General features: G+C 74.3%; 39 protein-coding genes, 3 tRNA genes and 1 pseudogene (2 of these 43 cut by a window edge). 29 read left to right on the plus strand and 14 right to left on the minus strand.

Annotated features, from left to right (window positions below):
• Positions 1-373, minus strand: partial view of a M48 family metallopeptidase gene (locus tag BS73_RS25980; RefSeq protein ID WP_037576440.1) — the start only. 722 nt of this gene lie to the left of the window's left edge; only the first 373 of its 1,095 coding nucleotides appear in the window; its start codon is at positions 371-373; its stop codon lies beyond the left edge, outside the window.
• A 158-nt stretch (positions 374-531) separates the two neighbouring features.
• Between BS73_RS25980 and BS73_RS38905 the strand changes: the two genes are divergently transcribed.
• From BS73_RS38905 to BS73_RS26015, 9 genes are all read left to right on the plus strand, one after another.
• On the plus strand, positions 532-687 hold the full coding sequence (locus BS73_RS38905) for a hypothetical protein (protein WP_200886853.1): 156 nt from the start codon (positions 532-534) through the stop codon (positions 685-687).
• A 117-nt stretch (positions 688-804) separates the two neighbouring features.
• Positions 805-954, plus strand: coding sequence for a hypothetical protein (locus tag BS73_RS38910; RefSeq protein ID WP_200886733.1), 150 nt, complete (start codon positions 805-807; stop codon positions 952-954).
• Between the two features lie 67 nt (positions 955-1,021).
• Positions 1,022-1,642 (plus strand): nicotinate-nucleotide adenylyltransferase, encoded by a 621-nt coding sequence (gene nadD, locus BS73_RS25985; RefSeq protein ID WP_037576441.1) that lies wholly within the window; start codon positions 1,022-1,024, stop codon positions 1,640-1,642.
• Positions 1,643-1,700: 58 nt separating this feature from the next.
• Entirely contained in the window at positions 1,701-3,539 is a 1,839-nt protein-coding gene (locus BS73_RS25990; protein WP_037576444.1) for an LCP family protein, read from the plus strand.
• A 146-nt stretch (positions 3,540-3,685) separates the two neighbouring features.
• On the plus strand, positions 3,686-4,138 hold the full coding sequence (rsfS, locus tag BS73_RS25995; protein ID WP_037576447.1) for a ribosome silencing factor: 453 nt from the start codon (positions 3,686-3,688) through the stop codon (positions 4,136-4,138).
• Positions 4,135-4,782, plus strand: coding sequence for a histidine phosphatase family protein (locus BS73_RS26000; protein WP_037581147.1), 648 nt, complete (start codon positions 4,135-4,137; stop codon positions 4,780-4,782). The genes rsfS and BS73_RS26000 overlap by 4 nt, the downstream gene beginning before the upstream one ends.
• A gap of 94 nt (positions 4,783-4,876) precedes the next feature.
• Positions 4,877-4,949: transfer RNA gene (locus tag BS73_RS26005), tRNA-Ala, on the plus strand.
• 12 nt (positions 4,950-4,961) lie between these two features.
• Positions 4,962-5,034: transfer RNA gene (locus tag BS73_RS26010), tRNA-Ala, on the plus strand.
• A gap of 250 nt (positions 5,035-5,284) precedes the next feature.
• Positions 5,285-5,357, plus strand: a tRNA-Ala gene (locus tag BS73_RS26015).
• Positions 5,358-5,413: 56 nt separating this feature from the next.
• Here BS73_RS26015 and BS73_RS39935 read toward each other — a convergent pair.
• On the minus strand, positions 5,414-8,407 hold the full coding sequence (locus BS73_RS39935; RefSeq protein ID WP_235215528.1) for an NADH-quinone oxidoreductase subunit NuoF family protein: 2,994 nt from the start codon (positions 8,405-8,407) through the stop codon (positions 5,414-5,416).
• Between the two features lie 339 nt (positions 8,408-8,746).
• Between BS73_RS39935 and BS73_RS26040 the strand changes: the two genes are divergently transcribed.
• The 7 genes from BS73_RS26040 to BS73_RS26070 all read left to right on the plus strand — a co-directional run bounded on the left by BS73_RS26040 (position 8,747) and on the right by BS73_RS26070 (position 20,841).
• The gene (locus BS73_RS26040; RefSeq protein ID WP_037576473.1) at positions 8,747-10,732 is read left to right on the plus strand and encodes a S53 family peptidase; all 1,986 of its coding nucleotides are present in this window, start codon (positions 8,747-8,749) and stop codon (positions 10,730-10,732) included.
• Between the two features lie 125 nt (positions 10,733-10,857).
• On the plus strand, positions 10,858-12,204 hold the full coding sequence (locus tag BS73_RS35070) for a hypothetical protein (RefSeq protein ID WP_051940614.1): 1,347 nt from the start codon (positions 10,858-10,860) through the stop codon (positions 12,202-12,204).
• A gap of 176 nt (positions 12,205-12,380) precedes the next feature.
• On the plus strand, positions 12,381-15,272 hold the full coding sequence (locus BS73_RS26050) for a leucine--tRNA ligase (RefSeq protein ID WP_037576475.1): 2,892 nt from the start codon (positions 12,381-12,383) through the stop codon (positions 15,270-15,272).
• Positions 15,273-15,479: 207 nt separating this feature from the next.
• Positions 15,480-16,280 carry a hypothetical protein gene (locus BS73_RS26055; RefSeq protein ID WP_037576479.1) on the plus strand — a complete coding sequence of 267 codons (801 nt, stop codon included), beginning with the start codon at positions 15,480-15,482 and terminating at the stop codon, positions 16,278-16,280.
• Between the two features lie 202 nt (positions 16,281-16,482).
• On the plus strand, positions 16,483-17,340 hold the full coding sequence (locus BS73_RS26060; RefSeq protein WP_037576481.1) for a DegV family protein: 858 nt from the start codon (positions 16,483-16,485) through the stop codon (positions 17,338-17,340).
• 97 nt (positions 17,341-17,437) lie between these two features.
• Positions 17,438-18,436 (plus strand): ComEA family DNA-binding protein, encoded by a 999-nt coding sequence (locus BS73_RS26065; protein ID WP_235215529.1) that lies wholly within the window; start codon positions 17,438-17,440, stop codon positions 18,434-18,436.
• Positions 18,433-20,841 carry a ComEC/Rec2 family competence protein gene (locus tag BS73_RS26070; RefSeq protein WP_235215530.1) on the plus strand — a complete coding sequence of 803 codons (2,409 nt, stop codon included), beginning with the start codon at positions 18,433-18,435 and terminating at the stop codon, positions 20,839-20,841. Before BS73_RS26065 ends, BS73_RS26070 begins: the two co-directional genes overlap by 4 nt.
• Before the next feature lie 32 nt (positions 20,842-20,873).
• Here BS73_RS26070 and hemW read toward each other — a convergent pair whose 3' ends face one another.
• A complete protein-coding gene (gene hemW / locus BS73_RS26075) occupies positions 20,874-22,145 on the minus strand; it encodes a radical SAM family heme chaperone HemW (protein WP_037576484.1) in 1,272 nt (423 codons plus the stop codon).
• Positions 22,146-22,268: 123 nt separating this feature from the next.
• A complete protein-coding gene (locus BS73_RS26080) occupies positions 22,269-24,293 on the minus strand; it encodes a SpoIIE family protein phosphatase (RefSeq protein ID WP_051940618.1) in 2,025 nt (674 codons plus the stop codon).
• A 324-nt stretch (positions 24,294-24,617) separates the two neighbouring features.
• Between BS73_RS26080 and BS73_RS26085 the strand changes: the two genes are divergently transcribed.
• Together BS73_RS26085 and BS73_RS26090 are read left to right on the plus strand one after the other, a co-directional pair.
• On the plus strand, positions 24,618-28,724 hold the full coding sequence (locus tag BS73_RS26085; RefSeq protein WP_235215732.1) for a HAMP domain-containing protein: 4,107 nt from the start codon (positions 24,618-24,620) through the stop codon (positions 28,722-28,724).
• A 98-nt stretch (positions 28,725-28,822) separates the two neighbouring features.
• Positions 28,823-29,248 carry a response regulator gene (locus tag BS73_RS26090; RefSeq protein ID WP_037581161.1) on the plus strand — a complete coding sequence of 142 codons (426 nt, stop codon included), beginning with the start codon at positions 28,823-28,825 and terminating at the stop codon, positions 29,246-29,248.
• A gap of 74 nt (positions 29,249-29,322) precedes the next feature.
• Here the strand turns inward: BS73_RS26090 and BS73_RS26095 are convergent, their stop codons facing one another.
• Complete coding sequence (locus BS73_RS26095; RefSeq protein WP_322987294.1) at positions 29,323-31,179, minus strand: AMP-dependent synthetase/ligase; 1,857 nt, start codon at positions 31,177-31,179, stop codon at positions 29,323-29,325.
• 364 nt (positions 31,180-31,543) lie between these two features.
• On the opposite strand from BS73_RS26095, the gene BS73_RS26100 reads away from it, so the two are divergent.
• Both BS73_RS26100 and BS73_RS26105 read left to right on the plus strand, forming a co-directional pair.
• The gene (locus tag BS73_RS26100; RefSeq protein WP_037576490.1) at positions 31,544-33,277 is read left to right on the plus strand and encodes an ABC transporter ATP-binding protein; all 1,734 of its coding nucleotides are present in this window, start codon (positions 31,544-31,546) and stop codon (positions 33,275-33,277) included.
• Positions 33,278-33,375: 98 nt separating this feature from the next.
• Positions 33,376-35,277 (plus strand): ABC transporter ATP-binding protein, encoded by a 1,902-nt coding sequence (locus BS73_RS26105; protein WP_200886827.1) that lies wholly within the window; start codon positions 33,376-33,378, stop codon positions 35,275-35,277.
• Positions 35,278-35,320: 43 nt separating this feature from the next.
• Here the strand turns inward: BS73_RS26105 and BS73_RS40475 are convergent, their stop codons facing one another.
• Positions 35,321-36,109 (minus strand): helix-turn-helix domain-containing protein, encoded by a 789-nt coding sequence (locus BS73_RS40475; RefSeq protein WP_037576492.1) that lies wholly within the window; start codon positions 36,107-36,109, stop codon positions 35,321-35,323.
• A 176-nt stretch (positions 36,110-36,285) separates the two neighbouring features.
• Here BS73_RS40475 and BS73_RS26115 point away from each other — a divergent pair, with 176 nt between their 5' ends.
• Entirely contained in the window at positions 36,286-36,789 is a 504-nt protein-coding gene (locus BS73_RS26115) for a TIGR03086 family metal-binding protein (protein ID WP_322987315.1), read from the plus strand.
• A gap of 6 nt (positions 36,790-36,795) precedes the next feature.
• On the opposite strand, the gene BS73_RS36570 is transcribed toward BS73_RS26115, so the two are convergent.
• From BS73_RS36570 to lepA, 3 genes and pseudogenes are all read right to left on the minus strand, one after another.
• Positions 36,796-36,963: a peptidoglycan-binding domain-containing protein gene (locus BS73_RS36570; RefSeq protein WP_084704371.1), complete on the minus strand. Its 168-nt coding sequence runs from the start codon at positions 36,961-36,963 to the stop codon at positions 36,796-36,798.
• A 914-nt stretch (positions 36,964-37,877) separates the two neighbouring features.
• Positions 37,878-38,759, minus strand: a pseudogene (locus BS73_RS36575) (serine/threonine-protein kinase); the annotation flags it as partial.
• Positions 38,760-38,977: 218 nt separating this feature from the next.
• Positions 38,978-40,858, minus strand: a complete 1,881-nt coding sequence (lepA, locus tag BS73_RS26135) for a translation elongation factor 4 (RefSeq protein ID WP_322987295.1) — start codon at positions 40,856-40,858, stop codon at positions 38,978-38,980.
• A gap of 176 nt (positions 40,859-41,034) precedes the next feature.
• Here lepA and rpsT point away from each other — a divergent pair, with 176 nt between their 5' ends.
• Complete coding sequence (gene rpsT, locus BS73_RS26140; protein WP_037576496.1) at positions 41,035-41,301, plus strand: 30S ribosomal protein S20; 267 nt, start codon at positions 41,035-41,037, stop codon at positions 41,299-41,301.
• Between the two features lie 236 nt (positions 41,302-41,537).
• Here rpsT and holA read toward each other — a convergent pair whose 3' ends face one another.
• Both holA and BS73_RS26150 read right to left on the minus strand, forming a co-directional pair.
• Positions 41,538-42,524 carry a DNA polymerase III subunit delta gene (gene holA, locus BS73_RS26145; RefSeq protein WP_037576498.1) on the minus strand — a complete coding sequence of 329 codons (987 nt, stop codon included), beginning with the start codon at positions 42,522-42,524 and terminating at the stop codon, positions 41,538-41,540.
• A 187-nt stretch (positions 42,525-42,711) separates the two neighbouring features.
• Positions 42,712-43,548, minus strand: coding sequence for a DUF3097 domain-containing protein (locus BS73_RS26150; RefSeq protein WP_037576499.1), 837 nt, complete (start codon positions 43,546-43,548; stop codon positions 42,712-42,714).
• Between the two features lie 213 nt (positions 43,549-43,761).
• On the opposite strand from BS73_RS26150, the gene BS73_RS26155 reads away from it, so the two are divergent.
• A complete protein-coding gene (locus tag BS73_RS26155; RefSeq protein WP_051940642.1) occupies positions 43,762-46,458 on the plus strand; it encodes an ATP-binding protein in 2,697 nt (898 codons plus the stop codon).
• A gap of 54 nt (positions 46,459-46,512) precedes the next feature.
• On the opposite strand, the gene pspAB is transcribed toward BS73_RS26155, so the two are convergent.
• A complete protein-coding gene (gene pspAB / locus BS73_RS37715) occupies positions 46,513-47,088 on the minus strand; it encodes a PspA-associated protein PspAB (protein ID WP_037576501.1) in 576 nt (191 codons plus the stop codon).
• Between the two features lie 9 nt (positions 47,089-47,097).
• Positions 47,098-48,030, minus strand: coding sequence for a zinc metalloprotease HtpX (gene htpX / locus BS73_RS26165; RefSeq protein WP_037576504.1), 933 nt, complete (start codon positions 48,028-48,030; stop codon positions 47,098-47,100).
• A gap of 183 nt (positions 48,031-48,213) precedes the next feature.
• Here htpX and hrcA point away from each other — a divergent pair, with 183 nt between their 5' ends.
• The 3 genes from hrcA to BS73_RS26180 all read left to right on the plus strand — a co-directional run bounded on the left by hrcA (position 48,214) and on the right by BS73_RS26180 (position 51,248).
• Entirely contained in the window at positions 48,214-49,230 is a 1,017-nt protein-coding gene (hrcA, locus tag BS73_RS26170) for a heat-inducible transcriptional repressor HrcA (RefSeq protein ID WP_037576507.1), read from the plus strand.
• A 77-nt stretch (positions 49,231-49,307) separates the two neighbouring features.
• Positions 49,308-50,441 carry a molecular chaperone DnaJ gene (dnaJ, locus tag BS73_RS26175; RefSeq protein WP_037576509.1) on the plus strand — a complete coding sequence of 378 codons (1,134 nt, stop codon included), beginning with the start codon at positions 49,308-49,310 and terminating at the stop codon, positions 50,439-50,441.
• Between the two features lie 57 nt (positions 50,442-50,498).
• Positions 50,499-51,248, plus strand: coding sequence for a 16S rRNA (uracil(1498)-N(3))-methyltransferase (locus tag BS73_RS26180; protein WP_037576511.1), 750 nt, complete (start codon positions 50,499-50,501; stop codon positions 51,246-51,248).
• A 44-nt stretch (positions 51,249-51,292) separates the two neighbouring features.
• Here the strand turns inward: BS73_RS26180 and BS73_RS26185 are convergent, their stop codons facing one another.
• On the minus strand, positions 51,293-52,153 hold the full coding sequence (locus tag BS73_RS26185) for a hypothetical protein (protein WP_037576520.1): 861 nt from the start codon (positions 52,151-52,153) through the stop codon (positions 51,293-51,295).
• A 155-nt stretch (positions 52,154-52,308) separates the two neighbouring features.
• On the opposite strand from BS73_RS26185, the gene BS73_RS26190 reads away from it, so the two are divergent.
• The 3 genes in view from BS73_RS26190 to BS73_RS35085 are tightly spaced (at most 53 nt apart) and all read left to right on the plus strand, a layout consistent with a single transcriptional unit that may run on beyond the window.
• Entirely contained in the window at positions 52,309-55,836 is a 3,528-nt protein-coding gene (locus tag BS73_RS26190; protein ID WP_037576523.1) for a S41 family peptidase, read from the plus strand.
• A gap of 53 nt (positions 55,837-55,889) precedes the next feature.
• Entirely contained in the window at positions 55,890-57,194 is a 1,305-nt protein-coding gene (locus BS73_RS26195; protein WP_037576526.1) for an ATP-binding protein, read from the plus strand.
• Positions 57,191-57,671, plus strand: the 5' end (the start) of a protein-coding gene (locus BS73_RS35085; RefSeq protein WP_051940648.1) for a tetratricopeptide repeat protein. It continues 728 nt past the right edge of the window; only the first 481 of its 1,209 coding nucleotides appear in the window; the start codon lies at positions 57,191-57,193; its stop codon lies beyond the right edge, outside the window. Before BS73_RS26195 ends, BS73_RS35085 begins: the two co-directional genes overlap by 4 nt.

The following is a 57,671-nucleotide window of genomic DNA, read 5'->3' on the forward strand; positions in this document are numbered from 1 at the left end:
TCACCGGGGTGTCCATCCCGATGCAGTACGCGTTCACCTGCGGGTCCTGGCTGACGTACAGCGCGGGGACCTTCTCCAGGTCCAGCGTGTAGGCCGCGTCCCGCACCAGGTCCTGCAGCTCGGGGAACTGCCGCTCGGAGGCCCGGACCGCGGTGGCCAGGAAGAGCAGTCGCACCGACCGCTCCGAGACCAGCCCGGCCAGCCGCTTCAGCACCTCGTCGAAGCCGGTGAGCCGGCGCAGGGCGACCAGCGCGGAACGGTCCGCCGGGTGCTCCCAGGCCCGGGTGGAGATCCCCGGGAAGCGCTTCCGCGTCCGTCCGGGCAACCGCTCTCCGCCGTCCCCGTGCCCGCTACCGCCGTTGGTCTGGCTCATCGCTGCGTGTCCTCCCCTGGTCCGCGGCCCCATGAGCTCGTCCCCGGTCGCCACCCTACGCGGCCCCGGCGCGCGGCGGAGGGGTGCCGACGGAAGCCGCTGATGCCGGGGCTAATCTGAGTTGTCCGCATTCGCGCGCCCGAGGAGTCTTTCGCGCCATGAACCCGTCCTCCGCACTCGACCTGATGGCGGCGCCGATCTCCGACGGTTCCGGTCCGGGGATGTTCCTGCGGATCATCGTGATCGTCGCGGTGGTCGGCGTGGTCTTCCTCGCCGTCGTCCTGCTGCGCGGCTACGGCGGCGGGGACGACTGAGCCCACCCCCGGCTCACGCCGGGCCGGTTCGGCCGAGCCGCCGAGCAGTCGGCGGAGGCCAGCCCGTACCATGAGCTCGTCCACACCGCGTCACCGCGAGGAGAAGGTCCGACCGCCATGACCCACACCGCCGCAGCCCACGCCCTCACCGTCCTCGCCGAGGGGGGTCGGCACAACAGCCTCAACCCGATCCTGACCGGTGGCGGTGCCCTGGCGGCCCTGCTGATCCTGCTGTGGATCACCACCCGTTTCAACCACGACCGCTGAGCCGGTTCCGTGTTCCCGTCTGCTCCGGGACGGGAACACGTGGCCGGATCACGTAGGGTGACTCGGCATGGAAACGCACGCTGAGCCCGAGAACGGGCCGGTGAAGAAGCGCCTCGGTGTGATGGGCGGAACCTTCGACCCCATTCACCACGGCCACCTGGTCGCGGCCAGCGAGGTGGCGAGCGCCTTCCACCTCGACGAGGTCGTGTTCGTCCCGACCGGCCGGCCCTGGCAGAAGGACGGCCGCCAGGTCACCGCCGCCGAGGACCGCTATCTGATGACGGTCATCGCGACCGCCTCCAATCCCCGCTTCTCGGTGAGCCGCATCGACATCGACCGCGGCGGTCCGACCTACACCACGGACACCCTCCGCGAGCTCCGCAGCGAGCACCAGGACGCCGACCTCTTCTTCATCACGGGCGCCGACGCGCTGGGCCAGATCTTCTCCTGGCGGAACGCGGACGAGCTCTTCGACCTGGCACACTTCATCGGCGTCACCCGTCCAGGGCATACACTCGCGGACCCCGGCCTCCCCAAGGGCGGAGTGTCGCTGGTGGAGGTTCCCGCGATGGCGATCTCCTCCACCGACTGCCGTGAGAGGGTGGCGCGCGGGGAGCCCGTCTGGTACCTGGTTCCGGACGGCGTGGTCCAGTACATCAGCAAACGCTCGCTGTACCAGGGCCGTTGAGTCATACGTAGGCACGGGGGGTGCGCATCGCCGCGCAAGACACCGGAGGCATCAGCGCGTGACCGGCAGCACTGACCCGTACGACGGGTACGGCGACACCGGCGACCAACCGCCGGTGGACCCCTATGCGCAGCCCCCGCAGGCCGACTACCCCTACGGCGGCTACCCGCAGCAGTACCAGGGCGGCTATCCGCCCGAGGGCGCGGGGCGCCCGTACCCTCCGGCGCCGGGCGCCGCCGACTACCCCTATGCGCAGGGCGGCTACCCGCCCGGGCAGCAGCCGCCGCCTGCGCAGCAGCAGCCCCAGCAACCCCCGCAGCAGCCCGGCGGCCCGTACCCGGGGCAGGTCCCGGGCCAGGGCCACGGCCAGGGCTGGCCGGGCGGGGCGCCGGCGGGGTACCAGGACGGCGGCTATCAGAACGGCGGCTACGACACCGGCGGATACCCGGTCGTGGACCCCTACGCCGGCTCCGGCGGCTACGGCGGGCCGGGCGCCCAGCAGCCCCCGTACCCCCAGCAGCCACCGGCCCAACAGGGGTACTCCACCGGGCAGTTCGCCATGCCGGGGCAGGCGCCGCAGGTCCCGCAGGGCGCGCAGGCGACCGGGGTCGGCCCCCCGCCGCCGCGGACGCCGGCCGAGGACCCCTCCGCGCCGCGGGGCAAGGCCAACTACGACACCGGCGAGTTCGCCTTCGTCGAGGACGAGGAGGAGTCCTCCGAGGACGTCATCGACTGGCTGAAGTTCACCGAGACCCGCGGCGAGCGCCGGGACGAGCGCCGCCGCTCGGTCCGCCGCCGCGGCATCGCCGTGCTGGTGCTGCTGGTGCTGGTGGTGGCCGGCGGTGCGGGATACCTGTTCGCCAGCGGGCGGATGAAGTTCGGCTCGTCCTCCGGCGGCGGCTCGCTGCCGGCCGCCCAGCGCCAGGTGATCTCCGTCTATCTGCGCAGCCTGAACGGGAAGACCTCGACCGCGCTGATGGTCGACGACCCCACCACCCACCGGGCCGGCGCGCTGCTGATCCCGGACACCCTGAAGGTGCCGCAGGACGGCGGCTCCCCGATGGCCCTCGGCGGCTCCTGGGACCAGCAGTCCGCGAGCGGCACCCGGGACGGCCTCAACTCCGTCCTCGGCACCCACGTCACCGGCACCTGGCGGCTGGACGCCCCGTTCCTGGACACCCTGGTCGACGTCCTGGGCGGGATCACCGTGGACGCCGACACGGCGATCTCCCAGGGCGGCAAGCAGCTCGTCCACCAGGGCAGCCAGACCATGAACGGCGCCGCAGCCGAGGCGTACGCCACCTACCAGGCCAAGGGCGAGCCGGCCGGCGCCCAGCTCGCCCGGTTCGGCCAGGTGATGTCCGCGGTGGTGAAGGCGTTCCCGACGGACGCCATCTCCGCCTCCTCGGACGTCGGCCGGATGGGCGCGGTGCTCGACCCGTCGCTGCCGCAGAAGGACCTGGCGGCGGCGCTGGCCGCGATGGCCACCGACACCGGGCGGAGCGGCTTCCGCACCGTGAGCCTGCCGGTGACCGCCGGCGGCGCGGTCGCCTCCGGCGGCGACGCCCTGGTGAAGTCGGTGATCGGCGGCGCCGGGCAGCGGGCGACCGGCGGGACCCTGGCCCAGGTCGCGGTCCAGAACGGCTCCGGGAACAGCAGGAACACCGGCCTGGCGGACGCGGCCCTGCAGAACGCCGGCTTCAGCCTGGCCTCCGGGGACGCGACGACCGCCGCCGCCCGGGCCACCACCCAGGTGCTGTACTCCGACGCCGCTCGCCAGACCGCGGCCCAGCAGGTCGCGCAGGCGCTGGGGCTGGGCACGGCGGCGGTGGCCAAGGGCACCGTCCCGGGCAACGCGGACGTGCTGGTGGTGCTGGGCAAGGACTACCAGGGCTAGCCGGCGGGCGGGACCGCACCGGCGCTCGCCCGGGGACCGCGCGCGGGCGTGAGATCCTGGGAGGAGACCGGACGCGCCGTCCTGCCCGCCCACCGCGGGCGGCGGCGCTCGCGCCGAGTCCCGACAACCCCGACAGAAAGCAGACCGTGACCGCTACCGACCGGGCCCGTGAGCTCGTGAACACCGCCGCCCAGGCAGCGGCCGACAAGCTCGCCCACGACGTCGTCGCCTACGACGTGAGCGAGGTCCTCGCCATCACCGACGCCTTCGTGCTGGCCTCCGCGCCCAACGACCGCCAGGTCAAGTCCATCGTGGACGCGATCGAGGAGAGCCTCTCCAAGGAGCTCCGGGTGAAGCCGGTGCGCCGGGAGGGCGAGCGGGACGGCCGCTGGGTGCTGCTGGACTACTTCGACGTGGTGATCCACGTCCAGCACACCGAGGAGCGCGACTTCTACAGCCTGGAGCGGCTGTGGAAGGACTGCCCGCAGCTGGAGCTGCCGCCGGACGCCGTGGCGACCCGGGGCAAGCACGCGGAGGCCGCCAGGGACGCCGACGCGGACAGCCAGGCGGACTCCGCCGTCGAGACGGGGGCCCGCTGAACGGCGGCAGGCGGGGTCGGCGGATCGTCTTCTGGCGGCACGGCCAGACCGCCTGGAACGTGGAGGGCCGGTTCCAGGGGACGACCGACATCCCGCTCACCGAGACCGGCCTGGCCCAGGCCCGGCGGGCGGCCCGGCTGCTCGCGGCGCTCGAACCGGACGCCATCATCGCCTCCGACCTGCAGCGGGCCGCGCGTACCGCGGCCGAGCTCTCGGCGGTCACCGGCCTGGACGTCGCCCATGACGCCGGGCTCCGGGAGACCTACGCCGGGGTCTGGCAGGGCCTGACCAACGTCGAGATCCAGGAGCGCTACGGCGAGGTCTACGCGGCCTGGAAGCGCGGTGAGCCGGTGCGCCGGGGCGGCGGCGAGCTGGAGACCGAGGTGGCCGACCGGGCCGCCCCGGTGGTCCTCGCCGCGGTGGAGAAGCTGCCGGAGAACGGCACGCTGGTGGTGGTCAGCCACGGCGGTGCGATCCGCACCACCATCGGCCGGCTGCTGGAGCTCGACCCGCGCAGCTGGGAGTCGCTCGGCGGCCTCTCGAACTGCTGCTGGTCGGTGCTCGGCGAGGGCTGGCGCAGTTGGCGGCTGCTGGAGCACAACGCCGGGACCCTCCCCGAGCCGGTGATCGGGGACGACGTCTGATCGGGCGGGACCCGATCGGGCGAGGGGGCCGCGGGACCGGGCGATTTCACGGATCGGCCCAGGTCGCGCTAAAGTCTTCCTCGCCGGACGGCAAGGGGCTATAGCTCAGTTGGTAGAGCGCTTGCATGGCATGCAAGAGGTCTGGGGTTCAATTCCCCATAGCTCCACTCCGTCCGCCCGGGGCTATAGCTCAGTTGGTAGAGCGCTTGCATGGCATGCAAGAGGTCTGGGGTTCAATTCCCCATAGCTCCACTGCCGTTGACGTTCCGTCGAGGGGCGCCGCGCTGCCGGTAGGGCAGCGGCGCCGAAGCCTCCGGAGCGACGGCCCTCCCCCTCGGCATCGCCCGGGGCCCTCTTCTCCTCCCGGCCGCATGCCGATCGACCGCACCCCGGCTTCGGCTCGTGTCGGGCGGGTCCCGCCCGCCCCGGGGATGTTCGGAAGCATCGCTGAGCTCGTGTAGAGTGGTTCTCGTCGCCGCGGCCGGTACGGCCCGGAGGGCGCGGGGCTATAGCTCAGTTGGTAGAGCGCTTGCATGGCATGCAAGAGGTCTGGGGTTCAATTCCCCATAGCTCCACAGAGGACTGCGACCGGAGGGGTCGTCCGCCACGGCGGGCGGCCCCTCCGGCGTTCTCAGGGGCGTCCGGTGCCGAGCCGCAGCGCCAGCGCCGGGCACTGGCTGACGGCCCGCCGGGCGCGGTCGATCAGCCAGGGCGGAACGGGCTGGTCGGAGAGGACCGGGTAGCCGTGCGGCCCGAGGGAGACCAGCTCGGGGGCGAGCCCCGCGCACAGCCCGTGCCCGTCGCAGCGGCTCCAGTCCACCTCGAGCACCGACTGCCGCTCGCCGTCCGCGCCGGCGGCCTCCCGGCGGCCCCCGCCCCGGCCCGCGGGCCCGCCGGGCAGCGGCAGCACGCCGAGCACCCGCCGTCCGCAGCCGGCCCCGCGCTGATGGGCGGCCAGATCGTCGGCGAAGACGCCCAGCGCCGACAGGACGAACCTGGCCGTGCCGTCCGGGTGGGCGCAGGCGCCCCGGCCGCGGACCGCGGCCGCGGTGGCCCGCGCGCTCTCCAGCGCGGCCCCGCCCTCGCCCGCGACCAGCGCGGCCAGCGCCCCCGCGAGGTCGGGCAGGCCCAGCCGGCAGGGACCGCACTGGCCGGCCGACTCCCCGGCCAGCCAGGCCGCCACCCGGGCCACCTCGCCCAGCGGGCAGGTCTCCGGCGGCAGGGCGATCACCGCACCCGCGCCGAGGGCGCCGCCGAGGGCCGCCAGGGCGTCCCGGGCGAGGGGGGCCTCGGCGGCGATCCGCGGCGCCAGCCAGGCGCCGTGGTAGCCGCCGACCAGGACGCCCTGGCCGGGGGCGGTGCCGCAGGCGCCGAGCACCACGCCGAGCCGGGTCCCGGTGGGGACCTCGACGACGACCGGCAGCCGCCGCGGATGGTCCGGCCGGGCCACCGTGAGGAGCACCGTGCCGGGCTCCTCCGGGGTGCCGACGACGGAGTAGGCGTCGGGCCCCAGCCGTGCCGCGACGGCGAGTTGGGCGTAGGTCTCGGCGTTGGACAGCAGGGTGGGCAGGCCGCGCAGACCGGCCGGGCCGCCGTCGGAGGCGCGGGCCTTCACCGGCGGGGGGACCGCCGGGCGCCCGGAGAGCCCGCGCAGCAGCGCACCGGACTCGCCGGAGACGAACCGCTCGGGGAGGGCCACCACGCTGGTGCGGACCGGCAGTTGGTGCTCGGCGACGGCCGCGGTCATCGAGGTCTCACCGATGCTTCCGGCGGCCAGGCCGATGACGATCTCCTCCCCGCCGAAGGTGGCCGCGGCCAGCGCGGCCCCGTCCAGTACCAGGTGCGGGGCGCGGGTGAGGAGCATGCCGTCCTTGGCGCAGGCCGGCTCGCCCTCGGCGGCGTTGACCACCACGGCGATCCGCGCGGGGCGGGCGCCGCCGCCGAGCCGCTCGGCGGCGTCCAGCACCGCCTTGGCCTTGCGGGCGAACGGGAATCCGGCGCCGCCGCGGCCGCGCAGGCCTATCCGGCCGAGGAGTTCGAGGAGGGCGTCGGGGCCGTAGAGCGGCATCGGGCCGTGGGTGTGGAAGTGCGCCAGGGCGTCCAGGCGGGGCAGCCGGTCGAGCCCGGCGGTGAGCCGGGCCGGGCCGAGCCGCAGGACGTCCGGGGCGGAGGTGGTCACCAGCGGCCTCCCGGGCCGTACTCGGGGTTCTGGGGGTGCTGCCAGTACTCGGGGTGCTCCCGGTAGTCCCAGCCGCCCTCCCCGCTCGGGGCGGCGGCCGGCACCTCGGCCTGGGCGGGGGCCTGGGGCTGCCCGTGGGGCTGCGCCTGCCCGTGGAACTGGGGCTGGCCGTGGAACTGGGGCTGGGGCTGGGGCTGGTACGCCGGGGGGTTCCAGGGCGGGGTGCTGCCGGCGAAGGGGGTGCCGTCGGTGAGCCGCCGCCAGGCGCCGGTGGACGGGCCCTCCTCGGCCGCCGCCGGGTAGCCGGTGTAGCTCTCCCAGCCGTCGGCGGCCGGGGGAGCGGCGGCCGGGGCGACGTCGTCCGGCAGCTGGTAGGGGTACGGGTAGTCGGGCGCGGGGGGCTCGGGGGTGCGGCGGCTGCCGGCGCGGGCGCCGGTGGGTGCGCGGCCACCGGAGCGGCCATGGGCGGCGCGGCCGCCGGGCCCGGGCCCAGACCTCCGCGCGGGGCGCGGAGGCCCGCAGCCGGTCGGTGAGTTCGGTCAGGTCCTGCGCGGACAGCTGGTGGGTCTCCTCCAACTCCGGCCGGGAGGCCGCGGCCTGGAGCCTCGGCGGGGTGGTCGGCATCTCGGGTACGGCGGCGGTCGTGGCGAGCGGCATGGCCGGTACGGCCGAGGTCGCCCGGGCCGCTGCCGCCGCCCGGCGGCCGCCCGCCGGGTGCTGGGCACGCCTGGCCCGCAGCCCGCGCCTGCCGAGCCGCCGCGAGCGGCGCTGCCCCGCCGCTCCCAGCACCCGGACCAGCAGGGCGAGCGCGACCAGTGCCGCGCAGGTGCCGTAGCTCCACAGCACCCACACCGCCGCCGGGCGGCCCGCCGACAGACCGTGCGCCAGCGCGATCGGCCAGCAGCCGTAGGCGGCGCAGTGCAGCGGCCGCCACAGCCACGGGCGGCCGCTGTCGGCGAACCGGCCGCGGACCATTCCGGTGATCGCGGTGAGCACCATCAGGTCGGCGGCGAGGGTGCCGAGGCCGACCGCGAGGGTCGCGCCGCCCGCGAAGGGCAGCAGCGGGACCAGCGGATCGGCCTCCTGCTCGACGATCTTCACGGCGATGTGGGCGATCAGGAACAGCAGTGCCCCGACCGACATCGCCCGGTGCACGGACTGCGCGGCGAGCCGGCCGCGCGGGGAGAGGAGGCGCCGGTCGGTGGCGGTGAGGCCGCAGACCACCGCCCCGGTGAGGGAGAGGAGGGTGAAGACGCCGGCGAAGTAGTCGAGGAAGCCCATGAAGCGGCCGGCGGTGTCGGCCACCGCGCTCTCCCCTTCTCCGGAGAAGGCGCGGATCGCCGTGGCGGCGATGGTGACCGTGAGGCAGACCGCTATCAGGAAGAGCGGGAGCCTCGGCAGGGGGGCGCGCTGGCGCCCCTTGTGGGACATACGACCGGAAGCCATTCGGTGTCTCCTCGATGCGGAGTGGGTCCCCTGAATGTGATTCCGGCGTGATGCTAGCGAGACCGGAGTGTGCGGCGGGGGTGACCGGAGAAACCCGGGAAAATCCGCCCGGTTGCGGAACAGATGTCGTACGGTGCCCGCGCCTGACCGTATCCGCCCCTCTTGCCCTGATCCGTCATAGCGGTCAATACACCTTCTGTGCTGGGTGGTTGACGCTCGGTCAGATAAACCGCGGCGGTGCCATCCGGTCCCGGACGCGCTCTTGTGCCGCTGGTTCCGCTGCTGATCTGATGACAGGTCCAACACAGAATCCGACCAAGGAAGTCGAGGAGGGGGCGCATGCAGAACGGGGAATCCGGCCGGGCGAGATCCCGGAGGGGGATCTCGCCGCGCCGAGCCGCGGTCGCGATCGGCGCGACGCTGCCGCTCTTCGCGGCGGCGCTGGCCGCCGCGGGGCCGGCTGAGGCGGCACAGGCGGACACCGCCCGCGCGACGCTCAGCGGGACCCATCCGAACTGGGCGAAGTCCTCCGCGGACCAGGGCGGGGTCTCGTCCTCCACGCAGCTGACCGCGCGGGTGTACCTCGCCGGCCGGGACCAGGCCGACCTGGCGGCGCTGGCCGAGCAGGTCTCCGACCCGTCGTCCGCCTCGTACCGCCACTACCTGACGGCGGCGCAGGTCAAGCAGCGCTTCGAGCCGTCCGCCGGGCAGATAGCCGCGGTCCGGTCCTGGCTGACCAAGGCGGGCTTCACGGTCACCGGCGCGAACAGCCACTACCTGACCGTGCGGGGCAGCGCGGCCGCGGCGCAGACCGCGTTCGCCACCCCGCTGCACAACTACCGCACCTCCGGCGGGGCGACCTACCGGGCGCCGGCCCGTACGGCCTCCGTCCCCGCCTCGATCGCGGGCGACGTGCTGAGCGTGACCGGGCTGAACGACAAGCCGACCAAGGCCACCCACCAGGACAAGCTGCCCGGCCCGGCGGCGGCCTTCGTCAACGCCGGCCCGTTCTCCTCCTACTACGGGCAGAACCCGGCGACCAGCGAGCCGAAGGCCTTCGGCCAGACGCAGTCCTGGACGGTCAAGGGCTACACCGGCAGCCAGCTGCGCTCGGCCTACGGGGTCACCGGAAGCGGTCTCACCGGCCAGGGCGTGAAGGTGGCGGTGATCGACGCCTACGACTCGCCGACCATCGACAAGGACGTCCGCACCTACGCCTCCCGCAACGGCGACCAGGCCTGGGGCGGCGGCCAGCTGACCCACGTCGACGCCGCCAAGTGGACCCACACCGGCACCGACTCGAACGGCTGCGGCGCCTCCGGCTGGTACGGGGAGCAGACCCTGGACCTGGAGGCCGTCCACGCCATCGCCCCGAAGGCCGGGGTGACCTACGTCGGCGCCGCCTCCTGCTACGACGCGGACCTGGTGGACGCGCTGAACACGGTGGTGGACAACCACCTGGCGGACATCGTCTCCAACTCCTGGGGCGAGCCCGAGGCCGCCAGCGACCCGTCGCTGGACGCGGTGTACAACCAGACCTTCATGAAGGGCGCCCTGGAGGGCATCGGCTTCTACTTCTCCAGCGGCGACAACGGCGACGAGGTGGCCAACACCGGCACCAAGCAGTCCGACATGCCGGCCTCGCTGTCCTGGGTGACCGCCGTCGGCGGCACCTCGCTCGCCGCGGGCAAGGGCGGCAGGTACGAGTTCGAGACCGGCTGGGGCACCGGAATGGCGCCGCTCTCCGCGGACGGGAAGAGCTGGCAGCTGCCCGGCGCCTTCCACGGCGGAGCCGGCGGCGGCACCAGCGCCCGTACCGCGGAGCCCTTCTACCAGAGGGGCGTCGTGCCGTCCTCGCTCTCCGGGGCGAACGGCGGCAGCAACCGGGTGGTGCCGGACATCGCCGCGGTCGCCGACCCCAACACCGGCTTCCTGGAGGGGATCACCCAGACCTACCCGGACGGCTCGGTGAAGTACGGCGAGTACCGGATCGGCGGCACCAGCCTCGCCTGCCCGCTGATCGCCGGCATCCAGGCGCTGGCCCAGCAGGCCGCCGGGCACCCGCTCGGCTTCGCCGACCCGGCCATCTACGCCCGATACGGCAGCAGGACGTACCACGACGTCACCGACCACCCGCTGGGCTCGCAGGGCCTGGCCGTGGTGCGGAACGACTACAACAACACGGTGGACGCCAGCCAGGGGATCACCACCACGCTGCGCACTCTCGGCCATGACGCGTCGCTCTCCGCCACCGGCGGCTACGACGACGTCACCGGGGTCGGCTCGCCGACCGCGGCCTACCTCTGGTCGTACGCCCGGCACTGACCCGGGATCCGGCCGCTGATCGGCCGAACTCCGGGCACCGCCACGCGGGCTGACGGGCCGTCACTTCGACGGCCGGTCGGCCCGCGTCGGCGTTTCCGGGCCGACGCTTCGGATACCTTGCTGTCATGGCCGATCTCACGTACCGGCGGAACCGGGAGCTGATCCGTCTGCTGAGCCAGCTGCGGTGGTCTCCCGAGCGTCTGGCGAAGGAGGTCAACGAGGCGGTCGGCTCGCAGCAGGCGATCAACTCGACCACCCCGTACCACTGGCGCGACCGCGGCCGGGTGCCGCGCGAGCCGTACGGCCGGGTGGTGTGCGAGGTGCTCTCCCGGGCCACCGGCACCCCGGTCGCCTACGAGCAGCTGTGGCAGCGCCGGGACGGTGTCGGCCCGCGCTCGCTGGACATCCCGCTGGTGGAGGCGGCCTGGACGCCGGAGGCCGCGCTGGCCGCGCTCTCGCTGGCCGCCGAGCGGGTGGTCAGCCTCCACAAGCCGGGCGACGTCCTCTCCACCGCGGCCCTCCACACCGCGGGCCGGCGCTGGGCCGATCCGTCCGTCCGGCCGCCGGCGGGGGAGGGCCGGCTGCGGATCGGCGAACCGCAGCTGGCGGACCTCCGGCTGACCGTGCGCAGCAAGGCCCGGGTGGACGCGGCCTACGGCGGCGGCCTGGTCCGCGATCCGCTGCGGGAGGAGGCCAGGTTCGCCCTGCAGCTGCTGCAGTACGGCCGCTACGACCCGGAGACGGGGGCCAGGCTGTACGCCGCGGCGGCCGATCTGGCCCGGCTGGCCGGCTGGGCCTCCTTCGACTGCGGGGAGCACGCGGCGGCGCAGCGCTTCCTGCTGGCCGGGCTGCGGCTGGCGCATGTCTCGGGGGACCGGGCGCTGGGCGCCCGGATACTCGGCTGCCTCGGCGTGCAGGCGACCTACATCGCGGACGCCGGGGACGCGGTGGCCCTGCTGGCCTCCGCGATCGAGGGCGGCGGGGAGGAGCTGCCGCCGGCCGAGCGGGCGCTGCTGTACGGCCGGCTGGCCAGGGCGCGGGCCGGACTCGGCGACGCCGAGGCCGCCCGGACGGCGGCCGACCAGGGCTTCGCGGCCCTCGCCGGCGCCGGCCCCGGGTCGGGCGCCGAGGAGGACGCGGCGGAACTCCACGGGCTGGTCGGGGAGACGCTCCTGCTGATCTCCGACCCGGAGGCGGCCGCCGGCCATCTGGACCGCGCGGTGGCGGAGCTCGGGCCGGCCCGGGCCCGCTCCCGCGCCCTGCTGCTGGTGCGGCTGGCGGAGGCCCGGCTGCGGCTGGGGCGCGCGGAGGAGGCGGGCCGCGCCGCCGAGCAGGCGCGCGCCCTGGACGTGGGGATGCGCTCCCCCCGGGTGACCGCGGCCCTCGCCGAGTACCGCCGCCGGGTGGCGCGCACCCCGGGGGCCGACCGCCCGGCGCCTTCGGTCCCGGCCGCCCGCCGGACGACCCGGTGAGCCCTTGCGGTACGCTGAGCCCATGCGAAATGTGCGCCTGCTCCTTAGCCGGCCGCGCTGACAGAACTCCGACTGACGGAGATTCAGCGCGGCAACCCCTCATGGTGAGGGGTTTTTTGTTTTTCGGCAGTTTCCGCGGCAGACCGCATGGCTGACCCCCTGGAGTCCTGAGGACGATGAGCGACACGACATCTGCGGCCACCGAGGCCCACAAGTACGGCGCCGCGCTGGCCGCGGACATCGAGTCCCGCTGGCAGGACCGGTGGGAGCGGGAGGGCACCTTCGACGCGCCCAACCCGGTCGGCGACCTGGCGGCGGCGGACGGCGCCGCGGAGATCGAGCGGCCGCACGCCTTCATCATGGACATGTTCCCGTACCCCTCGGGCGCGGGCCTCCACGTCGGCCACCCGCTGGGCTATATCGCCACCGACGTCTACGCCCGCTTCATGCGGATGACCGGGCACAACGTCCTCCACACCCTGGGCTACGACGCCTTCGGCCTGCCCGCCGAGCAGTACGCCGTGCAGACCGGCACCCACCCGCGGGTCACCACCGAGGCCAACATGGCCAACATGCGCCGCCAGCTGCGCGCGCTGGGCCTGGGCCACGACTCCCGCCGGTCGATCGCCACCATCGACCCGGCCTACTACCGCTGGACCCAGTGGATCTTCCTGCAGATCTTCAACTCCTGGTACGACGAGCAGATCGGCCGGGCCCGCCCGATCGACGAGCTGGTCGCCCAGTTCGAGAGCGGCGAGCGGGCCGTGCCGGACGGCCGGGCCTGGTCCGAGCTGTCCGCCGTGGAGCGGGCCGACCTGCTGAGCGAGTACCGGCTGGCGTACGCCAAGCAGGCGCCGGTCAACTGGTGCCCCGGCCTGGGCACCGTGCTGGCCAACGAGGAGGTCACCGCGGACGGCCGCTCCGAGCGCGGCAACTTCCCGGTCTTCAAGGCCAATCTGCGCCAGTGGATGATGCGGATCACCGCCTACGCCGACCGCCTGATCGACGATCTGGACCTGCTGGACTGGCCGGACGCCATCAAGCTGCAGCAGCGGAACTGGATCGGCCGCTCCGAGGGCGCCCGGGTGGACTTCGCGCTGGAGTCCGGCACCGAGAAGATCACCGTCTTCACCACCCGCCCGGACACCCTGTTCGGCGCCACCTACATGGTGCTGGCCCCCGAGCACGAGCTGGTCGACCGGATCGTCCCGGAGGCCTGGCCGGCTCCGTCCCCGGGCTCCGCCGGCCTGGCCGAGGAGTGGACCGGCGGCTTCGAGACCCCGGCCGACGCCGTCGCCGCCTACCGCAAGCAGGCCGCCGCCAAGTCCGAGGTCGAGCGGCAGAGCGAGGGCCGGCAGAAGACCGGCGTCTTCACCGGCGCCTACGCGGTCAACCCGGTCTCCGGCGAGCGGGTCCCGGTCTTCATCGCCGACTACGTGCTGGCCGGCTACGGCACCGGCGCGATCATGGCGGTCCCGGCGCACGACCACCGCGACTTCGAGTTCGCCCGGGTCTTCAAGCTGCCGATGCGCTGCGTCGTCCAGCCCTCCGACGACCGCGGGACCGACCCGTCCACCTGGGACGACGCCTTCGTCTCCTACGACGCGCGGATCGTCGACTCGGCCAACGGGCAGGTGAGTCTGGACGGCCTGGGCGTCGTCGAGGCCAAGAAGAAGATCTCCGACTGGCTGGCCGAGCAGGGCATCGGCGAGGGCACCGTCACCTACAAGCTGCGCGACTGGCTGTTCAGCCGGCAGCGCTACTGGGGCGAGCCCTTCCCGATCGTCTACGACGAGGACGGCGTCGCCCACGCGCTGCCCGACTCGATGCTGCCGGTCGAGCTGCCGGAGATCGACGACTACTCGCCGCGCACCTTCGACCCGGAGGACGAGCACACCGCGCCGGAGACCCCGCTCTCCCGCCGCGAGGACTGGGTGGACGTCGAGCTGGACCTGGGCGACGGCAAGGGGAAGCGGCGGTTCCGCCGCGAGACCAACACCATGCCCAACTGGGCCGGCTCCTGCTGGTACGAGCTGCGCTACGTAGACCCGGACAACGCCGAGCAGGTCGTCGACCCGGTCAACGAGAACTACTGGATGGGCCCGAGCCCGCAGAAGCGCGCGGGCGGCGTCGACCTGTACGTCGGCGGCGCCGAGCACGCCGTGCTCCACCTGCTGTACTCGCGGTTCTGGCACAAGGTGCTGCACGACCTGGGCCACGTCTCCTCCAGCGAGCCCTTCCACAAGCTGTTCAACCAGGGCATGATCACCGCCTATGTCTACCGCGACGAGCGGGGCTTCCCGGTCCCGGCCGCCGAGGTGGAGGAGCGCGACGGGCAGTTCTTCTTCGAGGGGCAGCCGGTCCGCCGCGAGATGGGCAAGATGGGCAAGTCGCTGAAGAACGCGGTCGCCCCGGACGACATCTGCCGCGACTACGGCGCCGACACCCTGCGGCTGTACGAGATGACGATGGGCCCGCTGGACGTCTCCCGGCCGTGGGAGACCCGGGCCGTGGTCGGCTCCTTCCGCTTCCTGCAGCGGCTGTGGCGGAACGTCGTCGACGAGGACACCGGCGAGGTCGTCGTCACCGACGAGGAGCCGGACACCGAGACCCTGCGGTTCCTCCACAAGACCATCGACGGGGTGCGGGCCGACATGGCTGGGCTGCGCTTCAACACCGCCGTGGCCAAGTGCATCGAGCTCAACAACCACCTGGTCAAGCGGGGTTCGACGCCGCGGAGCGTGGCCGAGCAGCTGGTGCTGCTGGTCGCCCCGCTGGCCCCGCACATCGCCGAGGAGCTGTGGTCCAAGCTGGGCCACCAGCAGTCGCTGGCCCACCAGCCGCTGCCCGAGGCCGATCCGCGCTACCTGGTCGAGGACACCGTCACCGCGGTGGTCCAGATCAAGGGCAAGGTCCGGGCCCGGTTGGAGGTCTCCCCGGAGATCTCCGAGGCCGAGCTGGAGGCGGCGGCGCTGGCCGACGAGGCGGTGCGGCGGGCGCTGGGCGGCGCGGACATCCGCAAGGTGATCGTCCGGGCTCCCAAGCTGGTCAACATCGTCCCGGCGTAGGGCCGGCGGCAGGGGACCCTCAGGGCCCCCGTGGTGATCACGGTCACCGCGGGGGCCCTGGCCGTGCCCGGCGCGGGTCAGGGTCGTCCCTGACGCGGCCCCGGTCGCGCGGTCCGACCTCAGGGCGATGCCCGGGGACCCGGCCGGAGCTACCGTGGGGATGGGGCCGCCGGGATCGGCGGCCGCACGTCATGGAGGAGGCCGGGGATGAGTGGCGGCGAGATCGCGGGTCTGGTGCTGCTGCTGATCGTGATCGCGGTGGTGGCCGCCGTCGCCGTCGCGGTGGTCAAGGTCAAGCAGGCCGTGCAGCGCCAGGTCGAGCAGCACGGCGCCAACGCCCGGCGGGCGGTCGAGGAGGCGGCGCTGAAGGCGCGCTCCTTCACCCGCCCGGGGCCCAGGGGCCAGGCCGCGTCCCTCCGCTCGGAGCTGCGGGCCTCGCTCTTCGCGGCCCGCCGGGTGCTGGAGTCGGCCGCCCCCGGCGATCCCCAACTCGCCGACTCGGTGAAGCTGTTGGACCGCCTGGAGGAGCACGCCCGGGTGGTCGACGACGATCTGCGGGACGTCGAGCGGCGTCCCGGCGCGGAGTCCGCGGACCGGATCCCGGCGCTGCGCGAGCGGGTGCGGCGGATCGTCGGCTCCGCGACCGCGCTGCGTACCGCCGCGCAGGACCGGCGCAGCCGGTGGGCCGACGAGGAGCTCGGCCGCCTGGACGAGGAGATCGCCGCGGAGGCCGGGGCGCTGCGGCACTGGATCCCGGTCGATGACCGGCAGCAGCGGCCGCGGGACGAGGCGGCCACCCACTCCGGAGGCCCCGGCGCCGGGCGCGACGGCCGCGCAGGCGACGGCCGCGCAGGCGACGACGGCGTCCCCGACGGTGGTGGCGAGCGGCGGCAGGCACTCGGCGGCGCGCCGGCCGGCTGGCTGAGCGCCGCGGAGGAGCTGGGGCTCGGCCGGTTCGTCAGGCGGCGCGGCGACCGCCCGCAGACCCCTGGACAGCAGCAGACCTGAGCCCGGCCCCCGCGCCGGCCGGCCGTCCCTCGGGCGCACGTTCTGACCTGAAGCAGGCGCGGAGAAGCTGACGAAGCGTCAGTCGTGTCGCGCGCGCATCCCGGCCACCTCCACGCTCCCCCTTCCCACCTGCAACTTCCTTACCTGACTCGCCCGGGGCTGGCCTGTCCGGTGCACGCCGGGTGCGGGTAGTCTCGCGAACATGCCCGTCCCCGCTCCGCCCGTCGCCGTCGTCACCGACTCCACGGCCTACCTCCCCCAGGAGGCCCGGGACCGCCATCGCATCCGGGTGGTCCCGCTCAGCGTGGTGATCGGCGAGGACGTCCGCGTCGAGGGCAGTCCCGGCGCCGAGCCGGCCCGGATCGCCGAGGCGCTGCAGCACAGGACCGCGGTGACCACCTCCCGCCCGGGCCCGGAGGCCTTCGCCGCGGCCTACCGCGAGGCGGCCGAGGAGGGCGCCGCCGAGATCCTCTCCCTCCACCTCTCCGCCGAGCTCTCCGGCACCTTCGAGGCGGCCAGGCTGGCCGCCGCCCACGCGCCGGTGCCGGTGCGGGTGCTGGACACCCGGATGGTCGCGATGGCGCTCGGCTACCCCGTGCTGGCTGCGGCGGAGACCATCGAGGCGGGCGGCTCGGTGGACGAGGCGGCCGCCGCCGCGGCCAAGCGGGCGGCGGCCACGGCCGGCTTCTTCTACGTGGACACCCTGGAGTACCTGCGCCGGGGCGGGCGGATCGGCGCGGCCCGGGCCATGCTCGGCTCGGCGCTCGCGGTGAAGCCGCTGCTGCACCTCGCGGACGGCAGCATCCAGCCGCTGGAGAAGGTGCGGACGGCCGGCCGGGCGATCGCCCGGCTGGAGGAGATCGCGGTCGAGCGCGCCGGACAGGACGAGGTGGACGTCGCCATCCACCATCTGACCGCCGGGGAGCGGGCCGAGCAGCTGGCGGAGCGGCTGCGCGGGCGGATCCCCAAACTGGCCGAGCTCCAGGTCTCCGAGGTCGGCGGGGTGATCGGCGCCCACGCCGGGCCCGGGTTGCTGGCCGTGGTGGTCGCCCCCCGTTAAGCCTTTCGAGTGACGGGATTACCCACACCCTGAGGGCCGCCCACAGGGCCCGAGACTTGTCGCCCGCAGCGTCCCGGGGCGGCCTAGCTTCCTCAGCATGAACAGCACGCTGACCGCCGGCGCCGCCGCCCGCCGCGAGAACGCCGACCTCGTCCGCCGCCGGATGGCCACCCTCTTCGACGCCCCGGCTCCACGGGGACGGCCGGGCGCCGCCTTCGACGAGCCCGAGGAGTCGGCGGAGCCCGGCGAGCACTTCGGGCCCGATGAGCATTTCGCGCGCGGCGAGCACGACGAACCCGACGGGCCCGACGGGCCCGACGGGCCCGCGCTGGGGTCGGACCGCCGTCGGCTCCGCCCCCGCCCCGGCGCCCTTGGCCGGATGCGGCTGGCCCTGCTGGAACGCTGCGACCTGGACCGGCGGGCGATGGTGGGCCTGGCCGTACTGGTCGTGCTGGCCTCCTGCTACGCCGTGCAGCACTTCTGGCTGGGCCGGCCGGAGCCGGTCGGCGTACCGGAGCGGCAGCCGGTCGCCACCGCCGCCGGCATGCCGGGACCGGGGCCGGGACCGGTGGCGGTGGCGCGAGGCGGCGGAGCCGCGGGCGGGGCGGTGACCGCCGGTGCGCCCTCCGGAGCGGCGCTGGTGGTGGACGTGGCGGGGCGGGTGGCCCGGCCGGGGGTGCACGCGCTGCCGCCGGGGGCGCGGGTCGAGGACGCCCTGGCCGCCGCGGGCGGCGCGCTGCCCGGCACCGACCTCACGGCGATCAACCTGGCCCGGCGGCTGGCCGACGGCGAGGAGATCGTCGTCGGCCAGCCGGCGCCGGCCGCCGGATCGGCCGAGGCCCCGGGCGGTGGAGCGGCCGGCTCCGCCGCCGGTGCCGCCGGTGCCGCCGGTGCTGCTGCCGCCGGCCCGGTCAGCCTCTCCACCGCCACCGTTCAGCAGCTGGACGGCCTCCCCGGGGTGGGCCCGGTGCTCGCCCAGCGCATCCTCCAGTACCGCGACCGGCACGGCGGCTTCCGCTCCGTCGACGAGCTGCGCAAGGTCCCCGGACTGGGCGCGCGGCGGTTCGCCGACCTCAGGAACCTGGTCCGGCCGTGAAGACGGAAGGGCGTAGCCGGACGCGGGGCGGGCCGTCCTCCGGCGCGGAGCGGACGCTGGACGCCCGCCTGGTCGGCCCGGCGCTGGCCGCCTGGGGGGTCGCCTGGGCGCTCCTCGCCGACCCGCCCGAGCCGCTGCCGGTCTGCCTGATCTGCGCGGTGGTCGCGATCGGCGCGGGGACGCTGTTCGCCGGCGGCGCGCGGTGGGCGGCCTGCGGGCTGCTGCTGAGCGCGGGCGCGGCGGCGCTCAGCGCCGGACTGAGCCTCGGCGAGCTGCACCGCGGCCCGGTACCGGAGTTGGCACGCCGTCAGGACTACGCCGAGCTGGTCCTGCGGGTCACCACCGACCCGCGGCGCCGGGGCGGGCCGGACGGCGGCGGCGGGCCGCCCCGGGTGGTGCTCGACGGGCGGGTGGAGGCCGTGGGCCGGGAGTCGGTGCGCACCCCCGTCACGGTGACCGTCCAGGGCCCGGCGTCCGCTCGGTGGCTGGGCCTGCTGCCGTCGACCCGGTTGCGGATGACCGCCCGGGTGGGCCCCCCGCTGCCGGGGACGCCGGTCGCCGCCCGGCTCACCACCCGGGCGCCCCCGGAGGTGGTCGCCGGGCCGAGCACCGTGCAGCGGATCGCCGGCCGGCTGCGGGCCGGGCTGCTGCGGGCCACCGAGCGGCTGCCGGCCGACCCGCGGGCGCTCCTCCCCGGGCTGGTGGTCGGGGACACCAGCCGGTTCACCGAGGATCTGTCGGAGGTGTTCCGGGCCGCGGACCTGTCCCACCTCACGGCGGTCAGCGGCGGCAACCTGTCCATCCTGCTGGTCATCCTGATCGGCCCGCCGGGGCGGGCCCGTACGCCGGAACGGGGCGGGCTGGCGGCCGGCCTGGGGCTGCCGCTGCGCGGGACGTCCGCGGCGGGGGCCGCGCTCACGGTCGCCTTCGTGGTGCTCTGCCGACCGGAACCGAGCGTGCTGCGGGCCGCCGCGACCGGAATGGTGGGCCTGCTGGCGCTGGCCACCGGCCGCCGGGCGCACGCGCTGCCGGCGCTGGCCGGGGCGACCCTGGTGCTGCTGGTCACCGACCCGTGGCTGGCCAGGTCCTACGGCTTCGGCCTCTCCGTGCTGGCCACCACCGGGCTGCTCACCCTGGGCCCGCGCTGGGCCGCCGCGCTGACCGCCCGGGGCTGGCCGGAGCGGCTGGCCGAACCGCTGGCGGCGGCCGCGGCCGCGCAGGCCTGCTGCGCGCCGCTGCTCGCGGTGATGGCCTCGCGGGTGAGCCTGGTGGCGATCCCGTGCAACCTCCTCGCCGAGTTCGCGGTCGCCCCGGCCACCCTGCTCGGACTGGGCGCGCTGGCCCTCGAACCGGTCTCGCTGACGGCGGCCCGGGTGCCGGCCGGGCTGGGGGCGCTGCCCGCCTCCTGGATCACCTGGGTGGCCCGCCGCGCCGCCGGACTGCCGGGGGCGGAGGTGGCCTGGCCGGGCGGGGTCGCCGGGGCGCTGCTGCTGGCCGGGGTGGTGTGCGCGGCGGTGTGGGCGCTGCCGGTGCTGCGGCGGCACTGGCTGCTGCCGGTGGCGCTGGGGCTGGTGCTGCTGGCCGCGCTGCTCCGGCCGCCGCCGGTGGTGCGGCTGCTCACCGGCTGGCCGCCGCCCGGCTGGGACCTGGTCGCCTGCGCGATCGGGCAGGGCGACGCGATCGTGATCCGGGCCGGCCCGGACTCCGACGCCGCGCTGGTCGTCGACACCGGTCCTGACCCCCGCGCGGTGGACGGCTGCCTCCGCCGGCTGGGGGTGCGGCGGGTGCCGCTGCTGCTGCTCAGCCACCTCCACGCGGACCACGCCGAGGGGGTGCCCGGGGTGCTCCACGGGCGGTCGGTGGGCGCCATCGAGACCACCTCGCTGGACGAGCCGGCCGGCGAGGCGCGGCGGCTGCGGGCGTGGGCCGGCGCGGCCGGGGTGCCGGTCCAGCGTGCCGTGCCGGGGGAGCGCCGGGCGCTCGGCGATCTGCGGTGGGAGGTGCTGTGGCCGCCGGGGGAGGAGGAGCTGAGGGGCGAGCAGCGGACGCCGAACAACGCGAGCGTGGCGCTGCTGCTGACGGTACGGGGACTGCGGGTGGCGCTGCTGGGCGATCTGGAGCCGCCGGCGCAGGGCGCCCTGCCGGGCGGGCTGGGGCCGGTGGACGTCCTCAAGGTGGCCCACCACGGCTCCGCACGACAGGATCCGGCGTTGCTGGCCGCGCTGCGGCCGCGGGTCGCGCTGATCTCCTGCGGGCTCGGCAACCCTTACGGCCACCCGGCGCCGTCCACCGTCTTCGCGCTGCACGCGGGCGGCGCGACGGTCCTTCGGACGGACACCCAGGGCGACGTCGCCGTCCTCGGCGACGCACGCCACCTCGCGGTGGCCGCACGAGGCCCCGGGTGAGCCCGGCGGGTCCGTCCGGGGCCCGCCGGTGGTCAGTCCACCAGATCGCGGACCACCGCGTCGGCCAGCAGCCGCCCCCGCAGGGTCAGCGCCGCGCGCCCGGCGGCGAACGGCTCGGCGGAGAGGAGGCCGTCGGCCAGTGCCCGTTCCGCCGCCGCCCGGCCCGCCGCGCGCAGCAGGGACAGCGGGACCCCCTCCGCGAGGCGCAGCTCCAGCAGGATCCGCTCGACCCGCCGGTCCTCCGCGGACAGCCGCTCCCGCCCGGCCCCCGGCGAGCGCCCGGCCGCCAGCGCCTCCGCATAGGCCGCCGGATGCTTGACGTTCCACCACCGCACCCCGCCGACGTGGCTGTGCGCCCCGGGCCCGGCCCCCCACCAGTCGGCCCCGGTCCAGTACAGCTCGTTGTGGCGGCAGCGCGCCGCCGCGTTGCCGTCCCCGGCGGCGGCCCAGTTGGAGACCTCGTACCACTCGTAGCCGCCGGCGGTGAGGATCTCCTCCGCGATCAGGTAGCGGTCGGCGTGGACGTCCTCGTCGGTCATCGGGATCTCACCGCGCCGGACCCGCGCCGCGAACCGGGTGCCCTCCTCGACGATCAGCGAGTAGGCGGAGACGTGGTCCGGGCCCGCCCCGATGGCCGCCTCCAGGGAGGTCCGCCAGTCGTCGTCGGACTCGCCCGGGGTGCCGTAGATCAGGTCGAGGTTGACGTGTGCGAAGCCGGCCTTGCGGGCCAGCGCCGCGCACTCCTCGGGGCGGCCCGGCCGGTGCCGGCGCTCCAGCAGCTCCAGTACGTGCGGCCGGGCGCTCTGCATCCCGAAGGAGATCCGGTCGAAGCCGCCGGCCCGGAGTTCCTCCAGGTAGCGGAGGTCGACGGACTCCGGGTTGGCCTCGGTGGTCACCTCGGCGTCGGCGGCGAGGCCGAACTCCGCGCGGATCGCGCCGAGGATCCTGGCCAGTTCGCCCGCCGGAAGCAGGGTCGGGGTGCCGCCGCCGAAGAAGACGGTCCGCACGGTCGGCAGCTCGCGGCCCTCCGCGCCCAGCACCCGGGCGGCCAGCCGGATCTCCTCGATCACGTTGTCCGGGTAGGTGTCCTGACCGGCCAGGACGCCGCCGGCGGAGCGCAGCTCGGCGGCGGTGTAGGTGTTGAAGTCGCAGTAGCCGCAGCGGGAGGCGCAGTACGGGACGTGGACGTAGAAGCCGAAGGGCCGGGCGGCGGCCGGGCCCGCCGGGTGGGGGCCGTCGAGGGCCTGCGGCGGCAGTGCGCCGTCGGCCGGTACGGGCTCGCCGTCGGGGAGTGCGGAAGGCATGCCTCCCATTGTCCGCGACCCGGCGGCGAACCCGTGCCCGGCCGCTGCGGCCCGCCGCCGAGGTCGGCCGCCGCAACCGGTCGCTGCGGCCGGGCGCCCCTGCCCCGCCGCCGAGGCCCCGCCTCAGCCGGCCGGCTCCCTGACCTGGAGGACCAGCATCGCGATGTCGTCGTTCGGCGCTCCGGGCCCGAAGCCGAGCACCACCCGGCGCAGCCGGTCCGCGACCGCCTCCGGGCCGAGGCCCGCGCAGCCGGAGAGGAGTTCGGCCAGCCCGCCGCCGTCGTCGAGGAGCGCACGGCCGCGCCGGCGCTCGGTGACCCCGTCGGTGACGCAGAGGAGGGTCTCGCCGGGCATTATCCGGAACCGCTCGGTGGTGTACCGGGCGTCGGGCGAGATCCCGAGCATCAGCTGCGGCTCGGCGACCGGGCGCACGCCGCCGTCCCGGCCGAGCAGCAGCGGCAGCGGCTGCCCGGCGCAGGCCAGCGCGCAGCCGACGGAGCCGTCCTGGTGGGGCGTCAACTCGCCCTTGAGCAGCGCGAGCATCCGCGCCTCGGGGATGGCGCCGTGGGCCTGACCCCCGCCCGGGCGCTCCCGGTCACCGCCGCCGCGATAGGCGCCGGCCCCGGTGTCGGCCCCGGTGTCGGCCCCTGGGCCGGTCTCCGGGTCGCTCTCCCCCTGGGTGTCCTCGATCAGGGTGCGGTTGACCCGTTCCAGCACCTCGGACGGCTGGCCGCCGCCCTGGTAGCGGGCGAGCAGTCGCAGGGAGTGCCGGGCGAGCCCGGTGATCGCGGCGGCGCGCGGGCCGTGGCCGCAGACGTCGCCGAGGGCGAAGGCCCAGCGGCCGCCGCCCGGCAGCGGGAACAGGTCGTAGAAGTCCCCGCCGACCTGGCTGCCGCGCTCGGCGGGTTCGTAGACCACGGCCGTACCGAGGTTCGGGATGACCGGCAGTACCTGCGGGAGGAGGCCCCGCTGGAGCGCGTGGTTGGCCTCGACCTGGACGCGGTGGGTCTCGGCGGCGTGCAGCGCCGGCACCACCCGGCGGGCCAACTCCTCCAGCAGTTCTATGTGTTCGGGCGGGAACCGGTCGGCGCGGCCGACCTGGAGGAGGCCGAGCCCGCGCCCGTTGTGGATCAGCGGGAACTCGCGGGCGACGCCGCCGAGCCCGCAGAGCCCGGCCAGGCCCGCGGCCTGTCCGGGGGTCTCCAGGAGCGTGCGGAGGGCCTGTGAGCGCCGCTCGTCCGTATGCCAGACGAAGACCGGGAAGAGCGCTCCGGTCTCCGGGTCGGCGAGGTGGACGGCGGCCCAGTCGGCCAGCCGGGGCACCACCAACTGGGCGGTGATGGTGGCGATCTGGCGTCCGTCGAGCAGCCCGGCGAGGAGCTGTCCTGCCTCCGCGAGCAGGGCGAGCCGCCCGCGCTCCGCGGTGTCCGAGGTCTCGGCGCTCTTCGCGATCGCCGCCGGCTTCGCGATCGCCGTCGGCTTCGCGGTCCGTGCGCCGAGCGCGGGGCGAGGGCGCGGGAGCGGGCCGCCGGACATCTCCGTCTCCCCCTGGGCCTCCTCGGGCAGCTCGGGCGGTTCGCCCCGCAGCCCCATCAGCCCTCCCGGCGCTCTCCGCCCTTCCACCCCTTCCACGCCTGCCGGGCCTTCCATGCCTCCCGACCCTTCCGCGCCTGCCGGGCCTTCCGGCCCTTCCGGGCCTCCCACCGGCAGGCGGAACCAGGCGCGGCGGCGGCCGCCGCCGAAGTCCACGCCCCAGTCGGTGCCCGCCGGCGCGGCGAACGCCAGATAGTGCAGCCGGCTGTCGAGGGGCGCGCGGAGCATCCCGTCCACCATCTCAAGCTCCAGTGCGCCGGGCCGCAGCCGGCAGCGAAGTTCCGCCCCGCTGGCCGAGTGGAGCACCGCCTCATGCGCCAGCAGCCCCGCTATCTCCCCGAGTTCGGCGTCGGTGAGTCCCTCCCGGTCGAGGAGCTCGCGGACCGCCCGCCGGGCCCGCTCGGCGTCCGAGCGGGTCGGGTAGGTCGGACCGAGGCGCAGTACGCCCAGGTCATCGCGGTGGTCGCGGTCGTCGCGGTCGGCTCCGTGCACCCCGGTCCGCTGCGGGGGTGGGGCGGCGGATCGGGCGGCGATGGCGGTATCGGGGCTGTTCATGGAGGCGTTACCTGCCCTCCGGTGAGTGAGTCGGACGGGGCTCGCGCACCGGGGAGGCAATACCGCGGAGTCCGCCTCGGCACGGCAGCCATGGTGACAGACTGAGCGCGTTCATACGCGTCAAGTAATCGGATGAGCACTATGAGCACCCTGCCACGTGGCACCCTCAAGGCGCGGGCCTCGCAGGGGGCAGCGGGCGACGCCTCGGTCGCGTCCGCCGCCCCGGCCGTCCCCGCCGTCCCGCTGGGCCCCGCCCGCGCCGCCGACCGCCCCGCCGACGGCCACTGGGTCCGCGTCGGGGAGCTCCGCCCGCTGCTCGCCGCGCTGCGCAATCTGCGGGACGGGCACTTCCGTAGCCGGATGGACACCGCGGCGACGGTCGGCGACGGCATGGTCGGCGAGCTGGCCGTGGTCTTCAACCAGGTGATGGAGCGCAACGAGCACCTGGTCAACGAGTTGAGCCGGGTGCGCCGCGAGGTCACCCGGCAGGGGCGGCTGGACGAACGGGTGCTGCCCAGCCCGGGCCCGGGCTCCTGGGCGACCGGCGTGCAGTCGGTCAACTCGCTGATGGACGCCATGGTGATCCCGGTGACCAAGGTGACCCGGGTGCTGGACGCGGTGGCCGAGGGCGACCTCTCGCTGCGGGTCGACCTCCACGACGGCTCCCGTCCGCTCCGCGGCGACCTCCGTTGGATCGCCCGCGGGGTGAACCGGATGTGCGACCGGCTGGCGCTGGTCACCGGAGAGGTGACCCGGGTGGCGCGGGAGGTCGGCACCGAGGGCCGGCTCGGCGGGCGGGCCGAGCTCCAGGGCGGCTCGGGCAGCTGGCGCGAGGTGACGGAGGCCGTCAACACCATGGCGGCCCGGCTGACCTCGCAGGTGCGGGACATCGCCCTGGTCACCACGGCGGTGGCGAACGGGGACCTGAGCCGCAAGATCACCGTCGAGGCGACCGGCGAGCTGCTGGAGCTCAAGCTCACCGTCAACACCATGGTGGACCAGCTGTCCGGCTTCGCCGACGAGGTCACCCGGGTCGCCCGCGAGGTCGGCACCGAGGGCAGGCTCGGCGGTCAGGCGCAGGTGCGCGGGGTCTCCGGGGTCTGGAAGGACCTCACCGACAACGTCAACCTGATGGCGGACAACCTCACCCGCCAGGTGCGGAACATCGCCCAGGTGACGACGGCGGTGGCCAACGGCGACCTGTCCAAGAAGATCACCGTGGACGCCCAGGGCGAGATCCGCGAGCTGAAGGACACCGTCAACACGATGGTCCACCAGCTGTCCGGCTTCGCCGACGAGGTCACCCGGGTCGCCCGCGAGGTGGGGACCGAGGGGATGCTCGGCGGCCGGGCCGAGGTGAAGGGCGTCTCCGGCACCTGGAAGGACCTCACCGACAACGTCAACCTGATGGCCTCCAGCCTCACCTCGCAGGTGCGGAACATCGCCCAGGTGACGACGGCGGTGGCGAACGGCGACCTGTCGAAGACGATCACCGTCAACGCCCAGGGCGAGATCCTGGAGCTGAAGGACACCGTGAACACCATGGTGGACCAGCTCTCGGCGTTCGCCGGCGAGGTGACCCGGGTGGCCCGCGAGGTGGGCACCGAGGGCCAGCTGGGCGGCCGGGCCCAGGTGCGCGGGGTCTCCGGGGTCTGGAAGGACCTCACGGACAACGTCAACTTCATGGCGGACAACCTGACCTCGCAGGTCCGCAACATCGCCCAGGTGACCACCGCGGTGGCCAACGGCGACCTGTCCAAGAAGATCGCGGTGGACGCCCGCGGCGAGATCCAGCAGCTGAAGGACACCGTGAACACCATGGTGGACCAGCTCTCGGCGTTCGCCGACGAGGTGACCCGGGTGGCCCGCGAGGTGGGCACCGAGGGCCAGCTGGGCGGCCGGGCCCAGGTGCCGGGCGTCTCGGGCGCCTGGAAGGACCTCACGGACAACGTCAACTTCATGGCGGACAACCTGACCTCGCAGGTCCGCAACATCGCCCAGGTGACCACCGCGGTGGCCCAGGGCGACCTCTCCAAGAAGATCGACGTGGACGCCCGCGGCGAGATCCTGGAGCTGAAGTCCACCATCAACACCATGGTGGACACCCTCTCCGCGTTCTCCTCCGAGGTCACCCGGGTGGCCCGGGAGGTCGGCTCGGAGGGCCAACTCGGCGGCCAGGCCCGGGTGGAGGGCGTGGACGGCACCTGGAAGTCGCTGACCACCTCGGTCAACGAGCTGGCCGGCAACCTCACCACCCAGGTCCGCGCGATCGCCGAGGTGGCCAGCGCGGTCGCCAACGGCGACCTGTCCCGGTCGATCTCCGTCGAGACCCGCGGCGAGGTCGCCGACCTGAAGAACAACGTCAACCTGATGGTGGCCAACCTCCGCGAGACCACCCGGGCCAAGGACTGGCTGGAGACCAACCTGGCCCGCCTGGCCAGCCTGATGCAGGGCCACCGCGACCTGGTGGAGGTCGCCGACCTGATCCTCCGCGAGCTGACCCCGCTGGTCTCCGCTCAGTACGGCGCCTTCTTCCTGGCCGAGCGGGACGACGAGGGCGAACCGGTCGGCCGGGAGGGCGAGTTGGGCCAGCACGGCGCCACCGTGGCGCCCCGCCTGGCGTTCATCGCCGGCTACGGCTCGGCGCACGGCGGCGAGGAGGGCCCGGACGGGCAGCAGGGCCTGGTGGCCCAGGCGGCGGCGGAGAAGTCCCGCATCCTGATCACCGAGACCCCGCCCGACTACATCAAGATCAATTCGGGTCTGGGAGAGGCCTCCCCGGCCTGTGTCGTGGTGCTGCCGATCCTCTTCGAGGACCAGGTGCTCGGCGTCATCGAGCTGGCCTCGTTCAGCCGGTTCAGCGACGTCCACCTGGCCTTCTTCGACCAGTTCTCCAGCACCATCGGCGTGGCGATCAACACCATCATCGCCAACTCCCGCACCGAGGCGCTGCTCTCCCAGTCCCAGCGGCTCACCCAGGAGCTCCGCCGGTCCAACTCCGCGCTGGAGGAGAAGGCCGCGCTGCTGGCCACCTCCTCCCAGTACAAGTCGGAGTTCCTGGCCAACATGTCGCACGAGCTGCGGACGCCGCTGAACTCGCTGCTGATCCTGGCCCGCCTGCTGGCGGACAACGGGGACGGCCACCTCTCCGCGGAGGAGGTGCAGTTCGCCCGGACCATCCACCGATCGGGCAGCGACCTCCTGCAGTTGATCAACGACATCCTCGACCTGTCGAAGATCGAGGCCGGCCGGATGGACGTCCGTCCCAAGCAGCTGCCGCTGGTGAAGCTGCTGGACTACGTGGACGAGACCTTCCGTCCGATAACGCTCGACCGCGGCCTGGCCTTCGAGGTGGAGGTCGCCGAGGACGTGCCGCGCAGCATGGTCACCGACGAGCAGCGGATCCAGCAGATCCTCCGCAACCTGCTGTCCAACGCGGTCAAGTTCACCTCCGCCGGCCGCGTGCGGCTGCGGGTCTGCCGGGCCGCGCCCGGGCCGGGCGGGGTGGAGACGGTCGCCTTCGCGGTCGACGACACCGGGATCGGCATCGCCCCGGAGAAGCTGCCCGGCATCTTCGAGGCCTTCCAGCAGGCGGACGGCACCACCAGCCGGAAGTACGGCGGCACCGGGCTCGGACTCTCCATCAGCCGGGAGATCGCCCGCCTCCTCGGGGGCCGGATCACCGCCGAGTCCGAGCCCGGGGTCGGCTCGGTCTTCACCCTGTACGTGCCGGTGTTCACCGCTCCCTCGGCGGGCCAGTCGCCGGAGGAGCTGCAGGAGGCCGCGGTGGACGGCTGGTCGGCTCCGGGCCCGCGGCCCGGACCCGGTGGCGCGGGTCCCGCCGCACTGCCCGAGATGGCAGGACGCCAACCGGCGGTGTACGGCGCCCCCCGGGCCGGCCAGATCCCGGAGCCCGACTCCGACGCGGCCGACACCGCCGAGGCGGCCTCCCCGGTGGACTTCGCCAACGAGGCGCTCTGGTCGGGCGCCAAGCGGCTGGGCGCCTGGAAGCAGGGCCCGGTCGGCCGCGCCCTGGACGGCCGCACCGTGCTGATCGTGGACGACGACGTCCGCAACGTCTTCGCCCTCACCCATGTCCTCGGCCGGCTCGGGATGCGCGTGGTCTACGCCGAGAACGGCCGGGAGGGGATCGAGGCCCTTGGCCGGGACGACGCCGTCGGCCTGGTGCTGCTGGACATCATGATGCCCGAGATGGACGGATACCAGACCATCCGGGCGATCCGCGGCACTCCGCGCTATGCGGGCCTGCCGATCGTGGCCCTCACCGCCAAGGCGATGCCGGGCGACCGCGAGAAGGCGATCGCGGTCGGCGCGTCGGACTACGTCCCCAAGCCGGTCGACCTGGACCGGCTGCTGCGCGTCATGGGTGAGCAACTGGCCACGGACGAGGTTGAGTTGGAGGCTCAGTGAACGCGGGTTCGCAGGAGCGGGGAGGCCGGGGCGCCGACGGGGCCGGAAGCGGGCGCCCGCCGGACGCCGGGGGCGAGGGGGCGGACGGGGACGCCGGCATCCTCCTCGTCGACGACATGCCGGACAACCTGATCGCGCTGGAGTCCGTGCTGCGCCCGCTCGGCCGCCGCACTGTGCGCGCCCTCAGCGGCACGGAGGCCCTGAAGGCGCTGCTCCGCGAGGAGTTCGCGGTGGTCCTGCTGGACGTGGTGATGCCGGAGATGGACGGCTTCGAGACGGCCGCCCACATCCGCCGCCTCGACCAGACCCGGGACATCCCGATCGTCTTCCTCACCGGCGCGGACCGCGGCGGCAACCTGGCCTTCCGCGGTTACGCGGCCGGTGCGGTGGACTACCTGACCAAGCCCTTCGACCCCTGGGTGCTCCGGGCCAAGGTGTCGGTGCTGCTGGAACTGCACCGGCGGGGGCGGCGGATCGCCGAGCTGGAGGGCGAGGTGGCCCGGCTGACGGTCGGCGCGGAGTGAGCCGCGGAGTGGACCGCGGCGTGAACGAAGAGCGCGGGTGAGGGCGGAGCCCGGCACCCGCGCGGTCCTCACTTCTACTTCTCCCGGGCGCCCTCGTACATCCCCTCGATCAGCCCGGCGTACTCCTTCTCCACCACCGGGCGCCGGACCTTGAGGCTCGGCGTCAGCTCGCCGTGCTCGATGTCCAGGTCGCGGGGGAGGAGCTCGAACTTCTTGATCGTCTGCCACCGTTGCAGCTGCCCGTTGAGGGTCTGCACATCGGCCTCGATCATGGACTTGACCTCGGGCAGCGCGCAGAGCTCGGCGTAGCCCTTGCCCTCCTGGCCGTGCGCCTTGGCCCAGTCCAGCAGGGCCGGCTCGTCCAGCGAGATCAGCGCGGTGCAGTAGTTGCGGCCGTTGCCGATCACCAGGATGTTGCTGACGTACGCGCAGATCGCCTTGAACTTGCCCTCGACCTCGCTGGGCGCGACGTACTTGCCGCCGGAGGTCTTGAACATGTCCTTCTTGCGGTCGGTGATCCGCAGGAAGCCGGCCTCGTCCAGCTCGCCGATGTCGCCGGTGTGGAACCAGCCGTCCTCCTCCAGCACCTCGGCGGTCTTCTCCGGCTGGTTGTGGTAGCCGCGCATCACCGCGGGGCCGCGCAGCAGCACCTCGCCGTCCTCGGCGATCCGCACCTCGGTGCCGGGCAGCGGCCGGCCGACGGTGCCGATCCGGTAGTCCTCGCCGGGGTTGACGGTGGAGGCGGCGCTGGACTCGGTGAGGCCGTAGCCCTCCAGGATGTGGACGCCGGCGCCGGAGAAGAAGTAGCCGATTTCGGGGGCCAGCGAGGCGGAGCCGGAGATGCAGGCCCGCATCCGGCCGCCGAAGGCCTCCCGGATCTTGCCGTAGACCAGCTTGTCGGCGACCGTGTGCTTCAGCGCCAGGCCGAACGGGTACTCCCGCTTGCCCTTGGCCACCAGGCTCTCCTGGCCCACCCGGCCGTACTCCCGGGCGACCCCGGCCGCCCACTGGAAGATCGCGTACTTGGCGCCGCCCTCACCGCGGGCCTTGGCCGCGATGCCGTTGTAGACCTTCTCGAAGACCCGGGGCGCGGCGGCCATGAAGGTGGGCTTGACCACCGGCAGGTTGTGGATGATCCGGTCCACCCGGCCGTCCACCGCGGTGACGAAGCCGACCTTGATGTGACCCGAGGTCAGGGTCTTGCCGAAGACGTGGGACAGCGGCAGCCAGAGGTACTGCACGTCGTCCGCGTTCATCAGGCCCAGGGCCTCCTGGGCCACCGCCTGGTAGGACCAGCAGTCGTGGACCAGGCGGACGCCCTTGGGGCGGCCGGTGGTGCCGGAGGTGTAGATCAGGGTGGCCAGCTGGTCGCGCTCGATGGCCTCGACGGTCTTGGTGATCGCGTCCGGGTGCTCGTCCAGGTAGGTGGCGCCGCGCTGCTCCAGCTCGGCGAGGGAGAGCACCTCCAGGCCGGGCACGTCCTCGTCGGGGGCGGCACCGTCGAAGGTCACCACGAAACCCAGCTCGGGGAGGTCGGACTTGCACTCGACGACCTTGGCGAGCTGGGCGGCGTCCTCGGCGAAGAGCGCCCGGCTGCCGGAGTCGGAGAGGATGTACGAGGTCTCGTCCGCGTTGGTGGTCGGGTAGACCGTGGTGGTGGCCGCGCCCGCGCACATCACGCCGAGGTCGGCGAGGATCCACTCGATGCGGGTGGAGGAGGCGATGGCCACCCGCTCCTCGGGCCGGATGCCGAGGGCCATCAGCCCGGCCGCGATCCGGTTCACCCGCCGGGCGGTCTGCCCCCAGCTGAGGGTCCGCCACTGCTCCGCCCCCGGCGAGCCGTCCGCCGCCTGGGCGTCCACCGGCACCGGGTACCGGTAGGCCTCCAGGTCGGGGGTGGCCGCGACCCGCTCCAGGAAGAGCTGCGCCACGGAGGCGGGACGGTTCTCGATCCGGGCTGCTGCCAAAGACTGGTTCGCGGTCCCGTCGGCGGAACCATCCGCGCTTGGGGACGACGGGGCCTCGGTTCGGGGCTGGGCGGAACTCACGACTACCTCCGGGGCGGGCGGCCCGGCGAGGTCGGGCGGACCGCTTGGTTAACTCACCGGTAATCAGGGACGAGCCTCAGCCTAGGACCTCGGAGGGGCGGTTCGTAAGAGTTCCGATGGGCGGAAAGCGTGAGCGATTGCGCGGAAAACCAGGCGCGCCCCCGAGGACAACCGCGTACGATGTACGCACCTAACCCCGGAAGCCCGTCCACGCGCGTCAAGCGCGCCGATTCTGCTGAGAGAGCCCGTGCTGATCCGACTGCTCAGATCGCATCTGAAGCCGTACCGAAAATCCATCGCCGTACTGATCGTGCTTCAGCTGCTGTCCACCCTGGCGAACCTGTACCTGCCCACGCTGAACGCCGACATCATCGACAACGGCGTGGTCAAGGGCGACACCGGATACATCCTGACCACCGGCGGCGTGATGATCGGCGTCACCGTGGTGGGGATCCTCTGCCAGATCGGCGCCGTCTACCTGGGCGCCCGCAGCGCCATGGCGCTCGGCCGGGACGTCCGGGCGTCCGTCTTCTCCCGGGTGCAGACCTTCTCCGCCCGCGAGGCGGGGCACTTCGGCGCACCCTCGCTGATCACCCGCACCACCAACGACGTCCAGCAGGTGCAGATGCTGGTGCTGATGACCTTCACGCTGATGGTCGCCGCGCCGATCATGTGCGTCGGCGGCGTCATCATGGCGCTCAACCAGGACGTTCCGCTCTCCGGGCTGCTGCTGGTCATCGTCCCCGTGCTGGCCGCCGTCGTCGGCTCGATCATCGTGCGGATGCGGCCGCTCTTCCGCTCCATGCAGGAGCGGATCGACGGCGTCAACCGCGTGCTGCGGGAGCAGATCACCGGCATCCGGGTCATCCGCGCCTTCGTCAAGGACACCCACGAGCGGGAGCGGTTCGGCGTCGCCAACAACCGGCTCAAGGATGTCGGGATGCGCGCGGGATCGCTGATGTCGATGATGTTCCCGCTGGTCATGGCGGTGGTGAACCTCTCCAGCGTGGCGGTGATGTGGTTCGGCGCCCACCGGATCGACAGCGGCGGGATGCAGATCGGCGCGCTCACCGCGTTCCTCAGCTATCTGATGCAGATCCTGATGTCGGTGATGATGGCCACCTTCATGTTCATGATGGTGCCGCGCGCCGAGGTCTGCGCCGAGCGGATCCAGGAGGTCCTGGAGACCGACACCACGGTCGTCCCGCCGCTGGCCGGCCTCCGCGATCTGGACCGGCACGGCCATCTGGAGCTGCGCGGGGTCGAGTTCCGCTTCCCCGGCGCCGACGCCGCCGTGCTGCGCGACATCGACCTGGTCGCCCGGCCCGGCCAGACCACCGCGGTGATCGGCTCCACCGGGTCGGGCAAGTCCACCCTGCTCAACCTGGTGCCCCGGCTGGTCGACGTGACCGCCGGCCAGGTGCTGGTGGACGGCAAGGACGTCCGGGAGCTGGACCCGGAGGTGCTCAACCGCGCCGTCGGCCTGGTCCCGCAGCGGCCCTACCTGTTCAGCGGCACCGTCCGCTCCAACCTGAGGTGGGGCGACCCGGACGCCACCGACGAGCAGCTCTGGCACGCCCTGGAGGTGGCCCAGGCCAGGGACTTCGTCGAGGGCCTGCCCGAGGGCCTGGACGCGCCGATAGCCCAGGGCGGCACCAACGTCTCCGGCGGCCAGCGGCAGCGCCTCGCCATCGCCCGGACGCTGATCCGCCGCCCGGAGATCTACCTCTTCGACGACACCTTCTCCGCGCTGGACTACGCCACCGACGCCCGGCTGCGGGCCGCGCTCTCCCGGGAGACCGCGGAGGCCACCGTGGTCATCGTCGCCCAGCGGGTCTCCACCATCAGGGACGCCGACCGGATCGTGGTCCTCGACGAGGGCCGGGTCGTCGGCAGCGGCACCCACCACGAACTGATGGAGACCAACGAGACCTACCGGGAGATCGTCCTCTCCCAGCTCACCGAGGAGGAGGCGGCGTAATGAGCTCGAATTCGGCGAACGCCGACTCGGTGAACGAGGAGACCAAGGCCGCGAACCGCCGCCGCCCGGGCGCGGCGGGGCCGGGCCCGGCCCGGTTCATGAGCGGCGGACCGGTGGAGAAGTCCCTCCACTTCAAGCAGAGCGCCCGCCGGCTGCTCGGCCTCCTCCGCCCCGAACGGACGCTGCTCTCCACCGTGCTGGTGCTGGCGGTCGTCTCGGTGGGGCTCTCCGTGGTCGGCCCGAAGATCCTCGGCCGGGCCACCGACCTGATCTTCTCCGGGGTGATCGGCAAGCGGCTGCCGGCCGGCAGCACCCAGGCGGAGGCGGTCGCCGGGCTGCGCGCCCACGGGCAGGGCCGGATCGCCGACATGGTGGCCTCGATGACCCACCTGATCCCAGGCCAGGGCATCGACTTCGGCGCGGTCGGCCGGGTACTGCTGCTGGTCACCATCGTCTACGCGGCCTCCGGGCTGTGCGGGATCGCCCAGGGCCGGCTGATCAACCGGGCCCTCCAGCGGGCGCTGGCCCGGCTGCGCGGGGACGTCGAGGACAAGCTCGGGCGGCTGCCGCTGAGCTACTTCGACAAGCAGCCGCGCGGGGAGGTGCTCTCCCGGGTCACCAACGACATCGACAACCTCGGGCAGACCCTCCAGCAGACCATGAGCCAGGTGCTGGTCTCGCTGCTGACCATCGCCGGCGTGCTGGCCATGATGTTCTACATCTCCTGGCTGCTGGCGCTGATCGCGCTGCTCTCCATCCCGGCCTCGGCCTGGGTCGCGGCCAAGATCGGCAAGCGGGCGCAGCCGGAGTTCGTCCAGCAGTGGAAGACCACCGGCAAGCTCAACGCCCACATCGAGGAGATGTACACCGGGCACACCCTGGTCCGGCTCTTCGGCCGGGAGAAGGAGGCCGCGGAGCTCTTCGAGGAGCAGAACGAGAAGCTCTACCGCTCCGCCTTCAAGGCCCAGTTCATCTCCGGGCTGATGCAGCCCTGCATGCTCTTCATCGGCAACATCAACTACGTGCTGGTCGCCGTGGTCGGCGGTCTGCGGGTGGCCTCCGGGTCGCTGTCCATCGGCGACGTCCAGGCGTTCATCCAGTACTCCCGGCAGTTCACCCAGCCGCTCACCCAGGTCGCCTCGATGGCCAACCTGCTGCAGTCCGGGGTGGCCTCCGCCGAGCGGGTCTTCGACCTGCTGGACGCCGAGGAGCAGGACGCCGAGCCGGAGTCCCCGCTGCGTCCCGAGCCGCTGCGCGGGCGGGTCGCCTTCGAGCACGTCTCCTTCCGCTACGAGGAGAACAAGCCGCTGATCGAGGACCTCTCGCTGGTCGCCGAGCCGGGGCACTCGATCGCCATCGTCGGGCCGACCGGGGCCGGCAAGACCACCCTGGTCAACCTGCTGATGCGGTTCTACGACGTGACCGGCGGCCAGATCACCCTGGACGGCGTGGACATCGCCGGGATGGACCGCGAGGAGCTGCGCGGCCGCACCGGCATGGTCCTCCAGGACACCTGGCTCTTCGGCGGCACCATCGCCGAGAACATCGCCTACGGGCGCACCGGCGCCACCCGCGAGGAGGTGGTCGAGGCGGCCAGGGCCGCGCACGCCGACCGCTTCATCCGGACCCTGCCGGACGGCTACGACACGGTGATCGACGAGGAGGGGAACAACGTCAGCGCGGGCGAGAAGCAGCTGCTGACCATCGCCCGGGCGTTCCTCGCCGAGCCGACCATCCTGATCCTGGACGAGGCCACCAGCTCGGTCGACACCCGCACCGAGGTGCTGATCCAGCGGGCCATGGAGCGGCTGCGCAGCGGGCGCACCGCGTTCGTGATCGCCCACCGGCTCTCCACCATCCGGGACGCGGACACCATCCTGGTGATGGAGAACGGCGCCATCGTGGAGCAGGGCGACCACGACACGCTGCTGGCCGCCGACGGCGCCTACGCCAAGCTCTACCAGGCGCAGTTCGCCGAGGCGGTCGCCGAGGTCGACTGACCACCCGCCGTCCGCCGCTCCCCGGCCGGCCGCTGACGAACCGTCAGCGGCCGGCCGCGGCGTAGGCGGTGGGGCTGAGGCCGGTCGCGGCGGTGAAGTCGCGGGTGAGGTGGGCCTGGTCGGCGTAGCCGAGGTCGGCGGCCAGGGCGGACCAGTCCACCGGCGCGTCCCGGACCGCCGCGCCGGCCGCGCGGTCGGTGAGCTCGTGCAGCCGGGCCCGGCGTATCACCCACTTCGGACCGGCCCCGACGTACTCGTGGAAGAGCCGCTGGAGCGAGCGGACCGAGAGCCCCGCCAGCGCGGCCAGCTGCCCCACCCGGAGCAGCCCCCGGTCCGCGCCGACGGCCGCGACCAGCTCGCCCGCGAAGGCCGCCTGGGGGTCGGCGGCCGGCGCCGGGAGGAGCGGGGCGGCCGCCGGGCCGGTCTCCTCCGGCGACCGCAGGACCAGCGGGTTGAGGGCCGCTATCGAGGGGCCGAAGAACTCCTCGGCGGGCAGCCGGAGATCCGCCAGCGCGCCCACCGGGCGCCCGCCCGAGTAGGCGCGGAAGCCGCCCGGGGTGAACCTGATCCCGTGGACGCGGCCGCGGCCGGCCAGCAGCCGGGTGAACAGCCCGCGGTCGATGCCGTAGACCCGCGGGCCGCCGGCCTCGTAGACCAGGTGGACGTGCGGATGCGCGAGCACCGGCTGCCGGTACGGCGGCCGGCCGCGCAGGTCCCAGCGGACCACCCAGTGGTAGTCGACGAAGGGGGCCAGCTCGGGCGCCGGCGGAAGGCGGCGGACGGCGAACCGGTCGCCCGCCGCCTCCTGGTGGAGAACCCCGCGAAGTGCCATGCTCCGCAGGCTAACCGGGGGGACTGACAGTCGACTGGCGCGTTTCTTCAAGACGATCGGCCCGCTCGGCCCCTAGCGTCGGCGGTATGAACGAAGTCATCAATCCGCTGGTGGGAGAACTGGCCACGGCGGCCGCCGAGGCCGCCCGGGTCGCCGAGGAGGTGCGGCCCGACCAGATGTCCGGGCCGACGCCGTGCGCCGAGTACGACGTCCGGACGCTGACGAACCATCTGGTGCTGTGGACCTCGCACAGTCTGGAGGCGCGGGCCAGGGGCCGGTCCGTCCCCGAGGAGTGGCAGAAGCGGGACTTCACCGCCGACCCGGACTGGGCGGAGGCGTACCGCGTCCAGCTGGACAAGGCGGTGGCCGCCTGGAGCGATCCGCGGGTCTGGGAGGAGGAGATGGACCTCGGCGGGCAGACGATGCCGGCCGAGGCGGTCGCCGGGATGAACCTGATGGAGCTGGTCCTCCACGGCTGGGACCTGGGCCGGGCGATCGGGGTGGAGTACCGGCTGCCGGAGGCGAGCGCCGAGCACGTGCTGCGGCTGGTCGAGGAGCACGCGGCGATGTACCGGCAGTACGGGGGCTTCGCCGAGCCGGTCGCCCTCTCCAGCGCGGGCGCCGACCCGCTGGCCCGGGCGGTCGCCCTGTCCGGACGCGACCCCGGGTGGAAGCCCTGACCGGGGTCAGCCGGCCCGCAGATGGCTCCAGGTCTCCGGGCCGACCTGGCCGTCCACCGAGATCCGCTGGTCGGTCTGGAACCGCTTGACCGCGGCCGCCGTGTCCGGTCCGAACTGGCCGTCCACCCCGGAGGAGCCGACGCTGTACCCGCGGTGCACCAGGATGCACTGCACCTCCTGGACGGCCGGCCCGGTGTCGCCCTGCTGGGTGAGCGCCGTTCCCGAGTAGTAGGTGCAGGCCCGGTCCCAGGACGGCTGGGTCGGCGAGGGGGCCGGCGCCGGCGGCGGCGCGGCCTTGCGGGTGGCGGTCGGCCGGGCGGCCGGTGCGCTGGAGGCGGCCGGGCCCCGGCCGCCGCGGTGGTGGGCGCGGCGGCGGAGGCGGCGGCCGCCGAGGCGGAGGCGGGGGCGGAGGCGCGGGTACTCGTCCCCCCGCTCGGGCTCGGCCGGGCGGCCGAGGCGCTCGCGACGGTGCCGGGCGAGAGGGCGGCCGAGGCGGAGGCCGACCCGGCGGCGGCCGCCACTGGCCGGCCGGCGCCGTGGTTATCCACCAGCAGGGTGACCGTCGCCGCGACGGCCGCCGCGACCAGGACCGTGCCGGCCGCGCCCAGGACGGTCAACAGGCGGCCGCGGTGCGGGCGTTCACCCTGCCCGGAGTCGGGCCCCGCGGGCCCCGCGCTCCCCGCGTCCCCCGAGGAAGCCTGGGGCGAGGCGGTCGGCGGCGGGAAGCCGAAGCGCGGGCCGACCAGGGGATCGGTCGGGGCGGTCGGCGTCCGTCCGCCGCCCGGGCCCCGCGTGTGGTCGTGGGCGGTGCTCTGCGGGGTGCCGTAGGGCGCGGCCGCGGTTCCCGGGGTCTCCTGGCCGCCGGGCGTCCCCGCCGTCGGCGGCCCGAAGCCGGGCACCCCGTGCGGGGCCGCGGGGGCGCCGGGGTCCGGCCCGACGGCCGGGCCGATCCGCAGGGTGCCGGTGGACTCCGGCAGCGGCGCCCGCTCCGCCTCCCCGGCCGCCTGGCAGCGGTCCAGGATCAGCGAGCTCAGCTCCGCCGACCAGGGCGTACCGACCCGCCGCAGATTGGCCTCGGCGATCAGCTCCTCCGGGGACGGGCGCCGCCCGGCGTCCTTCTCCAGGCACCGCTCGACCAGCGCGGCCAGCCCCGGGTCGGCCTCCGCGACCTCCGCCAGCACCTCCTCCTTCGGCGGCTCGAAGGCCACCCGGTGCAGCACGTCCACCGTCGTACCGGCGCCGAAGGGGGCACTTCCGGCCACCGCGTAGGCGATCACCGAGCCCAGCGAGAAGACGTCCGCCGCCGAGCTGACGGCCTGCCCCCGGACCTGCTCGGGGGACATGTACGCCGGGGTGCCCACCTGCTGTCCGGTGACCGTGATGCTGGAGGTCTCGGCGGCGTACGCGATGCCGAAGTCGATCAGCCGCCCGCCGTCCGGCCCGAGCACCACGTTCGCCGGCTTGAGGTCCCGGTGCACCACGCCGACCCGCTCCATCGCGGCGACCGCGCCGCCCAGGTCGCCGACCAGCCGCCAGGCGGCCTCGGCACGCAGCCGCCCGGTCGCGGCGACCGCGTCGGACAGGCTCAGCCCGGGGATGTACTCGGCCGCCATCCACAGCGGCTGCCCGTCCGAACCGTCGGGGGAGACCCCGAGGAAGACCGCCGTGTACTCGCCGCGCACCCGCTGCAGCGCCGTCGCCTCGCGCCGGAAGCGGAGCCGGAACTGCGGGTCGTCCGCGTACTCCGGGCGGATCACCTTGACGGTGGCCAGGCCGGGGGCTCCGGAGGACGGGCGGCCGAGGTAGATCCTGCCCATCCCGCCCCGGCCCAGCACGGCCAGCACCGCGTACGGCCCGACCGCCGCCGGGTCCTCGCCGCGCCGCGGGCTCGCGCCCAGCCGGCCGAGCGGGGTGGACGCGAAGACCCGCGGGTCGTACCAGGGTGCGGAGGGCGGCTGCTGTTCGGGCATGGCTCGGGTGGCTTCCTGGAGGCTCCGGCGGGGCCGGAGGCGGCTGGGAGAGCGTGATGCGCTGGGGACGCTACCGGAGCCGTGCGGCCCGCCGGGCGGCCGAGCCGGTATTCACCCCTAACCCGCACCTTCACCGGGCCGCGGCCGGCACCGCCGCCGCCCCCGCCGTCGCGAGCGCGCCCGCGCCCGCGACGGCACTCCGCGCGGCTACTTCGCGGCTACTTCTTCTTCTCGCCCGCCGCGTCCGCGTCGGTGGAGAGGGCGGCGATGAAGGCCTCCTGGGGCACCTCGACCCTGCCCACCATCTTCATCCGCTTCTTGCCCTCCTTCTGCTTCTCCAGCAGCTTCCGCTTACGCGAGATGTCGCCGCCGTAGCACTTGGAGAGGACGTCCTTGCGGATCGCCCGGACGGTCTCGCGGGCGATCACCCGGGAGCCGATCGCGGCCTGGATCGGCACCTCGAACTGCTGCCGCGGGATCAGCTCGCGCAGCTTCCCGGCCATCATCACGCCGTAGTTGTAGGCCTTGTCCTTGTGGACGATCGCGGAGAAGGCGTCCACCGGGTCGCCGTGCAGCAGGATGTCCACCCGCACCAGGTCGGACTGCTGCTCGCCGGTGGGCTCGTAGTCCAGCGAGGCGTAGCCGCGGGTCTTGGACTTCAGCTGGTCGAAGAAGTCGAAGACGATCTCCGCGAGCGGCAGGGTGTACCGCAGCTCGACGCGGTCCTCGGAGAGGTAGTCCATGCCGAGGAGCGAGCCGCGCCGGCCCTGGCAGAGCTCCATCACCGAGCCGACGAACTCGCTCGGGGTCAGCACGGTCGCCCGGACCACCGGCTCGTGGACGGCGGAGATCTTGCCGCCGGGGAACTCGGAAGGGTTGGTCACCCGGTGCTCGGTGCCGTCCTCCATGTCCACCCGGTAGACCACGTTGGGCGCGGTGGAGATCAGGTCCAGGCCGAACTCGCGCTCCAGGCGCTCGCGGATGATCTCCAGGTGGAGGAGGCCGAGGAAGCCGCAGCGGAAGCCGAAGCCGAGGGCCACCGAGGTTTCCGGCTCGTAGACCAGCGCGGCGTCGTTCAGCCGCAGCTTGTCCAGGGCGTCCCGGAGCTCGGGGTAGTCCGAGCCGTCCAGCGGGTAGAGCCCGGAGAACACCATGGGCTTGGGGTCCTTGTAGCCGCCCAGGGCCTGGACCGCGCCCTTGTGCTGCGCGGTGATGGTGTCGCCGACCTTGGACTGCCGGACGTCCTTCACGCCGGTGATCAGGTAGCCGACCTCGCCGACGCCCAGCCCGTCGGAGGGCTTCGGCTCGGGCGAGATCACCCCGATCTCCAGCAGCTCGTGGGTGGCGTCGGTGGACATCATCCGGATCCGCTCGCGCTTGCTCAGCTGACCGTCGACGACCCGGACGTAGGTGACGACGCCGCGGTAGGAGTCGAAGACCGAGTCGAAGATCATCGCGCGGGCGGGCGCGTCGGCGTCGCCGACCGGGGCCGGGATCCGCTCGACCACCTGGTCCAGCAAGTCCTCGACGCCCATCCCGGTCTTGGCGCTGACCTTCAGCACCTCGGACGGGTCGCAGCCGATGATGTTCGCCAGCTCCTCGGCGTACTTCTCCGGCTGGGCCGCGGGCAGGTCGATCTTGTTCAGCACCGGGATGATCGTCAGATCGTTCTCCAGCGCCAGGTAGAGGTTGGCCAGCGTCTGGGCCTCGATCCCCTGGGCCGCGTCCACCAGCAGGACGGTGCCCTCGCAGGCGGCCAGCGAGCGCGAGACCTCGTAGGTGAAGTCGACGTGGCCGGGGGTGTCGATCATGTTCAGGACGTGCGTCCGGCCGGCCTCCGCGCCGATGGTCGGCGCCCACGGCAGCCGGACCGCCTGGGACTTGATGGTGATGCCGCGCTCGCGCTCGATGTCCATCCGGTCGAGGTACTGGGCGCGCATCTGCCGCTGCTCGACCACGCCGGTCAGCTGGAGCATCCGGTCGGCCAGGGTCGACTTGCCGTGGTCGATATGGGCGATGATGCAGAAGTTGCGGATCAGCGCCGGATCGGTGCGGCTGGGCTCCGGCACGTTCGCGGGGATGGCGGAATTGGCGGGCACGCAGGGTCCAGTTCTTGGAGGCGGTTACCAGATGTCTCCGCCCATCGTCCCATGCGCGCGCGGCTCATCGCCGTTTTGGGGCCTGACCTGGACGGCTGGTAGCCTGTCCGTCTGCGCCTGGCCGAAGTCTGCCCGGGCGCGGATCCCTGAAAGATCTCAAACACTGAGGCGTTTTCGTGGCGAACATCAAGTCCCAGCTCAAGCGGATCAAGACGAACGAGAAGGCTCGGCAGCGCAACAAGGCCGTCAAGTCCTCTCTGAAGACCGCCATCCGTCGGGCCCGTGAGGCCGCCGAGGCCGGCGACCTGCAGAAGGCCCAGGAGCTGAACAAGGCTGCCGCCCGCCAGCTGGACAAGGCTGTCAGCAAGGGCGTCATCCACAAGAACCAGGCCGCCAACAAGAAGTCGGCGCTCGCCGCCAAGGTCAACACCGCGGCGAAGTAAGGCCTGCGGGGCGCGCTTCGGCGCCCCTGCGCTCGGCGGGCAACAGCGGTCCCTCTCACCCGCGCCGGCCGGGACGACAACAGAACGAGCAAAGCACCGCACGCGGCCTGCGTTCGCCACGCGGGTGCGGTGTCCGAGCGGCCCCCTTTCCCCAGGGGGCCGCTTGCTTTTCCCGCCTCGATCGCGGCGCCGAAGGCGGGGCGCGGAAGGCGGTGGCCCCGGAGGGGACCCCGCGCCTACCGCCGCCCGCGCGCCTGCCCCGCCACCGCCACGACCGCGCGCTCCAGCGCGTACGCCGGGTCGCCGCCGGCGCCCTTGACCGCCGCGTCCGCCTCCGCGAGAGCGGACAGGGCGCGGGCGACGCCGTCCCCGGTCCAGCCGCGCATCTGCTGCCGCACCCGGTCGATCTTCCACGGGGGCATCCCCAGCTCGCGGGCCAGATCGGCCGGGCGCATCCCGCGGTCCGCGGTGGCCACCCGGCCGATCGCCCGCACGCCGGAGGCCAGCGCGTAGACGATGCCGGTCGGCTTCTCGCCGACGGCGAGCGCCCAGCGCAGCTGCCCCAGCGCCTCCGCGGTACGCCCGGCCACGGCCAGGTCGGCGACCTGGAAGCCGGTGGACTCGGCCCGCCCGGTGTAGTAGGTGGCGACCACGGCCTCGTCGATGGTGCCCTCGGTGTCCGCCGCCAGCTGGCTGCAGGCCGAGGCGAGCTCGCGGAGGTCGCTGCCGACGGAGTCGAGCAGCGCCCGGCAGGCGTCCTCGGTGGCCGAGCGTCCAGCGGTCCGGAACTCGGCCTTGACGAAGGCCAGCCGCTCGGCCGGCTTGGTCAGCTTGGCGCAGGCGACCTCGCGCGCGCCGGCCTTGCGGGCGGCGTCCAGCAGCGCCTTGCCCTTGGCCCCGCCGGCGTGCGCCAGCACCAGGACGGTGCCCTCGGCCGGGGACGCGACGTACGCCTTGAGCTCCTTGACCACGTCCGAGCCGCAGTCCTGGGCGGCGCGCACCACGATCACCTTGCGCTCGGCGAAGAGCGAGGGAGAGGTCAACTCGTCCAGCGAGCCGGGCTGGAGGCCGCCCGGCGGGACGTCGCGGACGTCGGTGTCCGGATCGGCGGCCCTGGCGGCCGCGATCACCGCGCCCACGACGCGGTCGACCAGCAGTTCCTCCGGTCCGACGGCGAGGGTGACCGGCGCGAGGGGATCGTTCCCAGCAGCATTCTTCGGCATGACGCCACTAGCGTCTCACGCCGCACTGACAGGGCTTACGCCGAAGCCGGGTGCGGGCCGGTGGGTGGCCGGGCGCGCAGTTCCCCGCGCCCCTTGAGTTGCTGCGCAACTCCCGGGGCACAGGGCCATGACGGCCCGAAGGGGCGCGGGGAACCGCGCGCCCGGCCGGCTGCGAGCCCGCGCCCGGCTACGGCGCGGTCACGAAGTCGATCAGTTCCTCGACGCGGCCCAGCAGGGCCGGTTCCAGGTCGCGGTAGGAGGTGACCGCGCCGCGGATCCGGCGCCACGCGGCCGGCGGGTCGTCCGGCCAGCCCAGGCGCGCGCAGACGCCGCGCTTCCACTCCTCGTCGCGCGGCACCTCCGGCCAGCCGGGGATACCCACCGCGGCCGGCTTCACCGCCGCCCAGATGTCGATGAACGGATGTCCCACGACCAGCACGTGCTCGCCCGTCACCTGCGCCGCGATCCGCGACTCCTTGCTGCCCGGCACCAGGTGGTCCACCAGCACCCCCAGCCGCCGCCCCGGCCCCGGCGCGAACTCGGCGACGATCGCCGGCAGATCGTCCACGCCCTCCAGGTACTCCACGACCACGCCCTCGACCCGCAGGTCGTCGCCCCAGACCCGCTCGACCAGCTCGGCGTCGTGCCGGCCCTCGACGTAGATCCGGGAGGGCAGCGCCACCCGGGCCCGCTGGTCCGCGACCGCCAGCGAGCCCGAGGCGGTGATCCGGGCGGTCGCGCCCCCGGCGCCCCCGGCGCCCCCGGCCCTCGGCCGGACCAGGGTGACCGCCTCCCCGTCGATCAGGAAGCCGCGCGGCTCCAGCGGGAAGACCCGCAGCTTGCCGAAGCGGTCCTCCAGGGTCACGGTCAGCCCGAGCGGGGTCTTCTCCACCCGGGTCACCGCCCCGCAGAACCCGGTGGCGGCCTCCTCGACGACCAGCCCGGCCTCGGCCTCGACCTCGGGCGCCGGCTTCTGCCGCTTCCAGGGCGCGGTGAGGTCGACATGTCCGGGGCGCCCCGCCACGGCTCGGTCATGGCTTCGTGACGGACCCATCTGACACCCCATCAAGTGCTTCTGCCTACCGGTCGGTCGAGTCTACGATCCGGTCGATCTCGCTCGCCGGAACGACCTACGGATTTCCCGTCGATACCCGTTCGCCCCGCCCTCCGAACGCGGCACTATGGGGCATGGCGGTCGCACCCCCGGGGTGCGCCGAAGGCCCGAGGGGCGGCACTCGTGGACGTGGAACGGAGCGAGGCGGCCGTCGCGCTGCTGGAGCGCGAGACCGAGCTGGGCACGATCCGGGAGTCCCTGGCGGCTCTCGCCTCGGGTTCGGCCGCCGGCCGGCTGCTGGTGTTCACCGGCGGCGCCGGACTCGGCAAGACCCGGCTGCTGGGCGAGCTCCGCAGGTCCGCGGCCGACACCGGCTGCACGGTGCTCTCCGCCCGCGGCGGCGAGCAGGAGCAGCGGCTCGCCTTCCATGTGGTGCGCAGCCTGCTGCAACCGCTGCTGGCCGCGGCCGGGGAGGCGGAACGCCGTGCCCTGCTGGGCAGTTGGTACGACATCGTCGGCCCCGCGGTGGGGCTCGGCCCGGCCCTCGCGGTGGTGGGCGGCACCGGTTCCGCGGCCGTCGCCGCCCCCGACCCGCAGGGCGTCCGGGACGGCCTGGACTGGGTCTTCACCAACCTCGCGGTGAGCCGCGGCCCGCTGCTGGTGATCGTGGACGACGCCCACTGGGCCGACGCCCACTCGCTCGCCTGGCTGGCCGCCTTCGCCTCCCGGGTGGAGGGCCTGCCGCTGATGCTGGCCGTCGCCTACCGCCCGGACGAACTCCCGGCGGAGGCCGAGGCCTTCCGCGAGATGGACCGGCGCAACGGCATCCGGCCGCTGCCGCTCTCCGAGCTCACCCCGGACGCGGTGGCCGCGCTGGTCCGGCGGGTGATGGGGGAGGAGGCCGAGGCCTCCTTCTGCCGCGAGGTGTGGGCGGTCACCGGCGGCAACCCCTTCGAGACCGTCGAGCTGGTGGTCAAGGCGCAGAGCCGGGGGATCGCCCCGGTGGCGCGGTCCTGCCCGCTGCTGCGCGGAATCGGTGCGGCGGTCAAGGGCCAGGGGATGGTCTCCCGGCTGCAGCGGCTCGGCGCCGCCGCGGTCCGGCTGGCCTGGTCGGTCGCCGTCCTCGGCATCGACACCCCGCTCACCCTGGCCGGCGAGGTCGCCGCGCTCACCCCGGAGGAGGCCGAGGACGCGGCGGAACGGCTCCGCGGCGCCCGCATCCTGACCGGGGCCAGGGTGCTGGAGTACGTCCACCCGCTGCTCGCCACCGCGGTGTACCGGTCCATGCCGTCCGGAGTGCGCACCGCCATGCACGGCCGCGCGGCCTGGGCCGTGCTGGAGAGCGGCGGCGGCCCCATGCAGGCCGCCCGCCACCTGCTGGAGACCAGACCGGACGGGGACCCCACGGTGGTCGCCCAGCTGCGCGCCGCGGCCTCCCTCTTCATGCAGGCCGGCGCGCCCGAGTCGGCCCAGAGCTGCCTGGCCCGCGCGCTGCGCGAGCCGCCGGCCGACCAGGAGCGGGCCGAGGTGCTCTACGAGCTCGGCTGCTCCACCCTCCTCTACGACCCGGCGGCCACCGCCAACCAGCTGCGCATCGCTCTGGAGCAGCCCGGGCTGCCGCAGCGGCTGCGCGAGGACATCGTGGTCCGCTACGCCCAGGCGCTCGCCCACAGCGACCACCTGACCGAGGCGGCCGAGGCCATCGCCGAGGAGACCCATCGCGCCGAGAGCGCCCGCACCCGGCTGCGCCTCCAGGTGTGGAACTTCATGTGGGGCGCCTTCGACGCCCACGAGCCCGACTCGCCGGCCCGCTCCCGGCGGCTGGCCGCGCTCGCCGAGCGGATCGCGGCGGGCGCCGACCGCGGCGCCCCGGCGCACTCCGGCCTCGCCGGCGCCTACCTGCTGGGCCTGCGCGCCTGGGACGCCGTGGTCCGCGGCGAGCCGTCCAGGACCGCGCTGCGCTACTCCCGGCTGGCCCTGGCCGACGGGCTGAGCTGGACCGAGCAGGACTGGTCCTTCGAGATCCCGGTGCTGGTCGCGCTGAGCCAGATGTACTGCGACCTCCCGGACCGGGCGGAAGAGCTCTTCGCGGACGGCATCGCCGAGTTCGAGGAGGCCGGCTGGCGCGGCGCCCATCTCGCCTTCGGGCACACCATCCTGGGCCTGATCCGCTACCGCCGCGGCCGGCTCGCGGACGCCGAGAGCTCCGCCCGCTCCGGGCTCGAACTGGCCCAGCGGGTGGGCGCGCGGGTCCCGGTGCACTGGTACGCGGTGGGCACCCTGATCCAGATCCTGCTGGCCCGGGGCCGTACCGCGGAGGCCGCCGGGCTGGCCGAGCGCCACGGCTTCCAGGCGCCCTACTCCCGAGCGGTGACCTTCCCGGACTCGCAGGCGGTCCGCGGGCAGCTGCTGCTGGCCACCGGCGACGTGGCCGGGGCGATCCGCGAACTGGCGGAGGCCGGGGCCCGGCTGGACTCCCGCGCGATGCTCAACCCGGCCTGGTGCCCCTGGCTGCCGACGCTGGCCGAGGCGCACGCCGCGGCCGGCACGCGGGACCGCGCCCGTGAGCTCGCCGACGAGGCGGTCGCCCGCGCGATCCGCTTCGGCACCTCCTCCGCCCACGGCGCGGCGCTGCGGGTCCGCGCGGGGCTGGAGGAGGGGACGCGGCGGGTGGAGCTCCTGGACCAGGCGGTCGGCCTGCTGGCCGCGTCCCCCGCGGCCTACGAGCACGCCTGCGCGGTCACCGACCTCGCCGAGGCGCTCGCCGCGGAGGGCCTGCGCCGGCCGGCCGAGGAGCAGTACCGCAAGGCCCTCCAGCTGGCCCGCGGGTGCGACGCCGACCCCCTCACCAGCAGAGCCTCCCGCGCCCTCGCGGGCTGAGCGCCGGCCCGGGGGAGGCCGAAGGGCGAGTCCGGAGTGCGAGGTCGGGAGGGGCTACAGCCCCGGGGCGCCCCAGACCGGGAACCAGCGGCCGAGGTCCTGCTCGACCTTGAGGTCGTTGCCGATCATGGCCTTGATCTGGAGTTCCAGGGCGTTGTTGCGCTTCTCGCCGCCGGACTTCGCGGGCGCGAACGGGTAGAAGGTGCCGCGCTTGTAGAGGTAGACCAGCGCGAGCTTCTGCCCCTCGGCGTTCTGGAAGGCGACCAGCGAGCAGAGCAGCTGCGGCCCGAACCCGTTGTCCTGGAGCGCGGTGTTCACCGCGTGGACGTCGTTGACCAGCGAGACCAGGTCGTCGGCCGGCTGCCGGGAGAGCAGCCAGGTGTAGCCGTAGGAGTCCCGGCTGATCTCCACCGGGTGGCCCTGGTCGGCGTTGAGCAGCGCCTCGACGTCGCTCTGCACCTGGGCGAACGCCCCGCCCTCGGCGGCCGCGAAGCAGACCGAGCCGAGGCCGGTCGGCTTGAAGCCGGCCGCCGCCTCCAGGGTGATCGCGGCGGAGGGGAGTCCGAAGAGCTGGTCCAGATCGGGTTTGACCGGCTTGGTGCGGCCGAGGAGGGTGTCCAGGAATCCCATGGCTCTCGGTCAGCCCCTTCCGAGCTGGGCGGAGATGCGGCCGAGCTGCTCCAGCCGCTGCTCCAGGGACGGGTGGGTGGAGAGGAGGTTGCTCGCCGTCTCGCGGGCCTTGAAGGCCGGCGCGAAGTAGAAGGCGTTGAACGGCTCGGCCTGGCGGAGGTCCTGGGTGGGGATGGCGCCCATCGCCCCGGTGACCTTGGTCAGCGCGGAGGCCAGCGCGGACGGCCGCCCGGTGAGGAGCGCGGCCGAGCGGTCCGCGGAGAGCTCGCGGTAGCGGGAGAGCATCCGGGTCAGCAGGAAGCTGATCGCGTAGACGACCACGCTGAACAGGATGACCACCAGCAGGACCAGGCCCTCGTTGCGGTCGTCGTCGTCGTCCCGGCCGCCGAAGCCGCCCCAGAAGCCCATCTCGATGCCGATCCGGGTGATGAAGCCGGCCATCACGCCCAGGAATCCGGCGATCGTCATGACCGCGACGTCCTTGTGCGCGACATGCGAGAGCTCGTGGGCGAGGACGCCCTCCAGTTCGTCGGTCTCCAGCCGGCGGAGCAGTCCGGTGGTGGCGCAGACCACCGCGTTCTTCTGGTTGCGGCCGGTGGCGAAGGCGTTCGGCACGTCGGTCTCGGCGACGCAGACCTTCGGCTTGGGCATGTCGGCCAGAGCACACAGCCGGTCCACCACGCCATGGAGTTCGGGGAACTGCTCCGGGGAGACCTCCTTGGCCCCCATGCTGAAGGCGGCGATCCTGCCGCTGAACCAGAACTGCAGAATGAAGAGGCCGCCTGCGATGACGACCACGATCGGCCATGCTCCCCGAAGGAGCACGATGAGCGCTCCGACGAAGACCACGTAGAGCAGCCCGATCAGGAACATGGTGCTCACCATGCGCGTGGTGAGACCGCGGTCCGGAGCGAATCGGGTCTTGGTCGGCGTACTGCTCATGGGCCCTTCTCCTCGTCGGGGCGATCGGCGATGCGGATGGTCACACACCCCACCTAGGGGACGTCCGAAGGCCCCCGGTCGTTCCTGTCAGCAGGTCGTTGGTCCTAGACTGGCGGGTACCGTACTGGCACTCAGCCTTCCAGAGTGCCAGTCGGAACGCCAGGACCGTAGGAGGTGGGTGCCATGCTGGACGAACGGAAGCTCGCCGTGCTGCGTGCCATCGTCCAGGACTACGTCGGTACGGAGGAGCCGGTGGGGTCCAAGGCCCTGGTGGAGCGGCACAGCCTGGGTGTCTCGCCGGCCACGGTGCGCAACGACATGGCCGCCCTGGAGGAGGACGGTTACATCGCCCAGCCGCACACCAGCGCGGGCCGGGTGCCCACCGACAAGGGGTACCGCCTCTTCGTGGACCGGCTCGCCGAGGTCAAGCCGCTCTCCCAGCCGGAGCGCCGGGCGATCCACCAGTTCCTGGACGCCGCCGTCGACCTCGACGACGTCGTCTCCCGCACCGTGCGGCTGCTGGCCACGCTGACCCGCCAGGTCGCGGTGGTGCAGTACCCCTCGCTGACCCGTTCGACGGTTCGCCATATCGAGTTGCTCCAGCTCGCCCCCGCGCGGCTGATGCTGGTGCTGATCACCGACACCGGCCGGGTCGAGCAGCGGCTGATCGACTGCCCGGCGCCGGTCGGCGAGATGGTGGTCGCGGACCTCCGCGCCCGGCTCAACGCCAAGGTCGGCGGCCAGCGCTTCGCCCAGGTGCCCAGGCTGGTGCTGGACCTTCCGGAGGCGTTCGAGCGGGACGACCGGCCGATCGTCACCACGGTCCTGGCGACCCTGTTCGAGACGCTGGCCGAGCAGACCGAGGAGCGGGTGATGCTCGGCGGCACGGCGAACCTGACCCGCTTCGCCCACGACTTCCCGCGCACCATCGCGCCGGTGCTGGAGGCGCTGGAGGAGCAGGTGGTGCTGCTCCGGCTGCTCGGGGAGACGGGCGACTCCGAAGTGTCCGTCCGGATCGGCCACGAGAACGCCTATGAGGGACTCAATTCCACGTCGGTGGTCTCGGTGGGCTACGGTTCGGGCGACGAGTCCGTCGCGAAACTGGGGGTGGTCGGACCCACCCGGATGGACTACCCGGGCACCATGGGCGCGGTACGGGCGGTGGCCCGTTACGTCGGCCAGATCCTGGCGGCGTCGTGATGGCGGGGCCGGAGGCGGACAGGCGCAGCCGAGCTGAGTACAGCGTCCCATCGAGATTCCAAGCGGAGCATTGAGAAGTGGCCACGGACTACTACGCGGTTCTCGGCGTCCGGAAGGACGCGAGCCAGGACGAGATCAAGAAGGCATTCCGCCGCCTGGCCCGCGAACTGCACCCGGACGTCAATCCAGATCCCAAGACGCAGGAGCGCTTCAAGGAGATCAACGCCGCGTACGAGGTCCTCTCGGACCCGCAGAAGCGCCAGATGTACGACCTGGGCGGCGATCCTCTCTCCAACGGCGGCGGCGCCGGCGGCTTCGGGCAGGGCGCCGGCTTCGGGTTCAGCGACATCATGGACGCCTTCTTCGGCGCGGCCGGCGGCCAGCGCGGACCGCGCTCGCGGACCCGGCGCGGCCAGGACGCCATGATCCGCATCGACATCTCGCTCAACGAGGCGGCCTTCGGCACCACCAAGGACATCCAGGTGGACACCGCCGTCGTCTGCTCCACCTGCAACGGCGAGGGCGCGGCCCCCGGCACCAGCCCGCAGACCTGCGACATGTGCCGCGGCCGCGGTGAGGTCTCCCAGGTCACCCGCTCGTTCCTGGGCCAGGTCATGACCTCCCGGCCCTGCCCGCAGTGCCAGGGCTTCGGCACCGTCGTGCCCACCCCCTGCCCGGAGTGCGCCGGCGACGGACGGGTGCGCGCCCGCCGCACCCTCACGGTCAAGATCCCGGCCGGTGTGGACAACGGCACCCGGATCCAGCTGGCCGGCGAGGGCGAGGTCGGCCCCGGCGGCGGCCCGGCCGGCGACCTCTACGTCGAGGTCTCGGAGAACGCCCACCCGATCTTCCAGCGCCGGGGCGACGACCTCCACTGCACGGTCACCCTGCCGATGACGGCGGCCGCGCTGGGCACCAAGGTGCCGCTGGAGACCCTGGACGGCCCGGAGGAGGTCGACATCCGGCCCGGTACCCAGTCCGGCCAGTCGATCCCGCTGCACAACCGGGGCATCACCCACCTGCGCGGCGGCGGCCGCGGCGACCTGATAGTGCATGTCGAGGTGCAGACCCCCAGCAAGCTGGACGCGGAGCAGGAGGAGCTGGTCCGCCGGCTCGCCCGGCTGCGCGGCGAGGAGCGGCCGAACGGCCACTTCGCGCCCGGCCAGCAGGGCCTGTTCTCCCGGCTGAAGGACGCCTTCAACGGGCGGTAGGCCGCACCGCCCCCCGATCTCCGCCGCCGTCACTCCGCACGTGGGAGCCGTACCGCCATGACCGCACCGGTCTTCGTCGTTCCGTCCGAGAGCCTGGCGGGCGTCGCGCCCGGTGCGGTGGTGCGTCTCCACGGGCCGGAGGGGCGGCACGCGGTGTCGGTGAAGCGGCTCGCGCAGGGCGAGCGGCTGGTGCTGACGGACGGTCAGGGCACCGGGGCGGCCGGCACGGTGACCGCGGTCGAGGGCAAGGACCAGTTGGAGGTCCGGGTGGACGAGCCGCTCGCGGAGCCCGCCCCCGGGGTGCGGGTCACCGTGGTGCAGGCGCTGCCCAAGGGCGACCGTGGCGAGCTGGCCGTCGAGACCATGACCGAGGTCGGGGTGGACGAGGTGGTGCCGTGGGCCGCCTCCCGCTGCATCACCCAGTGGCGCGGGGACCGGGGGGAGAAGGCGCTGGCCAAATGGCGCTCGGCGGCCCGGGAGGCGGGGAAGCAGTCCAGGCGGCTGCGGTTCCCCGAGGTCGGCGGACTGGCGACCACCCGTCAGGTCGCCACGCTGATCGCCGAGTCCGACTTCGCCGCGGTGCTCCACGAGGAGGGCGCCCGGCCGCTGGCCACCGAGCCGCTGCCGGAGAGCGGGCGGATCCTCCTGGTGGTGGGCCCCGAGGGCGGGGTGGCCCCGGACGAGCTGGCGGCCTTCGCCGAGGCCGGTGCCGCCTCCTACCGGCTGGGCCGGTCGGTGCTGCGCACCTCCACCGCCGGGGTGGCGGCGGGGGCGCTGCTGATGGGGCGCACCGGGCGCTGGGGGTAGCCGCCGGGCGGTCGCGCGGGGCGCGGGCGGGTCCGGTCGCCCGGTCAGGCGCCGGCCTGGCGGAGCTCGGCGAGGAGGGCCCGTAGGGCCGCCGCGTCGGCGGTCTTGGCGTCCGCCGGCTTGGGGTGGGTACCGTCGGTGCGGTCCACCACCGAGAAGAGGGCGTAGCGGCCGTCCGCGGACTGGTCCGCGGTGCAACCGCCCTGCGCGCAGAAGGACTTGACCGTGCTGCCGTCGGCGTACGGGACGACCTCGCCGCCGGCCGGGGGCTTGGCCGCGGCGGCGCCGGCCGCGCCGGTCGGCAGGACGGCGACGGCCAGGCCGATCGCGCTGGTGCCGGAGGTGTAGGTGGCGCGCAGCAGGGAGGCGCAGCCCTCGCGGGTGAGGAGGGCGGCCAGCGCGGGGGTGACGCCCTGGTTGCACGGGCCGGAGGTGACCAGCCTGCGGTCGTAGGTGCGCGGGCCGACCACCATGGTGGCGGAGGAGAAGGCCTGCTGGGCGGTGACCGCCCCGGCCGCGGTGCCGGTGGTGCCGGCGCTGCCAGCCGTTCCGGTGCCCGCCCTCCCGGCGGCCGCGCCCGCCGCCGTGCCGCCCGAACGCGCCCGGGTGGCACCGGAGTTGCCGCCGGCGCCCGTCGTCGCCCCCGCGCCGGGGCGCTCCGCCGAGGCCGCGCCGGCCGGCAGGGCCGCGAGCCCGGCGGGGATGTGCGGTTTCATGGTCGGCACCGCCAGACCGATCCCGCCCGCGACGGCGACCCCGCCGATCACCGAGTACGCGATCATCGCCGTGCGGCGTCTGGACTCCGTCCGCCGGAGGTCCGCCGCGGCGGCCGCCGCCTCCGCCTGCTCCCGCTCGGGCTCCCGCCTGTAGTACGGCGGTAGCGGCTGGTAGTGCCCCTGGGACATCGCATGCCTCCCCGTAGGCTGCCGTTGACGGAGTGCAAGGCTAGGCCATGTGCGGTGACGGGGGCGCACGGTGTCCGCGGCGAGCCCCCGGAGTTGCCTCTGGCAAACCCATAATTCGCTGCTCCGACTGATCGTCGGCGGCTAGGGTTGCCGGTGTGACGGGTTACCTGCGCCATCCTGACGTGCACGGAACCGGCCCCGCCGGGCCGCTGGCCGCCTTCACGGCGGAGGACGACATCTGGCTGACCCCGCTGGACGGGGGCCGGGCCTGGCGGTTCACCGCCGACCGGGTCCCGGTCCGCAACCCCCGCTTCTCGCCTGACGGTCGGCATCTCGCCTGGACCTCGGGGAAGGACGGGGCCTCCGAGGTCTACACCGCCCCCGTCGAGGGCGGGACCGCCGTCCGGCTCACCCACTGGGGGAGCCAGCGCACCCGGGTGCTCGGCTGGACCACCTCGCCGGAGGGCGCCCCCGAGGTGCTGGTGTTCAGCACCGGCGGCCAGGCCACGTCCAGGCGGACCTGGGCGTTCGCCGTTCCGCTCGACGGGGGCGAGCCGCGTCGGCTGCCGTACGGCCCGGTCGGCGGGCTGGCCTTCGAGCCGGGGGTGGGTCCGGAGGGCCGGGTGCTGCTCCTCTCCGCCCCGATGGGTCTCGAGGCCGCGTACTGGAAGAGGTATCGCGGCGGTACCGCGGGCAAGTTGTGGATGGGGCGCACCGGTGGGGAGTTCACCCGACTGCGCCCCGGGCCGGCGGACGCGGAGACGGCCTTCGACGGAAACCTGGAGTGCCCGCTGTGGGTGGGGGAGCGGATCGCGTTCCTCTCCGACCACGACGGGCTCGGCCGGCTGTGGTCCGCCCTGCCGGACGGCAGCGACCTGCGGGCGCACCCCTCCGGCGAGTTCTGGGCCCGGAACGCGGCCACCGACGGCACCAGGGTGATCTGGCACGCCGGCGGCGACCTCTGGCTGCTGGACGACCTGACGGACGGTCAGCGGGAGCCGCGCCGGCTGGAGACGGCCCTCGGCGGCCCGGCCACCGCGCGCCAGCCGCATCCGGTGGACGCCGGCCGCAACCTCGGCGGCTTCGCCCCGGACCGGACCGGTCGCGGCAGCGCGGTCGCGGTCCGCGGCACCGTCCACTGGCTGCCGCACCGGGACGGCCCGGCCCGGGCGCTCGGCGTCGAGCCGGGGGTGCGCGCGCGGCTGCCCCGGGTGGTGCCGGCCGCGGCTGCCGCGGCGGACGCCGCAGGGGCCGGCCGCGCCGCCGGGAAGTCCCCACGGCCGCGCCAGGGCGGCCAGTCGGTGCTGTGGGTGTCGGACGCCTCCGGTGAGGACGGCCTGGAGCTGGCCCCGGCCGACGGTCGCGGTCCGAGCCGGCGGATAGGCGACGGCCGGCTCGGCCGGGTGCTGGACCTGGCGGTCTCGCCGGACGGCCGGCTGGCCGCCGCCGCCTCGCACGACGGCCGGCTGCACCTGGTCGAGCTGGAGTCCGGCGAGATACGGGAGTTGACGCACTGTCAGCACGGGGACGTGGACGGGCTGGTGTTCTCCCCGGACTCGCGCTGGCTGGCCTGGTCGCAGCCGGGCCCCGAGCCGCTGCGGCAGCTGATGCTGGCCCGTACCGGCGGCGGCGAGGGGGAGGACGGACCGGCCGGGCCGGTCGAGGCCACCCCGCTGCGCTTCTGCGACACCTCGCCCGCCTTCACCGCGGACGGTAAGCACCTGGCCTTCCTCTCCGTCCGCACCTTCGACCCGGTCTACGACGCCCACGTCTTCGACGTCTCCTTCCCGACCGGCTGCCGTCCGTACCTGATCACCCTCGCGGACACCACCCCCTCGCCGTTCGGGCCCCGCCCGGCCGGCCGCGGCTTCGGCGAGGACCCCGACGACCCCGACGACACCGAGGACACCGACACCGCCGACGAGGCCGCCGACGACGCGGACGGGACGGCGAAGCCGGCCGCGTCGGAGGGCGGGAGCGGAGACGCCGAGGGCGGGGAGGGCGGCGCGGCCGCCGGTGCGTCCAGGGCCGGCTCCGAGCGCCGGCCCCCGGAGACCGTGGTCGACCTGGAGGGGATCGCCGACCGGATCGTGCCGTTCCCGGTGGCCGGCGGCCGCTTCGGCGAGCTCCGCGCCGCCAAGGGCGGGGTGCTGTGGACCCGGATACCGCTCACCGGGGTGCTCGGCGACGACCTGGCCGCCCCGGACGAGGACGGGCCCCGCCCGGTGCTGGAGCGCTTCGACCTCTCCTCGCTGGAGGAGGAGGAACTGGTCGACGGGCTGGACGACTTCGAGGTCTCCGGCGACGGCTCCCGGGTGGTGCTCCGGGACCGCGGCCGGCTCCGCGTGGTCCCCGCGGACCGCAAGCCGTCCCGCGGCTCCGGGAACGGCCGGGGCGGCTCGGACGACGACCTCGACGTCGATCTGGACCGGCTGCGGGTGGTGGTCGACCCGGCCGCCGAATGGCGGCAGATGTACGCCGAGACCGGCCGGATCATGCGCGACAACTTCTGGCGCGCGGACCTGGGCGGCGTCGACTGGCAGGCCCAACTCGACCGCTACCGGCCCCTGCTGGACCGCGTGGCCAGCCGTGACGAGCTCGCCGACCTCCTCTACGAGCTGCACGGTGAGCTCGGCACCTCGCACGCCTACGTCAGCCCGCTGGGCCGCGCGGTGAGCGAGGCCAGGCGGCATGGGCTGCTCGGCGCCGACCTGGTGCGCGAGACCGCCCCTGCGGGCGCGGAGGCCGGTGCGGAGCCGGGCGCCGCCGTCTGGCGGGTGGCCAGGGTGCTCCGCGGCGAGTCCTCGGACCCGCGGGCCCGTTCCCCGCTGGCCGCCCCGGGCGCGGCGGTTCGGGCCGGGGACGCGATCCTCGCCGTCAACGGCCGGCCGGTCGACCCGGTGCGCGGCCCCCTGCCGCTGCTGGCCGGCACCGCCGGACGCCCGGTGGCGCTCACCGTCGCCACCGGCGACCAGCCGCCGCGGGAGACCGTGGTGGTCCCGGTCGACGACGAGGAGCCGCTGCGCTACCACGACTGGGTGGCGGACCGGCGGGCCGCCGTCCACGAGCTCTCCGGCGGCCGGCTCGGCTACCTCCACGTGCCGGACATGATGGGACCCGGCTGGGCCCAGCTCCACCGCGACCTGCGGGTGGAGATGGCCCGGGAGGGCGTGGTCGTCGACCTCCGGGAGAACCGCGGCGGCCACCTCTCCCAGCTGGTGGTGGAGAAGCTCAACCGCCGGGTGGTGGGCTGGGACACGATCCGGGACCAGTCCGCCGCCCAGCGCTATCCGGCGGACGCCCCGCGCGGCCCGGTGGTCGCCCTCGCGGACGAGTTCTCCGGCTCGGACGGGGACATCGTCAACGCGGCGATCCAGGCGCTGGGCATCGGCAAGGTGGTCGGCACCCGCACCTGGGGCGGCGTGATCGGCATCGACAGCCGCTACCGCCTGGTCGACGGCACGCTGATCACCCAGCCCAAGTACGCCTTCTGGCTGGAGGGTTACGGCTGGGGCCTGGAGAACCACGGGGTCGATCCGGACGTCGAAGTGGTGATGGCCCCGCACCACTGGGCGCGAGGGGAGGACCCGCAGCTCGCCGAGGGGGTGCGGATAGCGCTCGCCGCCCTCGCCGAGCGCCCCGCCGCCCAGCCGCCCCGCCTGCCGCCGCTGCCGTCCCGGTGACGTGACGTCAGCGGGCCGAGAAGACCAGGTAGCCGATTACCGACGGAGAACCGATGTCAGCCGAGCGTTCGCCCGACGCCTCCGAGCCCCCGCTGCTGGCCAGCCTGCGTACGGCGCTGAACGCCGCGCCGGGCGACGTGCCGCTGCGGCTGCACCTGGCCGAACTGCTGCTGGGCGAGGGGCGCGCGGACGAGGCGATCGCCGAGGCCGCGATCGCCCTCCAGCACGACCCGGCCAGCACCGAGGCCCGCGCCCTGATGACCCGCGCGCTGAGCGGCCCGGGCACGCCCGTGCAGCAGCCGCAGCCCTCGCAGCCGCAGCCCTCGCAGCCGCAGCCGTCGCAGCCCTCGCGGTCGCAGCAGCAGCCGGAGCCGCCCTCGCAGCCGGTCTTCGACTGGCAGCAGGCCGAGCGGCAGGTCTCGGACGTGGACGCCGCCGCCCTGGACGGCGCGGCCGACCCGGACGCCCCGGACACCCGCTTCTTCGACCTGGAGCGCTCCGCCGTCCGGCTGGCCGACGTCGGCGGCATGACCCAGGTCAAGCAGCGGCTGGAGGCCGCCTTCCTGGCCCCCATGCGCAACCCCGAACTCCGCCGGCTGTACGGCAAGTCGCTCCGCGGCGGGCTCCTCCTCTACGGCCCGCCCGGCTGCGGGAAGACCTTTCTCGCCCGGGCGATCGCCGGCGAGCTCGGCGCCGGCTTCGTCAACGTCGGCCTCGCCGACGTGCTGGACAGCTACCTGGGCGTCTCCGAGCGCAACCTCCACCAGATCTTCCGGACCGCCCGCCGGCACCGCCCCTGCGTGGTCTTCCTGGACGAGCTGGACGCCCTCGGCGGCCGCCGCAGCAACCTCCGCAACAGCGCCATGCGCTCCACCGTCAACCAGCTGCTCACCGAGCTGGACGGGGTGGACGCGGACAACGAGGGGCTGTTCGTCCTGGCCGCCACCAACCACCCCTGGGACGTGGACCCGGCGCTCCGCCGCCCCGGCCGGCTGGACCGCACGCTGCTGGTGCTGCCGCCGGACCAGGAGGCCCGGGAGGCCATCCTCGGCTACCACCTGAGGGAGCGTCCGGTCGCCGGCGTCGATCCGGCGAAGATCGCCCGCCGTACCGAGGGCTTCTCCGGGGCCGACCTCGCCCACCTCTGCGAGACCGCCGCCGAGCGGGCCCTGCTGGACTCGGCGGCCAGCGGCACGGTGCGGAAGATCGGCCAGGACGACCTGGTCGCCGCCGCCCGCGAGATCCGCCCCTCCATCGACACCTGGCTCTCCGCCGCCCGCAACGTCGCCCTCTACGCCAACGAGGACGGCACCTACGACGAGCTGGCCGCCTACCTCAAGTCCCGGAAGCAGCTGTGAGCCTGGAGCCGGAGGAGTTCCGCCGGCTCAGGCACGCCGAGCTGCTGCTGGACACCGAGCGGACGACCGAGGCGATCGAGCGGCTCGGCCCGCTGGCCGCCACCCGGCCCGACGAGGCCTGGGTGCAGGCCGTCTGGGCCCGCGCCCTGGTCGCCGCCGAGCGGTACGAGGAGGCGCTGTCCGCCGCCCGGCGGGCGCTCGCCGTCGACTCCGGCCACCAGGTGGCCTGGTTGATGGCGGCCCGCGCGCTGCGCCGCCTGACGCGCCACGACGAGGCCGTGCGGCACTGCGCCGACGCGATCCGGGCCCTCCCGGACCGCGCCCCGGTCCACCGCGAGTACGCGATCAGCCTGCTGGACGGCCCCGGCGGCGGACTGCCGGAGGAGGCCTACCGGGCGGCCTCCGAGGCGATCCGGCTGGACCCGCAGCAGGCCGCGGGGCACTACCTCCTCGGTCTCGCCGCCCAGCGCCTCCATC

The sequence above is a fragment of the Phaeacidiphilus oryzae TH49 genome, from assembly GCF_000744815.1.
GTDB lineage: Bacteria > Actinomycetota > Actinomycetes > Streptomycetales > Streptomycetaceae > Phaeacidiphilus > Phaeacidiphilus oryzae.

What these genes read in the sequence shown, in the direction of transcription:
- BS73_RS38905 (WP_200886853.1), top strand. Translation starts at nt 532, where the DNA reads ATGAACCCGTCCTCCGCACTCGACCTGATGGCGGCGCCGATCTCCGAC.
- BS73_RS38910 (WP_200886733.1), top strand. Translation starts at nt 805, where the DNA reads ATGACCCACACCGCCGCAGCCCACGCCCTCACCGTCCTCGCCGAGGGG.
- nadD (WP_037576441.1), top strand. Translation starts at nt 1,022, where the DNA reads ATGGAAACGCACGCTGAGCCCGAGAACGGGCCGGTGAAGAAGCGCCTC.
- BS73_RS39935 (WP_235215528.1), bottom strand. Translation starts at nt 8,407, where the DNA reads ATGGCTTCCGGTCGTATGTCCCACAAGGGGCGCCAGCGCGCCCCCCTG.
- BS73_RS26040 (WP_037576473.1), top strand. Translation starts at nt 8,747, where the DNA reads ATGCAGAACGGGGAATCCGGCCGGGCGAGATCCCGGAGGGGGATCTCG.
- BS73_RS35070 (WP_051940614.1), top strand. Translation starts at nt 10,858, where the DNA reads ATGGCCGATCTCACGTACCGGCGGAACCGGGAGCTGATCCGTCTGCTG.
- BS73_RS26050 (WP_037576475.1), top strand. Translation starts at nt 12,381, where the DNA reads ATGAGCGACACGACATCTGCGGCCACCGAGGCCCACAAGTACGGCGCC.
- BS73_RS26055 (WP_037576479.1), top strand. Translation starts at nt 15,480, where the DNA reads ATGAGTGGCGGCGAGATCGCGGGTCTGGTGCTGCTGCTGATCGTGATC.
- BS73_RS26060 (WP_037576481.1), top strand. Translation starts at nt 16,483, where the DNA reads ATGCCCGTCCCCGCTCCGCCCGTCGCCGTCGTCACCGACTCCACGGCC.
- BS73_RS26065 (WP_235215529.1), top strand. Translation starts at nt 17,438, where the DNA reads ATGAACAGCACGCTGACCGCCGGCGCCGCCGCCCGCCGCGAGAACGCC.
- hemW (WP_037576484.1), bottom strand. Translation starts at nt 22,145, where the DNA reads ATGCCTTCCGCACTCCCCGACGGCGAGCCCGTACCGGCCGACGGCGCA.
- BS73_RS26080 (WP_051940618.1), bottom strand. Translation starts at nt 24,293, where the DNA reads ATGAACAGCCCCGATACCGCCATCGCCGCCCGATCCGCCGCCCCACCC.
- BS73_RS26105 (WP_200886827.1), top strand. Translation starts at nt 33,376, where the DNA reads ATGAGCGGCGGACCGGTGGAGAAGTCCCTCCACTTCAAGCAGAGCGCC.
- BS73_RS40475 (WP_037576492.1), bottom strand. Translation starts at nt 36,109, where the DNA reads ATGGCACTTCGCGGGGTTCTCCACCAGGAGGCGGCGGGCGACCGGTTC.
- BS73_RS26115 (WP_322987315.1), top strand. Translation starts at nt 36,286, where the DNA reads ATGTCCGGGCCGACGCCGTGCGCCGAGTACGACGTCCGGACGCTGACG.
- holA (WP_037576498.1), bottom strand. Translation starts at nt 42,524, where the DNA reads ATGCCGAAGAATGCTGCTGGGAACGATCCCCTCGCGCCGGTCACCCTC.
- pspAB (WP_037576501.1), bottom strand. Translation starts at nt 47,088, where the DNA reads ATGGGATTCCTGGACACCCTCCTCGGCCGCACCAAGCCGGTCAAACCC.
- htpX (WP_037576504.1), bottom strand. Translation starts at nt 48,030, where the DNA reads ATGAGCAGTACGCCGACCAAGACCCGATTCGCTCCGGACCGCGGTCTC.
- hrcA (WP_037576507.1), top strand. Translation starts at nt 48,214, where the DNA reads ATGCTGGACGAACGGAAGCTCGCCGTGCTGCGTGCCATCGTCCAGGAC.
- BS73_RS26180 (WP_037576511.1), top strand. Translation starts at nt 50,499, where the DNA reads ATGACCGCACCGGTCTTCGTCGTTCCGTCCGAGAGCCTGGCGGGCGTC.
- BS73_RS26185 (WP_037576520.1), bottom strand. Translation starts at nt 52,153, where the DNA reads ATGTCCCAGGGGCACTACCAGCCGCTACCGCCGTACTACAGGCGGGAG.
- BS73_RS26195 (WP_037576526.1), top strand. Translation starts at nt 55,890, where the DNA reads ATGTCAGCCGAGCGTTCGCCCGACGCCTCCGAGCCCCCGCTGCTGGCC.